Source organism: Salegentibacter sp. UBA1130, from assembly GCF_002311535.1.
GTDB lineage: Bacteria > Bacteroidota > Bacteroidia > Flavobacteriales > Flavobacteriaceae > Salegentibacter > Salegentibacter agarivorans.
The window spans coordinates 1-57,671 of the sequence record NZ_DCAP01000038.1 but is presented as its reverse complement, the minus strand read 5'-3'; the positions used below and the strand labels follow the sequence as shown (position 1 = coordinate 57,671).

Here is a 57,671-nt window from a genome sequence, read left to right as displayed (position 1 = left end):
GCCATTTATCTGAAGTTGAATCTTCTGCCCATACCCGGCCGTAATCAAAGCCGGCACTTACTCCAATTTGCAGGGGAATAAAATTAGTTTTGAATCGGCTTATTCCAACTCTAAGATCGGTAGAGTGGTAGAAAGATTGTTTCCCATTGAAACGTTCCCAACGATAGGCCCTCAGATTTTCATTTCCGCCAAGGATAGCACCATCATAATATTCATAATTATCACCAAAGATGGCTTTACCACCAACTTTGGTAGCTAAAACCGCAATTCCGCTTTCGTGTAACGGATAATCTATAGCCAGCCACGGACTTACATAAGCAAATTCGTTGTTGTGACCGTCAATATTGGTTTTATAACCTGTGGTGATATCAGCTTCAAATCCGCGGGATGGATATGCAGGGTTATCCCGATTTTCATAATGATAATTTAATTCCCCTCCGGCATAAAGTTGTTGGTCAAAAAGATCATTTTCTTCAGGAAAGGCATCTGCTATAAATCGTTCTTCATCATAAGATACTTCTCTAGATTGTAGCATTGGCTTTGCATAAAAGCTTCCACCTGAATTTCCACGCCAAATTAGGGAAGGGGCAATTTCCCATTGCTCAATACGAACCCGGTTGTAATCTCTTCCAAAGGTATCACGTTGATTTTCGGAATTTATACCTTCTCCAAAATAATTCACAGCAAAATTAGGACTGGTATAACTAGCTAATATTCCCAGGTTCCAGTTGTAGAAAATATGTGCAAATTCTCCCTGATATCCTACTTCAAAACCGTTAGTGGCAAAATAATAAGCAGCATCAAAAGTATGTTGTGTATTAAATGGATTATTGGTGAGCCCGTATGTGGTGTAAGTATCTTTAATGCCTAAAGAAAGCCCTTCGTCGCCATTATAATCTACTTGCGGCATAATTTTATTTTCACTTCTTTTTCGTTTATCGGGGTTAAAAGTGTTTATCTCGTAATCGTCTACCAACCATTTTCTGGAAGCAGAATTGATGATTGTGTTTTCTTTGCTTTTATGATCGAATAATTTGATTTTTCTTGTATTCTGAAAATCGTAGATATCGTTTTCTTCTCCACCAACTACTTTTATTTCTACAGGATTATTTCCTTTTCCTAAAGTTTTAAAGGTATCGTCACCATCAAATCCATAGATCCAAATTTCATCGGTAGTTTCTGAATTATAAGTGTTTCTAAAGACTTCTTTTCCGTCTTCATTAATCATTATAATCTCGGTAAGACCATGGTCTTTTCTTTCAATACTAAAAGTATCATCTTCTTCGGTTCCTGTGAGGATTTGAAACTCCTGCAAATAATTATAATAGCGTTTGGCGATATCTTCTAAATTATCTCTTCTCGCTTTTAGGCTACTTTTAATATTTTCAATAGTTTCATCCTGAGCTTCTTCTGGTAAAGCTTTAAAAGCAGTCTCAATTTCATTATCGCTAAGTCGGGATTGAATAAACTCTACCTGTTCTTCCCAGTCTTCCCAGGTTAAGGTTTTTAATAAACGCTGGTCTAAAGGGTAACCCGATAAATTAAACCATTTTACATTATCTACATTCGCATCGTAAGTTTCCATTTTTCTAACCAGTGGCAATCCTAATTTTACCAGATCTGGAATAAAACCATCATAATTTGGAAAGGCAAAATCACGGTCACGGGGTATGGGTTTGTAGAGTTTCGTGCTATCTTTCTGGGTGTGTAATGCCCATCGCCATTGATCGAAGTGTCTGTCCCAGTCGCCAATTAACATATCTACCAGCCTGTTTTTAATAAATTCTTTCTCATCTGTCCTGATGTTTTTAGATTTTCTCATTTCCTCAAGAAGATCGCGAGTACTTATAATATCTTCGGGCGAACCAAATCTTTCAAATTCTTTATTTTCATCTCCTACGTGGGCTTCAAACATATAAAGTTCATCGCCATATTCATCATTATTAAGTCCTAAGGCTTTTTGCTTTGGCACATAGTATATCTGAGGTTTACCCGCGTAAATATCGAGTAGATCATTAATGTGTTTTAAAGAGTAACGGGCATAGGGGTGTGCACTGGTAAAAAGATCCATCGCATAGCGTTGGGCCACGGTATTTTCAATATAATCTTTAATATAATGGTCTTTAATAGTGGTGGCCTGTAAAAACCGGGTAGCGCTTTTTCTTAATGCACGAATAGTAAATTCATTTTTATCATCGGCAATAAACCTAAGGGAGCGGGATTGCATACCACCGCCTTCTTTTAAAGGTTGCAGGTTCCCTTCCAGGGTGTCCAGGAACAGCACGGGCGCTTTTATTTCTTTACTATACACTTCTCTATAAAAATCACCAATTAGGCTTTTATAGAGGCCAGATTTATCGGTTTCTTCTTCGGTATATATAGAAGCATTTACGGAGTCACCAATTTGTTCTTTAGTTTTAAAATCAATCTCGCTCCAATTTGGTTCGTCGCTTTTAAGCGTTTTGCTAAAAATGGGCTGATCTGAATTTTCAATGCTGAAAAATTCAATAAGCGTTTCATTATTTTTATAAGCTTTTATTCTAGCATAACCGCTTTTGTTGCTTCCAAAATGCTCGTTTTCTTTTCTAATACTAAGTTTTTGGGATTTTCCCGTGCTTCCGCTTATTATTTGCGGAATGCCGTCATCTTCTAAATATTGAAGATTTCTGTCCAGGCCTGAAAGAAAAATTACATTATCAAACTGGCTGGCAAGGGTCTCCAGGCGGCCTCTTAAATAACTTTGTTCTTTGCTTTGATAATCCTGTACTGAAAAACCTCCAATTTTTTCAAAGAAGGATCTTTTTGAATTACTCATTACCGGATGCTGTAGAGACACCAAAATGGTCTTACCGTGGGCATCTTTTATATCATCTTTAAATTCAGCAAAAAAGCGTTCTCTTGTTTTTATATCGCATTTAGAATTCATATTGGGATGGTCGTCCCAATCTTCTAAATACCACTGGGTATCTACGGTAATAAGAATTAGATCATCGGTAATATCTTCCTGTTCAATTGGGCAACCATCATCTGGCCAAACTTCTATGTTAGATTGGTTATCCTGAAGAAAAGACTCCAGATCATCTATTCTATTTTGTCCACCTTTGGTCCATTCATTACGGCCTGGAGTAAATATCACTTTACCGTTAAATTCCTGAACCGCATCTAATAGATTCTTTTTTAAAAATTCCTGTTGGTTCTCTCGTTCCCCTTCTTTTTCATATCCTTTCTGTGGAAGAAAATTTCCAGGAATTAATAAGGAAGCATTATCATCATTTTTTGAAGCCTCTACAATAGTATTTAGAATTTTTAGACCATCACCTGTAAGATCATTTCCAATATTACCGGCAACATAAAAAGTATGTACCAGGGTTTTAGGCTCTTCGGCACCTGGAGAAACCTGTGCGGTAGTCGAGATAACTGAAGCTATAAATAAAAAGACGAATTTATAAATGGTATTAATATTCCCCATAGATGCGTTAACAATTTTAATTTGAACAAGCTTCAAATTTTTGGAAAAAAAGCCACTTAACAATAGCTTTTAACGCATTATAACACTTGTCTTTAGCAAGTCTTTAACTTTGGTTAAGCAGGGAATTAATTCAAATTTCGTTTCTCAATAAAAAAACGCTTTAATAATGCCGAAGCTTCATCTGCAAGAATACCAGATTTTACCTGGGTTTTAGGATGCAGCTTTACCCCGGTTTTTCGGTAGCCACGTTGTTCATCTTCCGCAGCGAAAATAAGTTTTGAAATTTGGCTCCAATATAGAGCACCAGCGCACATTTGGCAGGGTTCCAGGCTTACGTACATAGTGCAATCTTTTAAATATTTTCCGCCCAAAAAACTTGCAGCAGCGGTTATTGCCTGCATTTCGGCATGCGCGGTAACATCGTTGAGGGTTTCGGTTAAATTATGTCCGCGAGCTATAATCTGGTTATTTATTACAACTACAACCCCAACAGGAATTTCGCCCCTTTCAAAAGCTTTTTGGGCTTCTTCCAGGGCTTTTTTCATAAAATATTCATCGTTAAAAGGCTGCAACATTTAAATAATCTTTTCTGCGGAAAGATAAAAATTATAAAATTAGCTTCTGAAGAAATCCTTGTAAGAAATAACTTTTCATAGCTTAACTTTGCGTACTATGAATCTTAATATTTTAGAAGATATAAACTCACCTGAAGACCTGAGGAAGCTCCCGGCTGAAAAGTTACGGGAAGTTTCAGCAGCGCTCAGGAAATTTATAATAGATATAGTGGCAACTAAAGAAGGCCACCTTGGTGCCAGCCTTGGAGTGGTAGAATTAACGCTTGCCCTGCATTATGTGTTTAATACTCCTAAAGATTTATTGGTTTGGGATGTTGGTCACCAGGCTTACGGGCATAAAATTTTAACGGGTAGACGTGAGATTTTTCATACTAACAGACGATTAAACGGTATTAGCGGATTTCCAAAGCGGGAAGAAAGCGAATATGATACTTTTGGGGTTGGGCATTCTTCTACCGCGATCTCTGCTGCCCTGGGAATGGCTATAGCTTCAAACCTTAAAGGTGAATTTAAAAAACACCATATCGCTGTTGTGGGAGATGCTTCTATTGCTAGCGGGATGGCTTTTGAAGGTTTAAATCATGCGGGAGTAACAAAAGCAAATTTACTGGTGGTGCTCAACGATAACGCTATTGGAATAGACCCCAGCGTTGGAGCTTTAAAACAATACTTAACAAAAGCGCGGGTAGGTTACAAACCTAAACAAAGTAATATTATTGAAGCGCTTAATTTTAAATATTTTGGGCCGGTAGATGGCCACGATATTGCTGGATTGCTTGAAGTTTTTAAACAAATGAAACAAATTGAAGGTCCCAAATTCCTTCACGTAATTACTACTAAGGGTAAAGGTTTAAAAAAGGCTGAAGAAGACCAGGTAAAATATCACGCACCCGGGAAATTTAGACCAGATACCGGGGAGCTTTTGCCATACGATACGGCAGGGCTTCCTTTAAAATACCAGGATGTTTTTGGTCTCACCTTGGTAGAATTAGCAAAAAAGAACGATAAAATTATAGGAATTACTCCTGCCATGCCTACAGGAAGTTCTTTAAAATTCATGATGCAGGCTTTTCCAGAAAGGGCCTTTGATGTTGGCATAGCCGAACAACACGCAGTAACACTCTCTGCAGGGATGGCTACCCAGGGTTTTAAAGTTTTTTGCGCTATTTACTCTACTTTTTTACAGCGCGCCTACGACCAGGTTATTCACGATGTGGCCATTCAGAAACTGCCGGTAGTTTTTTGCCTGGATAGGGCAGGACTGGTTGGGGAGGATGGGGCAACACATCACGGCGTTTTTGATATCGCTTATCTAAGATGTATTCCAAATATTATAATTGCCGCGCCCAGCGATGAAACAGAGCTTAGAAACCTGCTTTACACCGCCCAGCTAGATTTAAAACTTCCAATGGCCATAAGATACCCAAGAGGTAGGGGCGTTAAAACAAACTGGGAAACTCCTTTTGAGGAAATAACAATTGGAAAAGCCAAGAGCCTGAAAGAAGGTGATAAAATTGCGGTTTTAAGTATTGGAAATATGGCACAGAATGCAGCCAAAGCCATAGAAAGTATTAAAACAGAAAAAATTGGGCATGTTGATATGCGCTTTGTAAAACCGCTAGATGAAGAATTATTGCACGTTCTTTTTAGGAAATACGAAGCCTTTATTACTATTGAAGATGGAACTGTGGTGGGCGGCTTTGGTAGTGCTATTTTAGAATTTGCAGCAAAACACGATTATAAAGCTAAAATTAGGAATTTAGGTTTGCCAGATAATTTTATTGAGCAAGGAAATATAAATGAATTACAAGAAATTGCGAAAATTAGCGTTGAATATATTAGGGAAGAAGTAGTGTCTCTTCTTCAAAATCTTTAATTTTGCCATTCCGAAAAATCTAAATTAACTAATGAAAACCAAAGTCTTATGTCTTGTAGCATGCTTCGTTTACTTAACCACCACCGCCAACAATTCAATTTCAGATTATTATTTTGACATTTATAACGATACTATAAAACCTTCAGATTCTATTAAAGTGGTACAGGATACTACGAAAGTAGATTCTGTTATAGTAACGTTTTGGACAGAAAAGAATGAAGTTGGGGTAAATTTAAACGAGGTTGCTTTTATTAACTGGAATGCCGGTGGAAATAATTCAATTTCGGCTCTGGTTCACGGTAATGTAGAGCGCAATTATAAAAAAGATGATCTTAATTGGCGAAACCGGGCTACAGTGCGCTATGGTATAAACTCCCAGGAGGGCCAGAAACTTCGAAAAACAGAAGATGAGTTACGTTTAAATTCATCTTTTGGTTATAGAAAAGATTCGGTTTCCAATTGGTTCTATTCGGCAAAATTCAACTTTAATACGCAGTTTACCAATGGATATAAATATCCTGATACCGATAGTCCTATTTCGAAATTTATGGCTCCGGGTTATTTATTTCTGGGTATTGGTACAGAGTATTCAGATCCGGTAGAAGATCTTAAAGTATATATTTCACCGGTAACGCAAAAATCTACTTTTGTTCTTGACCAAAGATTGGCTAACGAAGGGATGTTTGGTGTTACGGGGGCAGTGAGAGATACGTTGGGCAATATTGTTGAAAAAGGAGAAAATGTAAGAACTGAATTTGGTTTTTTGGTTACCAGTGATTTTTCTAAAGAAGTTTTTGAAAATGTTGAACTGGATAATCAATTAAGCCTGTATTCAGATTATCTCAATAAATTTGGGAATATTGATGTGGAGTGGCAGTTAAACGTGAATTTAAAAGTAAACGATTTTATAAAAGCCAATGTGGGTTCCCATTTACGCTACGATGACGATGTAAAATTTAAAGAAGATATTAATGGCGATGGAGAGCTTGAAACTACCGGGCCCAGGGTGCAGTTTAAGCAAATGCTGGGCGTAGGCCTCGTCTACGAATTTTAAAGATGCCGGCTGTCTAAGCCGGCATTTTCTTATAATTTAATTCCTTTATATTTTTCAAAAGAAGCTACGGTAAACCCATCAGTCAACGAAGCGGTATGCGAACAAATTTCTAATAAACGCCTATAAACCGAATTCTCCTCCTGGAGATAAGCTAAATTTGGAACCGATTTTAAAACCAGTTTATTAAAATTAGAATATTCTTCGGCTTTCAACGGAAGTAAGGCTTCGGTATAAGTATCTAAAAGGTGCGAAAGCATTTTATACCCTGCAATTTCTTTACTTATTACCTCTTCACTCTGGTAGATTTTTTCAATACTAATTTTAATAATATCGTCTATTTGCGCTTCGTATTTACTCTTATCTAACAATCCCTGATGAAAACTTCCTGAAAGAATTGCATCTTCATTTTTTAAGAAGGTTTCTACCGCTTCGGTAATTAAGGTATTTATAGCCAGGGCTCTTAGGTAACTTAACCTATCTGCAGTATTTGTAAGGCTATTGTATTTGCCGGTATTTATATTGTCTTTTACTAGTTTTATAAGATATTCCAACGCATAATCTTCATCAATTAGACCAAGGTTTATCCCGTCTTCAAAATCTATAATGGTATAGCAAATATCATCGGCTGCTTCCACCAGGAACGCGAGAGGATGGCGGTAGTAACTTATATCGCCGTCTTTTCCTGTTTTAATTAAGCCTAATTCGCTTGCAACCTCTTCAAAAATCTCTTTTTCTGTCTGGAAAAACCCAAACTTTTTGTCGGCTATATTTTGTGAGGGTTTATGAGGTAAAGATTCTTTAGGATATTTTATAAAAGCTCCCAAAGTAGCGTAAGAAAGTCGGAGACCACCAGAGATTCCCGGTTTATTTTGTGTAAGGATTTTAAAACCGTTGGCGTTCCCTTCAAATTTTATAAGATCTTGGTATTCTTTTGGAGAAAGTTCATCTTTAAAACGTTTTCCATGACCGTGGCTAAAATATTCCCCAATAGCTTTTTCTCCTGAATGCCCAAAAGGGGGATTCCCAATATCGTGAGCCAGGGCAGCAGCGGCCACAATGGCACCAAAATCGTTCATTTTGTAAGCATGGGTTTTTTCCAGTTGAGGATGTTTCTCCAGAATTTTTTGCCCTGCCAGTCTACCTAAAGATCGCCCAACTACCGAAACTTCTAAACTATGCGTAAGCCGGGTATGTACAAAATCGGTTTTGGAAAGCGGAATTACCTGGGTTTTATCCTGCAAACTTCTAAAAGCCGAAGAAAAAATAATTCGGTCGTAATCTACCTCAAAACCAAGACGGGTTTCGTTTTGCTCTTTTCTTAAGCGTTTATTGGTATCTCCAAAACGTTTTAAGGAAAGAAGTTGCTCCCAGTTCATCATAATTTAGTGCTGTTTAGAATTGAATTTATAATCCAGATTCAAAAATAGAAAAAGCTTATGAATATTGGCCGGTTGAGCGTGATTTGCTGAAAGGTATTAGCCTGAATCATTTAATTGAACTTGTGCATTTGAAATTTGGAAAGAAAAATAAACCGGGGGGCGGTAGTTTAAAAAAACTGAAACAGCGTCATATTGGGGAGCATGGCGCCAGTTCCAGTTTTTACAAATCAGTTTTTTTACTGATTTTATTAAACTCTTTATCTGTTTTGTTAATTTGAGAGTAATCTTGTGCTCTCTTATTTACTAAATTTTCTTTAGCAATGTTTTCCTCTTTTAAGTTTTTATTCAGTATTAAATCGGTAAACAATCTTTTGCTTTCGTACTCAAGATATTCGGTTAAAGATTTAATTTTGAGGTCAATTAAATCTAAAGGAAGAAAGTCAGCAATAAATTCTTTTTCTATAGCTACAGCTTCACCAATAATTTGCTGTATTTTTTTGTCTGAAATTTCTTCTAAAAGGTGATCTCTAAAAAGTTGAACTGCAAAATCCCTGTGTAAGGCTTTATCGCGGTAAATAAGCTCATAGGTAAAGCAAAGCCCAGGTATTAAACCGCAATTTTTTATCCAGAAAATAGTAGCAAAACTACTATAAGAAAAAATACTTTTTGCAGTAGCTAGAGCTACTAATTTTTCGGCAAAAGAGTTGCTATTAGTCCATTTTTTTATCCATTCTTCCCTGGCTGATGTAGCAGGTATTTTTTGAATGTCTTTAAAAACATTTTCTTGTTGAGTTGTATTAAAAAAGGAATTTAAACACATACTATAGGCTTCGGTATGTGTATTTTCCATAACCAGTTGTAAATCCAGAAAGGATCTAGCCTCAGGAAGATTAATCTTGTTGCTAATTTTTTTGGTTAAACTGCTCAGGTTTCTTTCTGCAGAAAGAATTAAACCAAGAACTTTAAGAAACAGGCGTTTCTCTCCATTTAATTCTTCCCAGGATAATAAATCTTTTTGAATATCTATTTGTCCCGCAGTCCAAAAATTAGCTTCAATAGCTTTATAGGCATCCCAAATATCGTTGTGTTTCACAGGAAATATTACAAATCTGTCTTTGTTATCCCGTAGCAAGGGCTCCTGTTTACTCATTTAAGTGGGGGTGTTACCGTTTATTTATTGGATTGGCAACAAATATTAAAAAAAATTCTTATTCTGCTAATATGCTTTGTTTAATATTTTTATAAAGTTTTCAACACAAAAAACTAATAATTAGTAGTTTGTATAGCCTGATATGGCTAATATCGTAAGAAATATGATTTATATATGTTGAAAAGTACGAAATAAAACAAACGTTAAAACCCCCTAATAGATTACTATTGGGGGCGTAAATTTACAATCTTACTTTTATGAAGAAAAATACCAGTTAATTTCTGAAGGGGTATTTTCAACTTGTTGTATCTCTGTAATTTTAGGATAAATTTTTCCTGAAGAATCTTCAAAAACTTCAGTAATATGGTATTCAATAAGATTCCATCCTTTTTTTAGCTCTAAAGAATAATTTTCTGAAGCTTTAAAACTTTCATTTTGAGCCTGGGTGAAAGTTGTATTAATGCAGGTGCCTTTTACAGTAGCCGGTTCGTCAAGATAAGTCCATTCTATGTACTTCCCGGTACCGCTATTTTCTTCACCGTAAGTAAAGAAATAATCGGCAATAGCTTTTTTGGAGGCGGGCATAAGTAAACCCAAAATTTCTTTCTCTCCTTTAAACACCACAAGCTGTTTTGGTAAACTGCTTAAGTTGGTTTCTCCATTATTATATGATAAACCTCCAGATAGGCAAGAGAAAGTTCCGGAAACGGTTTTTAAAGATGCCTGCCAACCTTCAGGAGATTTTTCCTGTTCTTTCTCCATTTGTGCTTTCATTTTCTGAAGAAAATTTGGTTGCAATTCAATAGTTAGATTTCCATTGTTGTCTATACCACCAAATTCCTGGACACTACCTGAAATAAAATCCAGCACTCCGATTTTGGCACTACCATATTCCCAGTTTTCTACTTTAGTTTCAATTAGATTTTGAGAAAGCGCATTAAAACTAAACAGAAAACAGACTATTAAGTTTATAATTAAAGTTTTCATTTTTTAAATATTAGCAAACCATTTCTCAAACTGATGCCCAAGCATAGGTACCGGTTTTGTTTTATGATTAATAGCATTTATAAGCCCCATTATCCATAAATACAACAGGAATATTGAACCGAGAAAACTTAGAATCCACCCCAATATTGGGATCATTCCAATAATAAAAAGCCCTAAACTAAGTATTACCAATCCCAGGGATTGTTTAATATGAAATGCTGCAAATTCGTCTTTTTTATCGTTATTTAAAACAAAGGCTACCACGAGCCCAATAATGGTTAAATAGGCAATAATAGCTATGGTTTTAGGGTCAAAAGTACTTTTCGCTTCGTTAGATTGGTGTGTGTTTGAATTCTCCATAATCTTATATATTATTTAGATGCGCCCAGGGCAGCATAATTTTCTTTATTTATTGAAAAAGACTTTTTCTCAAGGCTGGTGCAGCGCATAGTGGTGTTGTGATCTGGATTATTTTTATCCAGCATTTGCATTTCCATCATTAAGGCATCGCCGTCTTCCAGCCAGTCTGCATTCCATCCTTTTGGAATATTGCTTTTTTCGTCACTATACATGTTGGCAAAACTAATAGGAGCTTCCCGGGTGAGGTAGAAGGTAAACTTGTGTTCTTTTGTTTCGGTTTCATAGCCCTGGCATTCATAACCCAGAATATTTTTTGTGCCAATTTTCTTTAATTCTGAATTTTCGTAAGGATTAGTTTCTTCTTCAGTATTGTCAAGGTTTATTTTACTGGCGGTAATAAAGTTAGTGTCATCTGAAGAGAGGTACATAACGGTAAGTTTCCTATCCATATCCAGCACCATAAACATACCTTCGGCTTGCGGCACCCGCATTCCAAAATAGGGTGCATCTTCTTTAAGAAGATAGGTCATATCTACATTGCCATCTTTAGTTTCCATATTTAACTGGTACTCCCAGTTAAAATCGTAAGATTGCGGAACTTCACTAACATCTACCCGGTTAGCACCCATTGGGATAGGGCTATTTTTAAGATCGGTTTCCCACATTTTGTTGAGAGACTTGTTAGCTTCATTTGCAGCTTTATTAGAAATATTTTCAGTCACTGCATGTTCAACTTTTTTTTCTACTTTTTCTTTTAATTTCTTTAAAAATTGGGCCTCTGTAGTAGAAACACATAATAAAAGAGAGCACCCTAATAGAATAAGTTTTTTCATAATATAAATTTTAGGTTATCAATAAATTGTAACTAAACTACCTTGAACCATGCCCAAGGCATTCATTCAAACCATTGTTTAATTTTCGAGGCAGGCCTCGGAGCATTTAAATCCCGATTATCGAGTAAATGCTTAGGGTTAGGGGCGTAAATTTAAAAATGTAGGGGAATAACTAAATACCGGTTTAGAGGGTGAGCACCGGATAAATTAGGGGTGAAATTCAAAAAATGAATATACGAAATCTTTTAGAATATTTAAAATAATATTCTGCCAATCAAATGGATAAGAAATAATTCCAGTATTTAAAGGTCTTTAGCGGCTGCTTCGAGTTGATTGTACCAATCTTCGCCAAATTTTCTAATAAGTGCGTCTTTGGTGAATTTATAAACCGGTACCTGAAGTTCGGCACCCAAACTGCAGGCATCATCACAAATTTGCCATTTATGATAATTTACCGCAGAAAATTCTGAGTATTCCTGGATCCTAATTGGGTATAAGTGGCAGGAAATAGGTTTTTTAAAATCAATATCCCCCTGGTTGTAGGCTTCTTCAATTCCGCAGAGTGCAATACCGTTATCATCAAAAGTAACGTAGGCACAATCGGCGCCATCTATTAACGGAGTTTCAATTTCGTCAAGATCGGTAGTGATGTAGGTACCTTGTTTTTCTATGGCATCTATCCCTTTTTGTCTCAAATAAGGTTTTACTTTGGGATAAATTTCGTCTAGAATTTGACGTTCTTCTGGTGTTACCGGTGCCCCGGCATCGCCGTCTACACAGCAAGCACCTTTGCAAGCCGAAAGGTTACACACAAAATCTTTGGTTAAGATCTCTTCTGAAACTATGGTTTTTCCTATTTGAAACATAGCCGCAAATATAAATTTAACTTGTTTGATTTAGAAAGTTTTACCTAAAATTTCTATTATGATTTTTTCAACCTGAAATTTTCAGCGATAATTTCAAAAAATAGATAATCAAAATTAAAAAATTCGGTTTTATGAATGAAAAGTCAAAATTTTTAGAAGGCAAAACCTATCCCTATGTTGGCCATGAGCCCAGAAAATAGTAAGTTATAGGGTTTCACTTCAGAATCAAATTCAAAATTTATAGTTTCCCTGCTGCCATCGTTATACACCTTTATGGCTTCTACATGGTCTGGTAAAGAGGAGAAAGAGTAACCCACTTCAGGTCTAAAATAGAATAAACCACCTAGTTTTGCTCCCAACTTAATATTCAATGAACCGTGAGAAGCATCTAAAATATCCCTGGAATCTTCATAGTGAACAGTTCCTTTAATATTAGTATTGCCATAGCTTAAGCCTCCATATAAACCTCTCCCGGGTTTAAAAAAATAATAATTTAATCCGCCTTCTATATAGGTGTAATTAAGTTCGTCGTTATTAGATGCGTCCACTTGCTCTTCTCCAACGAGCCAATCAGACTTTATATTAGAATAATCTACACTAACCGCCAATTTTTGATTAAGAAGTGGCGATACATATTCAAGGTTTCCACCTATAATAACGGGAAAGCCAATTTTGGCGCCAATTCTTATTGGTCTAAGCTTTTTTTCTTTTGCTGAATTTTCATTTATAGAAATAGCTTCCTGTGCGTGGAGATTTGCAAAACCGAACAAAACTGCACATACAATTAGAATATTTAAACTTCTTTTCATCTTTAAAATTCGTGGATTTAAAAATTCACATAAAATATCTAGAAGAATATCTTCTTATTTCTTAAAAAAAGTACTTGAATTAAGAAAATGGGGTGTGGGGAAGGATAAAAATATTTTAATTTGAATATGCTTCAAATACCTGATTATGGGTATTTTTTGGCAAATGTTATCTAAAATATTTAGCGCTTTAAGTTGAAATTAATCTTCGTTGAAATCACTATAAAAGAACACCTCAATTTTAATAAAAATTTTACCTGTTAATTCCTTGATGCTGTGTTTTTAAAAATTAATTTTGCGCAAAATTTTTCAAAAAGTGAGTTATGTGGAAATTACTCGATGCAAAACAAATTTTTACCGCCGGAATGATTCTTTTTGCGGTAATTGATATTATTGGAAGTATCCCTATTATTATAGACCTGAGAAGAAAAGTAGGTCATATTCAAAGTGAAAAAGCTTCGGTGGTCGCAGGTATTATTATGATTGTTTTCCTGTTTGTGGGAAAGGAGATTTTGAATTTAATTGGGATAGATGTAAACTCATTTGCCGTGGCAGGGGCGTTTATCTTGTTCTTCCTGGCTCTGGAAATGATTTTAGGAATTACACTTTATAAGGACGATGAACCCGAAACCGCTTCTGTAGTTCCGCTTGCGTTTCCCTTAATTGCCGGTGCAGGTACACTTACTACCCTGGTTTCACTTCAGGCAGAATATGAAACGGTAAATATCATTGTAGCTATACTTATCAATATTATCTTTGTATACGTGGTACTAAAATCTTCTACCAAAATGGAGAAAGTTTTAGGTAGCCAGGGAATTAGTGTAATTAGAAAAGTATTCGGCGTAATTTTGCTGGCTATTGCCGTAAAATTATTCGCCACAAACATTCAGAGTTTATTTTCATGAAGTTATTTATTTATACCGTAATTTTTTTAGCTGTAGTCATAATTGGTTACAGCGCAACTGTTTTAAATTTTGATGATCTTTTAAAAGGCGATAGCGCAACCGCTGTACTGGTTATTGTTGGAAGCCTTTGCGTAATTATTCTTATGGGGATTTTATTAACCTCCAGAAGTATTGCGAAAAAGCATAATTCTTAATATGAAATTTGATGTTCTTATTATTGGCGGTGGCGCGGCAGGAATGTCTTGCGCACTTATCTTAGGATCTGCACTGCAGAATAATATTATTACCAATAAAAAGGTAGGCTTGCTTACTCACCAAAAAGCTTCGCATTTAAATTCGGCGCTCTTAAATAATATTTTGGGAGTTGTGCCGGGAACTTCAGGACAACAAATTCTAAAAGATGGAATTCTACATTTGGAAGAACAATATCCTGAAATTCAACAATTAGCGAAAGAAAAAGTAAAAGAGATTATTCCTATAGCTGAAGGTTTCAGTGTAATTACCAACAAAAATACATACGAAGCCGAAAATGTAGTGCTGGCAACAGGTTACACCAGTCCTTTTAGAATTAAAGGTTTGGAAGAGGAAGTTATTCCGCATAAAAAAGCTAAAGTTTCTAAAGACCGTATTCAGTTAAAAAATGAAGATCATTTAGTGAAACCGGGATTGTATGTAGCCGGTAGTCTCGCTGGTTGGCGCAGTCAATTTTCTATAGCCTGTGGTAGTGGTGCAAGTGTAGCTACAGATATTTTAAGTTTCTGGAAAGGAGAGCATACGAAAGTACACGATAAGCTTTTATAGCATAAAATAGCCGGTAACCATCAAAGGAATAGAAAGTAGCATTAGAATTAAACAGGTACGGTGCAATCTTCTATAAAGAAGGGCAAGCCTTAATTTCTCTTTGAATTCTTTATCCTGAGTTTTTTTAATCTGATTTTTAATAGAAGTAACCGAAACATTTGCAGAAGTAACCAAAATATCCTTTTGTAAAAAGAGTAGTGCGCTATTATCTAAAAGCCGGAAACTCACCGCAATTATGAAGAAAAATAGCGGGGAAACGGTTAAAAAAATTATAAAGTTTTCATGATTCGCACTCACGCATGCAAGCTATTAATTTTTTTGCGATAATTCAAGAATTTTCTCAATGGCAGGATCATTTTCATTAATTAGTTTTTCAAAAGCCGTGGTGCCGTAGAGCTGTTGGGCAATTACCGCTTTTAGATATTGCTTTAATAAAGTGGTATGGTTATTTACATTAAGCCTAATATTTCCATTTCCAACAAATCTTACAAAATCCTGCACCATTTCGTTAGAGATTGTAACTTTTTCATCAAACTCTTCCCGCTTTACATTATTGTAAAAAGTACGGTTTTCTTCGAGGACATTAAATATAAACCGACTTATATACCCGCCGTGTAAAAGAAGCTTTATATTGTTTCTTTCATTATCACTGTCTTGCGGAATAAACACATCGGGAATTATCCCTCCGCCGCCATAAACCACTTTTCCTTTAGGTGTTTCGTACCTAAGTGAATCATCTACATTTATGCTGTCGGCGCTATTGAGCTCCCCATTTTTATAGCGTCGCATATAATCTTTAAAATAGCTCTCATTACCGTTATCATATGGCTTTTGTATAGAACGGCCCGTTGGGGTGTAATATCGTGCAATGGTTAATCTTACCGCGCTACCATCGCCCAAATCCATTTCACGTTGCACAAGGCCTTTACCGTAAGACCTACGACCTACAATGGTACCGCGGTCGTTATCCTGTAGTGCGCCGGCCACGACTTCACTTGCCGAAGCTGAATTTTCATTAATAAGAACAAAAAGATCTCCATTCTCTAAAAGACCTTTTCTTCGGGAAAAAGTTTCTTCAACCGAGCCGCTTTTATTTTTGGTGTAAAGAATTAATTTATCGTCTTCCAGGAATTCGTCTACAATCTTAATCGCTTCTGAAAGATAACCGCCAGGATTGTCTCTAAGGTCCAAGGCTATTTGATTAGCGCCTTCTTTCTTGAGCTTTTTCAAGGCGTTTTGAAATTCTTTATAGGTAGTTTCAGAAAACCTGTTCACTTTAATATAACCTAAATCTGGCGATAACATATAAGCGGCATCTACACTTTTTAGCGGTACACGGCCCCGCTTCACTTTAAAGGTGAGTAAATCCTTGATTCCTTTTCTTTTAACTTTAAGTGTTACGCGAGAATCTTCTTCTCCTTTTAGGTGTTTTGTAAGCGAATCGTTAGTAATATCTTTATTAAAAAGGGGAGTGCCATCGGCATATAAAATACGGTCGCCACCGCGAATTCCTATTTTTTCACTGGGGCCGCCTTCCAAAGCCTGTATTACCACTACGGTATCGTTAACGTTATAAAAACTAACCCCAATGCCTACAAAATCGCCCTGCATATTTTCTACTACGCCGGCATATTCTTCTTTTGGAATATATACCGAATGCGGATCAAGATTTTCAAGAATTCTATTAACCGTAATATCTACAATACTATCGGTATTTACATCGTCTACATACTCATAGTCAATGTAGTCTATAAGTCGGTTGAGTTTTTGTTTTTTGGGATTTGAAGAAAAAAGGGCATCAGAAGAAGAAAAATCCAGTTTTCCGCCCAGCAAAACGCCGGCGGCGCAAGCTGTAGCAAGAAGAATAGGAATTAATATTTTTTGCCTGGTATTCAATCTTCTAAATCGTTAATTTGTTCAAGGGTGACCCCTGCTTTTTCAAGAAAATCCAGTCCGGAATTATCTTTATAATCTATATGATAAACCAACCTGGTAATTCCTGCCTGGTGAATTAATTTACTGCATTCTTTACAGGGAGACATTGTGATATAAAGTGTTGCGCCATTACAGGATTGCGTAGATCCTGCAACTTTTAAAATAGCATTGGCTTCAGCGTGCAGCACGTACCATTTTGTGTAACCTTCGTCATCTTCACAATAATTTTCAAATCCTGTTGGAGTGCCGTTGTAACCATCAGAAATTATCATTCTATCTTTTACAATAACTGCGCCAACCTGCTTTCTTTTACAATGCGATAATTTACTCCATTCGCGGGCAATTCTCAAATATGCCTTATCGTACTTTAATTGTTTTTTCTTATCCATATTAGCACTATAATGCGGCTTTTTTAGACGAAATTTTTCGTCTTATTTTTAATTCACTAATTTATTAAATAGCCTGAAAATTTTCCTGGAGAATTGGTAAAATAATACCAATTACTATGGCTGAAGTTACTAAGATCCAGTCCCTTTTGGAAACCGAGAAGATATTTTGGGCAATAAAACCAAGAATTATTACAGCAATAACTACAATAACCTGCGCAGCTTCTATACCAAGTGCGAATTCTAAAAGTGGTAGAAATTTGCTTTCTGTATTTGAAGCCACCATTTTAAAATATGAAGAAAATCCAAGTCCATGAATTAAGCCGAAGAAAACCGTTGTAAAATATAACGGATTATGATTTTTATTACGTTCTTTTTTACTTGCTGTGATAATATTGTAAAGAGCTGTGAGAATAATTGTAATAGGAATTAACAATTCTACCCAGGCTGAATCTACTTTTACAATTTCATAAACCGAAAGAAATAAAGCTAAGGTGTGGCCAATTGTAAATAGGGTTACCAGCCATAGAATTCGTTTCCAGCTGCTAAAGGTGTAAGCGGCAACAAGTACAATAAGAAATAAAATATGGTCGTAAGCCTGCCAGTCAAGAACGTGTTCCAGACCTAATCTAAAGTACAGCCAGAATTGGGACATATCAAAAATATTAGAAAAACCCGAAAGTACAACTTATTCAGAATATTGCAAAAGCTTTTGCGGCTCTTAGTTTTAAGCCCAAATGCGTTATAAAATGACATTTTATGAGCCGTTTTTTGAGAAGATTTTTTTAGAAAATTAACACTTCTTGTGGTTTCACATGAAATAATGATAATAGACGTTTGTTAATTGTTGAGGTATTTCTTCTAAAAACTCAACATTAACGTTGATTTAAAGAGTGTTGAATAAGATTTTAGGTAGTTTTGTTTGTTAAATAGATTGCGAAATAAAACCTGAATTTGTTCACCGCTAAAAAAAGACTATGAAGAAGAATCTAATGAATATGCAGTGTCTTGATATTTATCTTTCCTCTTTAAGCCAGGAAGAATATGAAGAAATTGAAGACGAAATTACTGTTTCTGATATTAAGGTGATGCCTCTTCGCAGCTGGGATATTTATAACGAGCATTTTGCAGCGCAATTATTAAATTTAAAACAGGAAAAAGCAATTAAGTCGTTTAAAAAATTAGCCAAAAAATTCGATTGGAAAAACAACTGGAAAGAAGTGTTTCAAAACAAATCTTTTGATGCTTTGGTTTTAACAAATCAGGAAGCTAAAATCCAGTGGGTGAGTGAAGGTTTTACTGATATGACTGGTTATAGCAGCAAATTTGCGATAAATAAAACACCTCATTTTTTACAAGGAAAAGAAACCGATAGGGCTGTTTTAAACCGAATTAAACACAAATTGTCACGTGACGAACCTTTTACTGAAGTTTTGGTAAACTATAAAAAAGATAAAACTCCTTATAAGTGCGAGATTAGCGTTATTCCCTTGATAAATGACAGAACCACTCATTATTTAGCCCTGGAGCGGCAGGCCTAAACCTTTCGTCTTTTATTAAATTTTTGTAATTTCTGAATAAGAAATCAGAGTTATGAAAAAAACCATCCAGAATATTGAAATTGAAGTTTTTCAAGGAGATATAGCTAATCTACCCAATGTGGAAGCTGTGGTAAATGCTGCCAATGCACAACTCACCACTGGAGGTGGCGTTGCAGGGGCAATTCATCGTGCTGCCGGCCCAAAACTTTATGAAGAATGCAAACCTCTTGCACCTATCGCTCCCGGCGAAGCAGTAATTACCGGCGCTTATAATTTACCCAATAAGTATGTAATTCATAGTTTAGGGCCGGTTTACGGTAAAGATAAGCCTGAAAATAAGCTGCTGGAAAACTGCTATAAAAATGTTTTAAAACGAGCAGAAGAGAAGAAAGTAAAGTCTGTTGCCTTTCCTGCAATTTCTACCGGCGCTTTTGGTTACCCTATAAAAGAAGCGACAAAGATCAGTTTTAATACAATTTTAGCCGAAATCCCTAAACTTAAACACTTGCAAAAGCTTAAATTTGTGCTATTCAGTGAAGCAGATCTCGAGATTTACGAAACTATGCTTGCTGAAATGTAAACCAACCAAGCTATGCTAGATTTCTCCGCTACTTATACCGATCAGTATCAACTGGCGATGTCGCAGGTGTATTTTAAAAAGGGCCAAAAAGACCATACCGCAATTTTTGATTATTATTTCAGAAAACTTCCTTATAACGGTGGGTACGCGATTTTTGCCGGACTTCAGGATTTACTGAAGATCATTGAAAATTTAAAATTCAACGATAAAGACCTGGAGTACCTTAAAAAACAGGATTTTGATGATGATTTCCTGCAGTATCTCAAAGATTTTAAATTCCACGGAAATATTTATTCGGTTCAGGAAGGGGACGTGGTGTTTCCCACACGGCCTATTTTGCAGGTAGAAGCCAATATTATTGAAGCGCAAATTATTGAAACCATACTACTTAATTTACTCAATTTTCAAACTTTAATAGCTACTAAAGCCAGCCGAATTAAACTGGTTTCTGGAGAAAGAACTTTACTGGATTTCGGTTTAAGAAGAGCGCAGGGACCCGGAGGGTATTACGCCACCCGTGCCGCAATTATTGGGGGTTTTAACGGGACCAGTAATGTAATTGCCGGTAGAGATTTTAATATTCCGGTTTCGGGAACCATGGCCCATTCTTTTATTCAGAGTTATGATGATGAAATCACCGCATTTAGGGATTTTGCTGAGGGTAGGCCAAAAGATTGTGTTCTGCTGGTAGATACTTACGATACGCTTAAAAGCGGTGTACCCAACGCGATTACAGTTGCAAAGGAAATGGAAGATCGCGGCGAAAAATTGATGGCTATTAGGCTAGATAGTGGAGATTTAGCTTATCTCTCTAAGCAAAGCAGAAAAATGCTGGACGAAGCCGGACTCGATTACGTGAAAATTGCAGCTTCCAATCAATTAGAAGAAAATGTAATTAAAAGTTTGCTGGAACAAGGCGCCAGGATAGATGTTTTTGGTGTGGGAACCAATCTTGTTATTGGAAGTCCTGATGCTGCTTTAGACGGAGTTTACAAACTGGCTTATTCCAACGGAAAACCAAGAATCAAAATTTCAGAAAGTATTGTAAAGGTTACGCTTCCGCATAAAAAACAGGTATATCGTTTAAGAGATACTGAAGGCAACTGCGTGGGCGGAGATTTGGTGGCTCTTTTTGAAGAAGATAATATTAAAAATATGATTCATCCTTTTGAGCCTTATAAACAAATGAAAGTTGATGGTTTAGAAAAAGAAGCATTGTTGAAACCGGTTATGGAAAACGGGAAGAATAAACTGGAAAAGAAATCGCTTCAGGAAATCGCGGAATATAGTAAAAACCGTCTGGCTGAACTTTCTATAGAATATAAGCGTTTTAACAATCCGCATATATATAAAGTGGGAATTAGTGAAGCATTAAAAGCCGAACGTGATAAATTAATAGCATCTTTTAAAAATTAGTTATGAAAACTTTGATTATTATAGATCCTCAAAACGATTTTATGCCAGGTGGCTCGCTTGCTGTACCTAATGGAGATGAAATTATCCCGGTGATCAATAAAATTCAGGAAAGCTTTGATTTAATAATTGCTTCCCAGGATTGGCATCCAAACGGCCACGCCAGTTTTGCCAGTAGCCACAAAGGAAAAAAGGAGTTTGAAACTATTGATCTTAAAAGAATAGAGCAGGTAATGTGGCCAGAGCATTGTGTGCAAAATACCGATGGCGCCGAGTTTCATAAGGATTTAAAAACTTCAAAAATTGAAGCCATTTTTAGAAAAGGCACCAATCCAGAAATAGACAGCTACAGTGCTTTTTACGATAATCAGCATTTAAAATCCACCGGGCTTTCTGGGTATTTAAAAGAAAAAAATGCAAAAGACCTTTATTTTTGCGGACTTGCTGCTGAAATTTGTGTGCATTTTACCGCTAAAGATGCAATTAAAGAAGGTTTTAAAGCGACCATAATAGAGGATGCTACACGCGCGCTAAACGCGGGAGATTTTAAAAAAGCTAAAGTAGAATTAAAAGAATTGGGTGGTAGAATTATTTCTTCAAATGCTATTGAAAGTTGATATAATAAACATAGCCAACATTCACCCAAAATATATAATCGTTGAATTTATTTTGAGGCGCGTCAATATTTAATCCGTCAAGCCAGTCGCTACCGTAATATTGTCCCCGGGCTTCAATTAAAAGATCGTGTCTAAATCCCAGGCGGTAGCGTAAACCAAGTCCGCCAATTATAGAATAAGTGCTGCCACGGTCAAAATCCATTCCGCCAATAAAAGTTGGGAAAACATTTTTAGGATTTTGCAAAGAACCTAAATCAGAATAGGCATCAGCTTTATAAGAAACAAAATGCCCGCCCAGGCTTATATAAGGAGAAAACATATAACCCGAATGCGTAAAATCCCGAATGCGAAAAGGGTGATATTCCAAATGAATTCCCCCTTCAATAATTTCACTTTCCCCGTGCATAGCGCGTAATAATTGTCCGCCCAGGGTTGGTTTGCTGGCTACAGGACCATAATGTTCTAATTTAGAGTAAAAATAATCCAGTTCATTTCTTATTCTAAAATGATTGGTAAAAAAAGAAGCCGCCTGTGAGTAGTGACAGTCGGTTTTATAGGCAAAGTTCATATAATGGGAAATCCCAATGCCATAGCCCGCGTTATTAAGGTTATTTCTAACATTCCAGCGTTCCCCATAATCGGTAAAAAATGAAGCTGGACCGGCCTTAACGCCAATTTCGTGTGCAATACCAAACTGGGCATAACTCTTTCCCTGAAAGAATAATGTAAAAACTAAAAGAGCTATAAATATCTTGCAATTATGCATAGTACCAGCTTGGGAGGATGCAACAAATATATAAAAACTACTTTAACAAAAAATTAGATAAAATATTCGCTCTATAAAACGCTGAAAGTAAGACGTTAATTTTATATGAAAAGATAAAAATTTGAGGTCGTTTTTTATAGAACTCATATATTTGCAGTACAAAACACAGCTTTTTTTATAAACTATTTGAAGTATCACATAATATGGAACAAAATATTCAGGATTTCCTCGATAAAGTATCAAAACGGAATCAAAATGAACCCGAATTCATGCAGGCCGTGCACGAAGTTGCTGAGACTATTATTCCCTTTATAGAAGAGAATAAAAAGTACCAGAATATGCAACTTTTAGAGCGTATGGTAGAGCCGGAACGTGTTATTATGTTCAGGGTTTCCTGGTTAGATGATGAAGGTAATATTCAGGTGAATCGCGGGTTTAGAATTCAAATGAATTCAGCCATTGGACCTTACAAAGGTGGTTTGCGTTTTCACCCTTCCGTAAACCTTAGTATCCTTAAATTTCTTGCTTTTGAGCAGGTATTTAAAAACAGCCTTACCACTTTACCAATGGGTGGTGGAAAAGGAGGATCTGATTTTGATCCAAAAGGAAAATCAGATAATGAAGTAATGAGTTTTTGCCAGAGTTTTATGACAGAACTTTATCGCCATATAGGTGCAAATACCGATGTTCCTGCGGGAGATATAGGCGTTGGCGCTCGTGAAGTTGGTTATATGTTTGGCCAGTATAAAAGATTACAAAACGAATTTACCGGCATTTTAACCGGGAAAGGACTCTCTTACGGTGGGTCTCTTATTCGTCCTGAAGCTACCGGTTACGGGAATGTATATTTTGCACAAAATATGCTTAAAACACGCAATGAATCTCTTGAAGGTAAAACGGTAGTGGTTTCAGGATCTGGAAATGTGGCGCAATATGCTGCAGAAAAAGCCCTGGAATTTAAAGCGAAGATTTTAACAATGAGTGATTCTGGAGGTTATATTTATGATGAAGCCGGAATTGATTCAGAAAAGCTTCAGTTTATCATGGATCTTAAAAATGTTAGACGTGGTAGAATAAGTGAATATGTAGATCAATATCCTTCAGCTAAATATTATGAAGGAGAAACACCATGGAGTGTGAAATGTGATGTAGCGCTTCCTTGTGCTACGCAAAACGAACTTCAAAAAGCTGATGCTGAGAAGTTAATTGAAAATGGTTGTATGTGCGTGGGCGAAGGTGCGAATATGCCGTGTACCCCAGATGCTGTAGAGGTGTTTAAGGAAGCAAGAATTTTATTCTCGCCTGGTAAAGCTTCTAATGCTGGTGGTGTTGCCACTTCTGGTTTAGAAATGAGCCAAAATTCTATGCGATATAACTGGACTTCACAAGAAGTAGACCAAAAATTACACGCGATTATGAACGATATTCACGATCGTTGTGTTGAGTTTGGAAAGGAAGAAGATGGTTATATAGATTACGTGAAAGGAGCAAATATTGCCGGTTTCGTGAAAGTTGCCGATGCTATGCTTGCACAGGGAGTAGTTTAATTACTTTCTAAATAGAATTAAATTAAGGTCGCTTTTTGGGCGGCCTTTTTTAATTATCTTCGGGAAGAAATAATTGTTAAGGAATGCTTGTTACCACTCCGGCCATTGTAATTAGTGCTTTAAAATACGGCGAGGCCGATTTGATTGTGAAAGCCTATACTTATAGTGATGGCTTAAAAACCTATATGCTTAAGGGAGTGCTTAAATCTAAAAAAGGAAAGTTCAAAGCTTCCCAGTTTCAGCTGCTTACCCAGTTAGAAATTGTTGCAAACCACCGCAACCAGGGAAAAATGGAATACCTTAAAGATGCAAAGGTATTACACACTTATACCAGCCTTCATACCAACATGGTAAAAGGCGCGATGCTTATGTTTTTGGCTGAAGTTTTAAAAAACGCTATTAGGGAAGAAGAAACCAATCCACAGTTATTTAATTATCTTGAAAATTCACTAATGTGGTTAGATTTGCACGATAAAATCGCCAATTTTCATCTTTTATTTTTACTAAACTTAACGCGCTATTTGGGATTTTATCCTGATTCGGCATCTAAAGAGCTTCCTTACTTTAATCTTTTAGATGGCGTTTTTGAAATGAACAGTATCAATAATTATTGTATAGAAGGCCAAAATATCACTATTCTACGCCAGTTATTAGGCATAAATTTTGATGCTCTCAACGAAGTAAAGTTGAATCAGCAAAGTCGGTCTAATTTTTTAAATATGTTGCTTTTGTATTACGAGTTGCATATTGAAGGTTTTAAAAAACCAAAATCACTCGCCGTACTTAACGAAATTTTTAGCTAAATGCGAAGTCTCACAGGAGTAATACTCCTTTTTTTTATGGTTAATAGTATCTACGCCCAGCAGATACAGGTTTTAGATGAAGAAAGCCATGAGCCACTTGCCAGCGTGGCTATTTACAATGCGAATAAATCTAAAAGTGAGCTTACCAATTTTGATGGGGAAGCCGATATTTCAGCATTCGAAATGGAGGAAATTATACATTTTTCTCACGTAAACTATTCCAATAAAAGTTTAAAGAAATCCCAGATTATCCAAAACCAGAATACAGTTTATCTAAATGGGAATGATAACGAGTTGGAGCAGGTGGTGCTTTCAGTGGCAAAATTTGAAATGAATAAAGATGAAATTCCGCAGAAAATAGTCAGTTTTTCAGCTAAAGATATTATTATGGCGAGCCCGCAAACTTCAGCCGATCTTTTAGAAAGCAGCGGGCAGGTTTTTGTTCAAAAAAGCCAGTTAGGTGGCGGAAGCCCTATGATTCGTGGTTTTTCAACAAACAGATTGTTAATTACGGTAGATGGCGTGAGAATGAATACTGCGATTTTTAGAAGCGGAAATCTTCAAAATATCATCTCAATAGATCCCTTGGCGGTAGAAAATACCGAGGTAATTCTTGGTCCGGGATCGGTGGTTTATGGAAGTGATGCCGTTGGCGGGGTGATGAATTTCTATACTTTGAAACCAAAATTTTCATTTACTAATGAAACTTCGGTTTCCGGGAGCGCTTATTCCCGTTACGCTTCTGCCAATAATGAAAAAACCGTACACGCCGATGTTAATATAGGCCTGGAGAACTGGGCTTTTTTAAGCAGTATTAGCTTTTCAGATTTCGATGATTTAAGAATGGGATCTCATGGACCTGATGAATATTTGCGAAATGAATATGCCGTGCGAAGAAATGGGGAAGATCTAATTGTTTCTAATGATAACCCACAGGTGCAAAAACCAACCGGCTATAATCAAATAAATTTACTGCAGAAGGTTAAATTTATGCCGCATAAAGACTGGGATCTTAACCTCGGACTTATCTATTCTACCACATCAGATTTTCCAAGATTTGACAGGCTTTATAGAAAGCGCGATGCTGAATTGCGATCAGCAGAATGGTATTATGGTCCTCAGGAGTGGTTTATGGGTAATTTTAAGATCAATAAAAAAGGCCACGGATCTTTGTATGATAAGGCCCAGATGACCACCGCTTACCAATTTTTTGAAGAAAGCAGGCATAACCGTGATTTTGGGGAGGATTGGTTATACAACACCAAAGAAAATGTAGATGCATATTCGGTGAATTTTGATTTTGAAAAGACTTTTGAAGAAAGCCGGTTATTTTATGGCGCCGAGTATGTTTTTAATAAAGTAAATTCTACAGGATTTACAGAAAATATTTTAACTGAAGAAGAAAATATCACTGCGTCACGATATCCAGATGCTTCCACTTGGCAGTCAATCGCCGCTTATACCACTTATCAATGGAAAATCCAGAAAGATCTTTCTTTTCAATCTGGACTTCGGTATAATCATATTCTGGTGAATGCTGATTTTGATGAGAATTTATATGATTTTCCATTTCAGAAAGCCAATATTAATACCGGTGCCTTAACCGGGAGCGCGGGAATTAACTGGCAGCAAAACAGGTTTATTGGGTGGCGATTAAATCTTTCAACTGCATTTAGAGCTCCTAATATAGATGATATGGGTAAAATTTTCGATTCTGAACCGGGCGCTGTTGTAGTGCCAAATCCAGATTTAAAACCGGAATATGCCTACAGCAGTGAACTTGGTTTTGACTGGAAACCTGCCGAAAATATCAGTTTTATCGCGACCGCATTTTATACGTATTTGAATGACGCTATGGTACGCAGGGATTTCAACTTAAATGGAGAAACCGAAATAGATTACCAGGGAGAGCCAAGCCGTGTGCAGGCGATTCAGAACACAGCGAAAGCGCATGTTTATGGTTTTGAGAGTGGGATAGAAATTGATTTATCTGTCGCGCTAAGATTCAGTTCCCAAATAAGTATTACTGAAGGAAAAGAAGAGCAGGAAGATGGTTCTACCGCGGCATTACGCCACGCAGCTCCTGTATTTGGAAATACACATTTAATATGGCACAAAAAAAGACTGAAATTCGATCTTTTTGCTGAATATAATGGGCAATTCGATTATGAAGATCTTGCGCCTTCAGAACAGGGCAAAGCCTATTTATACGCCATAGACGATAATGGAAATCCATATTCACCTTCCTGGTATAGCCTAAATTTAACAGGACAATACGAGTTTAGCAAAAACTTGCTGGCAACCGCTTCCTTAGAAAATATTACCGACCAGCGTTACCGAACTTATTCCTCGGGAATCGCCGCTGCAGGTAGGAATTTAATTTTAGCGCTGAGGTATAGTTTTTAATCCTTTTTCGTAATTCTCAAGGCTTTTAAAAATCTTTCTGGGTTTATTTCATTTCAATTTCTTTTGGGTTAGCTTTTTCCGTTTTTCTATCGCACTCTTTTCTTAAATTTGATTATTTTCGCGACTCATTGGAAATTTTGAAAAAATGAGCAATAAGTTCCCTGAATATAAAGGACTTGACTTACCAAAAGTAGCTGAGGAAATCTTAAGTTACTGGAAGGAGAACGATATTTTTGAAAAAAGCGTTTCTACACGGGAAGGCAAAGAACCGTTTGTGTTTTTTGAAGGGCCACCTTCTGCGAACGGGCTTCCGGGAATTCACCACGTAATGGCGCGAGCTATTAAGGATATTTTTTGTCGTTATAAAACCCAAAAAGGATATCAGGTAAAACGTAAAGCAGGTTGGGATACGCACGGTCTCCCGGTAGAACTTGGTGTAGAAAAAGAACTTGGGATTACCAAAGAAGATATTGGGACCAAAATTTCCGTAGAAAAATATAACGAAGCCTGTAAAAATGCGGTAATGCGTTACACCGATGTGTGGAACGACCTTACCGAAAAAATAGGTTATTGGGTAGATATGGAAGATCCATACGTTACCTATAAATCAAAATATATGGAAACAGTTTGGTGGCTGCTTTCTGAAATTTATAAAAAAGACCTTATTTACAAAGGTTACACCATTCAGCCATATTCTCCAAAAGCAGGAACGGGACTAAGTTCTCACGAACTCAACCAACCTGGGACTTACCAGGATGTGACCGATACCACTGTTACGGCAATGTTTAAAATTACTGATGCTTCAGCAGCTTCGGTTGAAAAGGATTTGGAAGGCGCATTTTTAATCGCCTGGACCACTACCCCGTGGACTTTGCCTTCTAATACTGCATTAACCGTAGGGCCAAAAATTGAATATGTTTCAGTAAAAACTTATAATCAGTATACTTTTGAGCCAATCACTATTTTGGTTGCGAAGGCGCTGGTTAAGGCTCAGTTTGATAAAAAGTTTACAGAAGTTGAAACCGAAGAGGAACTTAAAGCTTATAACGAAGGTGATAAAAAGATCCCATTTTTAATCGGGGAAACTTTCACAGGAAAGGATCTGGTTGGGATAAAATTCGAGCAGTTGTTGCCGTATGCATTACCTGCAGAAAATCCTGAAAATGCTTTCCGTGTAATTGCTGGAGATTTTGTGACTACAGAAGACGGTACCGGAATTGTGCATACTTCGCCAACTTTTGGTGCAGACGATGCGTTGGTAGCGAAACAGGCTACACCTCAAGTTCCGCCATTATTGGTGAAAGATGAAAATGGGAACCTTGTTCCGCTGGTAGATCTACAGGGTAAATTTAGACCGGAGATGGGTGAATTTGCCGGGAAGTATGTGAAGAACGAATATTATGACGAAGGGCAGGCGCCAGAGAAATCTGTAGATGTTGAACTTGCTATAAAACTAAAAGAAGAAAATCGTGCTTTTAAAGTAGAAAAATATGTTCACAGCTATCCAAATTGCTGGAGAACCGATAAACCTATTTTATACTATCCGTTGGATTCCTGGTTCATAAAAGTAACCGAATTCAAGGAGCGCATGCACGAATTGAATAAAGGCATTAACTGGAAACCAAAATCTACTGGCGAAGGCCGTTTTGGAAATTGGCTGGCCAATGCGAATGACTGGAATTTATCCAGAAGTCGTTATTGGGGAATTCCCTTGCCAATTTGGAGAACCGAAGAAGGGAAAGAGGAAAAGCTTATTGGTTCTATTGCAGAATTGAAAGAAGAAATGGCGAAGTCGGTTAAAGCCGGCTTGATGGATAAAGATATTTTTGAAGGTTTTGAACCCGGAAATATGAGTGAAGAAAACTACGATCTGGTAGATCTTCATAAAAATGTGGTAGATGAAATCACGTTAGTTTCAGATTCCGGCAAGCCAATGAAACGTGAAGCCGATCTTATAGATGTATGGTTCGATTCTGGTTCTATGCCTTATGCGCAGTGGCATTATCCCTTTGAAAATAAGGAAAAAGTAGAAGAAGGAGAACGTCAGGCCGATTTCATAGCCGAAGGTGTTGACCAAACCAGAGGCTGGTTTTATACCCTGCACGCTATCGCTACAATGATTTTTGATGATGTAGCTTATAAAAACGTAGTTTCTAACGGACTTGTTTTAGATAAAAACGGACAAAAAATGTCTAAACGTCTTGGAAACGCGGTAGATCCTTTTGAAACATTGGCGGCTTTCGGCCCAGATGCTACGCGTTGGTATATGATCTCTAACGCCAATCCATGGGATAACTTAAAATTTGATATTGAAGGAATTGCTGAGGTGCGTCGTAAATTTTTCGGTACGCTTTATAACACTTATTCTTTCTTCACTTTATATGCGAATATTGATAATTTCACCTATAAAGAGGATGATATTCCTTTGGAAGAAAGACCCGAGATAGATCGTTGGATCCTTTCAGAATTACATACTTTAATTGAGAAAGTAGATAAATTTTATGCCGATTATGAACCCACCAGGGCAACCCGGGCAATTTCAGAATTTGTTCAGGAAAACCTTAGTAACTGGTTTGTGCGTTTAAGTAGAAGAAGATTCTGGAAAGGCGATTACCAGCAAGATAAAATTTCAGCATATCAAACGCTTTATACCTGTTTAGTTGAAGTGGCCAAACTGGGTGCACCGGTGGCGCCGTTCTTTATGGATAGGCTTTACAAAGACTTAAACAAGAGTACACAAAAAGAAAACTTTGAATCGGTACATTTGGCTGAATTTTCAAAGTATGATGATAAGTTTGTTGATAAATCTTTAGAGCGAAAAATGGAGAAGGCTCAAACTATTTCTTCATTGGTATTATCGCTTAGAAAAAAGGAGATGATAAAAGTAAGACAACCGTTGCAGAGAGTAATGATTCCGGTGCTTGACGAGCAGCAACGTGAAGAAATTCAGGCGGTTGAGGACTTGATAAAATCTGAAGTAAACGTAAAAGAACTTCAGCTTATAGATGATGCTTCAGGCTTACTTGTAAAGCAAATAAAACCAAACTTTAAGGTTCTTGGCCCAAGATTTGGAAAGGATATGAAGCTGGTAGTCAACGAGATAAATAAATTAACTCCTGAAGATATTTCAAAGATAGAGCGAGAAGGCAATATTGCGATAAATCTTAACGGAGAAATGGTTAAATTAGCTTCTGAAGAAGTAGAAATTATTTCCCAGGATATTGAAGGCTGGCTAGTGGCAAGTAGTGGTAATATTACCGTAGCTTTAGACGTTAGTATCTCTGAAGAATTAAAAAAGGAAGGAATTGCCAGGGAATTGGTAAACAGGATACAGAATATGAGAAAAGATTCTGGCTTTGAAGTTACCGATACTATTGATGTGACCCTACAAAAGGACGGTATTGTCGAGGATGCCGTTAACCAAAATATAACCTATATTAAAAATGAAACATTAACTGCAAGTCTCGAATTTGCAGAGGTGGTAACTGAAGGAGCCGAGGTTGCTTTTGACGATATTACTACCAAAATGTTTATTAAAAAACATTAGAAATTATGGCAACTGAAGTAAAAGAACGGTATAGCGATGCCGAATTAGCTGAGTTTAAGGCCCTGATTAAAGGCAAAATCGCGAAGGCACAGGAGCAATTGGAAATTTACGAAAATGCTTATAAAAATGATGGAAACAACGGTACAGATGATACTGCTCCTACATTTAAAGCTTTTGAAGAAGGAAGCGAAACTATGAGTAAGGAAGCCAATTCTCAATTAGCTATTAGGCAGGAAAAATTTATCCGCGACCTAAAAAATGCTTTAACAAGGATTGAAAACAAAACATACGGAATATGCCGTGTAACCGGAAAATTAATCGCTAAAGAGCGTTTAAAATTGGTGCCACACGCTACTTTAAGTATTGAGGCTAAAAACATGCAGAAATAAATATTTTCTGTTACTCAAAATTTATAGCGCCCCTTTGCTTGTGCCTGGGGGCGCTTTTATTTTAAGATTATAAAATTTAAAAAATGCTTCCCAGAAGCTGATTTTTAGCCGGGTAAAAACTAAATAATATTAGTATTTTAGCGGCGTTTTAAATTCCACAGAGTTCATGTCCTTAAAAAAAGCGGGTATTATTATCGTTTTGGTTCTTTTAATAGACCAAATTTCAAAATTTTATATCAAAACAAATTTTTCGCTTGGCGAAGAAGTACCGGTTTTTGATTGGTTCAGAATTTTATTTGTAGAAAATGAAGGAATGGCCTGGGGAACCAAGATCCCGGGAGAATACGGAAAACTTTTCCTTACGCTTTTTAGATTGGTGGCCATTGTTGGTATTGGTTACTGGTTGTGGGATTCGGTTAGAAAAAATGGTTCAAGAATCTTAATCACCGCAATAGCTTTAATTTTCGCAGGAGCTTTTGGGAATATTATAGACTCTGTTTTCTACGGAATTGTTTTTAATGGCAGCTATGGGCAGGTAGCCGAATTTATGCCGGCAGAAGGTGGCTATGGTACCTTATTTCACGGTAAGGTGGTAGATATGCTTTACTTCCCATTATGGCAGGGCAATTTGCCCGAATGGATTCCTTTCTGGGGCGGAAATTACTTCACATTCTTTGAACCGGTATTCAATATAGCCGATACCGCAATTAGTGCGGGCGTAATTTTACTGCTGCTTTTTAATAAACGAGCTTTTCCAAAAGAAGAGGAAGAGGCTAAAGCAAGTAACTAACTAAGCGGCTGCGTTTCCGTTTCTATCAAAAATCTTTTCGAATTTCTTTAATTCTATTGGCTTAATTAGATAATCGGTCACCAAATTAATAGATTTTGCGCGTTCCAAATCTCGCGGATCTATTGAAGAACTTACCACATAAAGTGTGATCTTCTTCTCAAAGTTATTCTTAATTTTAATAAATTCATTTAGAAACTCCCAGCCATCCATAACAGGCATATTGATATCCAGGAAAATAATATCGGGAAGTCTATCTTCGGTAGCGTTTTCAAGAATCAACTTAAAATGATCTAAAGCTTCCATACCGTTTTTAAAAATGAGAAGATTGTTAGAAAGTTTTTTAATTTCAATAATCTTCTTAACCAGGTTAACGTATATCTTATCATCGTCAATAATACACGCCAATTCTACTTTTTGCCCCATGAGAATTAGTTTAATTTTTTAAAATTTAATTTTAAATGTAGTGCCTACATCTACAGTGCTGGTTACCGAGATTGTACCCCCAAGTGTTTCCACTTGATTTTTTGTAATAAAAAGGCCAATACCACGGGAATCCAGGTTCTCATGAAAGGTTTTATACATCCCAAACATCTTGTCACCATATTGATCCAGGTCAATGCCCAAACCATTATCACTAACCTCCAAAAAAGGAGTTTCATTCTTCAAATAGGTTTGAATATAAATTACCGGTTTTCTACCCGGATGTTTATATTTAATGGCATTTGTAATTAAATTTAGTAAAATACTTTCAAGATATTCAGGTATATAGCTAATTTCTTTTAGGGCGTGAAATTCAGCTACGATTTTTGCATTTTCCCGATTAATTAATGAAGAAGTTGAAGCCATTACCCCACTTAGGGCTTTTTCGAAAGAAACAATTCGGCGTTCTTTTCCTAAAACCGTTTGTTTATTTACAATTTCATTAAGCTCATTTATAGCTAAATCCAGATTTTCAGAAATATCGGCTACATTAGGAATTAATTCAATTTTATCTTTATCGGTTTTGGCGTCTTTTAGTAATTCAACAATTAGACACAGGTTACTGCTATGGGAGCGTAGGTGGTGGGAGACAATATGTGCAAAATTGAATAAACGGGAATTTTGGGTAGCAACAAGGTCTAGAGAATTCTGTAAATTCAATTCGTTTATTTTCTGATCGTTTATATCCTGAAAAACACCCCGAATTCCAATAATATCCTGGTCTTCGTTATAAACGGGTTTTCCGGTGGCGCGAACCCAGAAATCTTTGTTATAGAGATTCCGCATTTTTAGTTCAACCTTAAACGGAATTCCATATTTCTCACATTTATCAAATGCTGAAGTTACTTCCTGATGTTCCTCGGGCGCATAAAATCTTAAATGTTCATTGTAGGGTGGTTGATAATCCAGGGGGCATCCAATTATCTTTTTTGTCACATTATCCCAATAAATATTCTTGTTCTGGGTGTCTATATACCAACCCCCGGTATTGGTCATTTGTGCGGTTTCGTGATAATAAAAGAAGTTTTCTTCAATAGTATATTGGTCGCGTTTATTTTGATGAATGTTTACAAAAAGAAGTACTGCGGTTTCCTTATTATTTTCTTTATTCTTTAAGTTTCGGCATTCGAACCAGCGATATTTACCATTATTAAGTTTCAGTTTAAGCTCTATGCTAAAAGCTTCATTTTCTTCGGTAAGTTTATCAAAATAAAGTCTGAAATCGTAGCGATAATCCTGGTGCAGAATTTCCTTTAAAAAATATTCAAAATGAGATTCAGAAAAAATGGGATTCCCCACAAGTGTATCAAAATGTTCGGACCAGCTCACCTCTTTGTTGAGAAGATTGATCTTCCAGTAGGCGATATCAAAATCTTCAAGAATGCTGTTTAATTGAAGGTCGTTTAGCATTAAAGGGGCGAAAGTTTTGTTAAAAATAACAGAATACTTCCTAATTCCCTAATTTTTAAAGCTATATATTTTACCCGGTGTAACACAATAATCCAATGGAATATCGCTGCTAAAAACTTCTTTAAATGCCGGCTCTGCTTCGAAGAATGAAAGTCCTACCTTAATTACATCAGGCTTACATTCACTTAAAAAGTTATCGTAAAAACCTTTGCCGTAGCCTATACGGTGGCCGTTTTCGTCAAATGCGAGAAGCGGTACAAAAACCACATCTATTTGGGCTGGAGCGATTGGAATACCACCCTCGGGCTCTGGAATATTCCAGCGGTTCTTTTTTATAACGCTGCTATCGGTAAGTAAAAAATGTTCCAGTTTATGTTTTTTCACATCGGTTTTAGACAGCACTACGTTCTTGTCTTTTCCCTGGAGAATATGTAAGATATTTTCGGTATCGATTTCTTTTTGTTCCGCAATACTTAGAAAAAGATGGTAAAATTCTTTTTCCCAAACGGGTAGTTGAAGTAATTGATTGGCAATTTCAAGGCTAAGCGCTTCTATTTTTTCTTCGGAAAGCTCTAAACGTAATGCTTTGTATTTTTTTCGTAATTCGGCTTTATTCATCTTTTGGTGGTGCTGAAATATGAAAAATAGCATCTCCCTGGTAAACAATGGGAGATTCGTTAATATTAATTACATAGCCGGTATTTACCGCCTTAATTTTATGCCTGAATTTCCCATAAGGATCGGTAATAGTACCAATGTATTCCCCTTTTTCTACGTGTTTACCACAAGGAATTTTTATGTGAAGCAAACCGCTGTATTTAGCGCGCATCCAGTTGGTATTTTCAATCACTACGGTTTCGGTAATCGCATCTGGATATTCAAAATTTGGATTTAGCATTTCTAAAAAGCTCAAAATTCGCATGGCGCCTTCTACCCCGTGTTTGGCGATATCTTTATTGCTGTCCTGAGATTTTCCGCCTTCAAAAAGTAACACCGGAATTCCTTTCTTAGCACAGGTTTCACGATAAGATTTTGTAATGGTTTTTGAATGTATAGTAAAAGGAGCGCTAAAAATACGTGCGTATTTAAGACTTTGTTCATCGCCTCGTTTCACCCTTATTTGTGGGGCATTAAACCTGCTGGCGCCACCAGTGTGAAAGTCTAAACAGAAATTTGCAAGTGGTAATATTTTCTTTACAAACTGAAATGCAAACCTGCTGGCCAATGAACCGTGTTTGGTTCCCGGAAACATTCGGTTGAGGTCACGACCATCGGGAAATTCCCGGCGTAAGTTCAGAAATCCAAAAATATTCACCACGGGAATACAAATAACGGTTCCTTTTTGAGGCCTATTGATTCCTTTGGAGATAATTTGCCGAACAATTTCTACCCCGTTAATTTCATCGCCGTGAATTCCTGCAGTTATTAAAACAACGGGACCAGGCTTTTTAGAACGTTCAATAATTACCGGTACCTCCACCGAGGTAGTGGTGTAAAGTTTGGCCATATTAAAATTAATAGTGGCGCTTTTTCCCGGCTTTACCTTTTCTCCCAGGATTTCCAGAACATTGTCACTGGTTATTTTTGCCATAGGCTAAACGTTCCTTTCAATATATCTTATTATGGATTTGGCAATATCTTTACCGGTAGCTTTCTCAATACCTTCTAAGCCCGGAGAAGAATTTACCTCAAGAATTAGTGGCCCGCGGGCACTTTGTAGCATATCTACCCCGGCAACCCCAAGCCCCATTGCTTTGGTGGCTTTAACGGCTGCAATTTCTTCTTCGTCGGTAAGTTCAACAACTTCTGCGCTGCCGCCGCGGTGAAGATTAGATCTAAATTCTCCTTCTTTACCCTGTCTTTTCATGGCGCCAACTACGTGACCGTCTACCACAAAAGCCCTAATGTCTCCACCTTTAGCTTCTTCAATAAATTCCTGAACAATTACCCTGGCTTGTAAACCGTTAAAAGCTTCAATTACCGATTCTGCGGCGTTATTAGTTTCAGCTAAAACAACACCAACGCCCTGGGTTCCTTCTAATAGTTTTATAACTAAAGGTGTGCCGCCAACTTGTTTTATAACACCAGATACATCCCTGGAATAGTTAGTGAAAACTGTTTTTGGCAGTCCAATTTTTGCACGGGAAAGTACTTGTAAACTTCTCAGTTTATCACGGCTTCTTACCAAAGATTCAGATTCTGTAGTGGTGAACGCGCCCATCATCTCAAACTGTCTTACCACCGCGGTACCATAAAATGTTACCGAAGCTCCAATTCTTGGAATTACTGCATCTACACCTTCTATATAGCCACCTTTGTAGTAAATATTAGGTTTACGCTTCTCAATAACAATGTCACACTTTAGAGGATCTATAACTTCTACTTCGTGCTTGCGTTTTGTAGCAGCTTCTACAAGACGTTTTGTAGAATATAAATGGCTATTACGCGAAAGAATTTTTATTTTCATTTTTGTTTAAAATTGTAAGAAACGTCAGTTAATTCGGTGTCCACGATAAATTTTTTGGTAAGGAATTTTCGGCCAATTAGCACCGGAAACCTCATTTCCTGTCGGGAGGACAAAGAAAGGGAAATTTTATAGACCTTATTAAAAATTTTAATAGTGGATATTACCTGATATCTTTTTTGAATAATTCCGTTACTGCTACGCACAAAAACGATATCATAATCTGTAAAAGTAAATTTTTTTCCGTTGTACAAAGGATGTTCTTCATCCAGAAAAGTGCATTCTAAAACCCCATCTTTTTCAACAATATTTTCACAGTGTATAGATGAAGTATAAGCACCGGTATCAATTTTAATAGCTATATCATTTAAATGCAGTGCCGGGAAATCTGCTTTATCAAAACGCCCAATTACTGTTTTCTCCATACCGCAAGGTAGTAAAATACACATCTAATTTTTTTATAGAAATTATAAAATTTAATGAACGTCAAGCCCATAGCTAAGCTGAGGAACGGAATTTTGACCTTCAAATTAATATAAATTTAACATTTACTGGCGCTATCAATTTTTACTGCTACGCATAATAAATTCTACCTTTGGGGAAATGGAAACGCCAGCTTTAGAAGTACAATTAAAAACTCTTCCCAATAGTCCCGGGGTGTACCAGTATTACGATAAAAACGGGAAAATTTTATATGTAGGGAAAGCCAAAAACCTTAAAAAAAGGGTGACTTCCTATTTTACCAAACGCCACGACAGTCATAGAATTGGCGTGATGGTAAAAAAGATAAAGGAGATAAAGCACATTGTTGTAGAATCTGAAACCGATGCTTTACTTTTAGAAAATAATCTTATAAAAAAGCATCAGCCGCGGTTTAACGTGATGCTTAAAGATGATAAAACCTATCCGTGGATTTGCATCAAAAATGAACGTTTTCCAAGAGTTTTTCCTACCCGGAAATTAATAAAAGACGGTAGCGAATATTATGGGCCTTTTACAAGTTTTAAAACGGTAAATACGCTGCTTGATCTAATAAAAGGGCTTTACAAGCTTAGAACCTGTAATTATGATCTTTCAGAAGAAAAAATAAGGAACGGGAAATACAAGGTTTGCCTGGAATATCATTTAGGAAACTGTAAAGGCCCTTGTGAAGCAAAACAGCCTGAGGCAGAATACAACAGTAATATTGAAGCGATTCGGCAAATTGTAAAAGGAAATTTTAAAGATTCTTTACAGCAATTTAGAGAGCAAATGAAGTTGCACGCTGAGAAAATGGAGTTTGAAGATGCACAGCGTATAAAAAATAAGATTGATGTACTGGAAAATTACCAGTCTAAATCTACAGTGGTTAATCCAAAAATTACCAATGTTGATGTGTTTTCTATAGTTTCAGATGAAGGCTATGGATATGTAAATTTTCTCCAGCTTTCCCACGGTGCGATTATTAGGTCGCATACCATAGAAATGAAGAAAAAGCTGGATGAAACCGATGAAGAATTACTGGAACTGGCAATTACCGAAATTCGGCAGCGCTTTAGTTCAAATTCTAAAGAAATATATGTGCCCTTTAAGGTTGATGCCGGCGAAGAAGTGAAAGTAACTATTCCAAAACTAGGCGATAAAAAGAAGATTGTAGATTTATCGCTTAGAAATGCCAAATATTACCGCCAGGAACGTTTTAAGCAAATGAAAATTGTAGATCCAGACCGCCACGTAAAACGAATTATGGCACAAATGAAAGAAGACCTTCGGTTAAATGTAGAACCAAGACATATAGAGTGTTTTGATAATTCTAATATCCAGGGAACAAATCCCGTGGCGGCTTGTGTGGTTTTTAAAAACGGCAAACCCAGCAAAAAAGATTATCGTAAATTTAATATCAAAACCGTGGAAGGCCCAGATGATTTCGCTTCTATGGAAGAAGTGGTTTTTAGGCGCTACAAACGTTTGCTTAATGAGGGTGAAGATTTGCCGCAACTCATCATTGTAGATGGGGGAAAAGGCCAGCTTTCTTCAGGTGTAAAAGCATTGGAAGCTTTGGATTTACGAGGAAAAATAGCCATTATAGGAATTGCAAAACGCCTGGAAGAGATTTTTTATCCGGGAGATACCATTCCGCTTTATTTAGATAAAAAGTCTGAAACTTTAAAAATTATTCAGCAGCTTAGGAATGAGGCGCATAGGTTTGGAATTACTTTTCATCGTAACAAAAGGAGTAAAACTGCGTTAAATACAGAGTTGGAAGAGATTACCGGCATTGGAGAAAAAACCGTGGTAGAATTATTTAAACAATTTAGATCGGTAAAACGAATAAAAGAAGCTTCAGAAAAAGAACTCGCCGAGGTTATTGGAGTTTCTAAAGCGGGAATAATTTTCAATCATTATCAAGAGAAAAATTAAAACAGCATTTTGCGCAATATAAATTACAAATGAAAAAACTACTGCTTTTACTTTTTCTGTTTGTAATGCTTCCGGGAATTTCCCAGGAGCAGGAAGATTTAAAAGTTGGGCTGGTTTTAAGTGGTGGTGGTGCAAAAGGCCTGGCTCACATTGGTGCGTTAAAAGTGATTGAAGAAGCCGGGATTAGAATAGATTATATTGGGGGCAGCAGTATGGGCGCAATTATTGGCGGTTTGTATGCTTCAGGTTATACGGCACACGAGTTAGATTCAATTTTTCACGAGACTAATTTTAATATTTTAATTCAGGATAATATTCCGCGTAGCGCAAAATCTTTTTACGAAAAGGAAGATGCCGAAAAATATGCCATTAGCCTGCCTTTTGATGATTTTAAAATAGGTTTTCCCGCAGGACTTTCCAGGGGGCAAAATATCTATAATTTAATGTCCCAGCTTACCATGCATTTGGGAAATGTAGATGATTTTGAAGAATTACCTATTCCGTTTTTTTGTGTTGCTGCCGATGTGGAAACCGGGGAAGAAGTGATATTAGACGAAGGCTCTTTTGCGCAGGCGGTTTCTGCCAGTGGCGCAATCCCTTCTATTTTTAGTCCTGTAAGTTTAAATGGACGGTTGCTAACCGATGGTGGGGTTGCCAATAATTATCCCGTAGAAGAACTTAGAAAAAGGGGTGCTGAAGTGATTATTGGCGTAGATGTGCAGGATAGCCTGGTAAATAAAGACGATTTGCGCAATGTTTTTGATATTCTTGCTCAAATAAGCAATTTCCGGACAATTAGTGATATGAAGGAAAAAATTCCTAAAACCGATATTTATATCAAACCAGATATTAGTCCATTTTCAGTATTGTCTTTTGAGAAAGGAGAGGCAATTATAGATTCGGGAAGGGTGGCTTCGCTAAAAAGAAAAGATGATCTGGAAAAGCTGGCTGCACGCCAAAGCACGGGTCCGCGCAATATTGTAATTCCAGAGATGGATACTTTGCAAATAAGTACGCTTACTTTAGAGGGTAATAATAATTATCCGCGGTCTTATATTCTGGGAAAATTAAGATTGAATTACTTTACAGATTTCACCTTTAAAGAGCTCAACGAAGGGATAAATAACCTATCTGCTACCGGGAATTTTAACCGAATTAATTATAGGTTAATTCCTAATAACGACGACCAACTTTACACTTTAAGTCTGCAAATAGAGGAAAGTAAAAATAAGAGCCTGCTAAGATTGGGAGTGCATTATGATGAACTTTACCAAATTGGTGCCCTTATTAATTTTACTCATAAAAGTTTGTTATTTACTAACGATGTAACTTCTTTAGATGTGGTGGTGGGAGATCAATTTAGGTATAATTTTGACTATTATATAGATAAAGGTTTTTACTGGAGTATTGGTGTTAAATCACGATATAATAATTTTGATTATCCGGTTTCTTTTGATTTTGCCAGTGAAAATGCCGAATTGCAGGATATTGGGGTAAACAGGATAGATATAGATTACCGCGATTTTACCAACCAATTTTATGCGGAAACTTTATTTAAGCAGGTTTTTTCATTCGGACTGGGAGCCGAACATAAATTTTTAAAAATTGCTTCTGAAACTTTAAATAATCCCAATCCTGAAATAAGCGATACCCGCCTTTTTGAAAACAGCCATTATTACAGTGCTTTTGGTTATTTAAAATACGATTCTTACGATAACAAATACTTCCCTTCGCGCGGTGTTTATTTTGATGGGAATTTTCATCTTTACTTGTTTTCTTCAGATTTTAATAATGATTTTTCTGAATTTTCTATCGCAAAAGGAACTTTAGGTTATGCTTTTTCTCCCATCAATAGATTTTCTACCCGAATTGTAACTGAAGCTGGATTTAAAATAGGAAACGACGGTGTAAACACGCTGGATTTCTTTTTGGGAGGATATGGAAATAACCTAATCAATAATTTTGTTCCATTTTACGGCTACGATTTTATTAGTCTTTCGGGAGATAGTTACATAAAAGGACTCGTGGAATTTGATTATGAAATTTTCAGAAAAAATCATGTGATTGCAAGTGCGAATATTGCCAATGTGGGCAATAAATTATATTCTTCTGGAGATTGGTTTACCATGCCAGATTTTACCGGCTATGCCCTTGGTTACGGCATAGATACTTTTATAGGTCCGTTAGAGGTAAAATATACCTATTCTCCCGAAATTAAATCCAGCCAATGGTTTTTTAGCCTTGGTTTCTGGTTTTAGGATATTCAAAAAAAAATTCTATTTTTTAAATAATCACCTACATTTTCTGATGCTAATTTCCTCCAGAAGTTTGCTTTTTTGCTACAGGTTTTTAGAGATGTTTTAAGAATGTTTCCTTAAAAATTCCCGATATTTGTTTTAAAGTAAAATAACACTGAAAAAAATAACAAATTCTCAATATTCTTTTGGAAATTGGGGGTTGAATTAAAAATATCAGATTATGCCTTTTTATCATAAACTCGGTAAAATTCCTCATAAACGCCATACGGTTTTTAAAAAGCCAGATGGCAGCCTTTATTACGAACAGCTTTTTGGAACTATTGGTTTTGACGGGATGTCTTCTAATCTCTATCACGAACACCGGCCAACCCAGGTTAAAGAGGTTAAAGGAAGTTATAGTGTAAAACCAAAAATAGCTTCAGAAAACAATATAAAATCTTATCGTTTTAAAGGTTTTCAGGTAAAACCGAATCCCGATTATCTTGAAAGCCGAAAAGTGGTTTTAACCAATAGTGATGTAGATATCACCCTGGCTTCTCCACAAGGTTCTACAGATGATTATTTCTATAAGAATTCAGATTCAGATGAATTGCTTTTTATCCATAAAGGAAGCGGAAAATTAAGAACACATCTTGGAAATCTTGATTTTAAATACGGCGATTATTTATTAATTCCGCGAGGAACTATTTATAAAATTGATTTTGACGATGAAGACAATCGCTTATTTATTGTAGAATCAAGAAGGCCAATTTATACGCCTAAACGCTACAGAAACTGGTTTGGGCAATTGCTAGAGCATTCTCCATTTTGCGAGCGGGATCTAAGACAACCGCACGAATTAGAAACCAATGACGAAAAAGGAGATTTTTTAATTAAAATTAAAAAGCAGGGCGAAATATTCGATATGGTTTACGCTACGCATCCATTTGATGTAGTAGGTTATGATGGCTATAACTATCCGTATGCTTTTTCAATTCACGATTTTGAGCCTATAACGGGAAGAATTCACCAACCACCACCGGTGCATCAAACTTTTGAGACCGATGCTTTTGTGGTGTGCAGTTTCTGTCCGCGTAAATACGATTATCATCCAGAAAGTATTCCGGCGCCATATAGTCACAGTAATATAGATAGTGATGAGGTATTGTATTACGTAGATGGTGATTTTATGAGTAGAAACGATATTGAAGCCGGACATATTTCGTTGCACCCGGCGGGAATTCCGCACGGGCCGCACCCGGGAGCCGTAGAACGAAGCATTGGCCAGGTAGAAACCGAGGAATTAGCGGTTATGGTAGATACTTTCAAGCCATTAATGCTTACCGAAGATGCAATGGAAATTGCCGATGAAACCTACCATAAATCCTGGTTGGATGAAAATCATTAAGATTTATAATTAAAAATATTAGCAATAAAAAATATAAAAATGAGTACTGATAATACATCACTTAAATTAGAAAAGGTAATGCAGGATGCTGAAGATTTTCTTCCTATCCTGGGAACCGATTTTGTTGAACTTTACGTAGGTAACGCCAAGCAGGCAGCTTATTACTACCAACATGCCTGGGGTTTCCAGCCTGTGGCTTATTCTGGTTTGGAAACAGGTAGAAAAGACAGTGTTTCTTATGTGCTTCAACAGGGAAAAATTAGAATTGTACTTACTTCCCCGCTTCAGCCGGAAGGTGATATTAATGCCCACATTAATAAGCACGGAGATGGTGTGAAAATGGTGGCACTTTGGGTAGACGATGCCAGGAAAAGTTATGAAGAAACCACGAAAAGAGGTGCTAAATCTTATGTGGCACCTTATGAAATGGAAGACGAACACGGGAAAGCTGTGATTTCAGGAATTCATACTTACGGGGAAACCATTCACTTGTTCGTAGAACGAAAAGATTACGAAGGTCCATTTCTTCCCGGTTATAAAACCTATGCTACTAAAGTGCAGGCAGAAGATACAGGCCTAAAATACATAGACCATATGGTGGGAAATGTAGGCTGGAACGAGATGAACAAATGGGTAGATTTCTATGCTAAAGTAATGGGCTTCGCACAAATGGTGTCTTTTGATGATAAAGATATTTCTACAGATTATACGGCTTTAATGAGTAAGGTAATGAGTAATGGGAATGGTAGGATTAAATTCCCAATTAACGAACCTGCAGAAGGAAAGAAAAAATCGCAGATAGAAGAATATATAGATTTTTATAATGGTGCAGGAGTGCAGCATATTGCGCTGGCTACAGATAATATTATTGAAACCGTAACTCAACTTAGGGATCGCGGGGTAGAATTCCTGTATGTTCCCGAAACTTATTATGACACTTTATTAGATAGAGTAGGGAAAATAGATGAAGATCTAGAACCATTAAAAGAACTTGGGGTATTGGTAGATCGTGACGATGAAGGTTACCTTTTGCAGATATTTACCAAACCGGTTTTAGACCGTCCAACAATGTTTTTCGAGATAATTCAGCGAAAAGGAGCCCAATCTTTTGGAAAAGGGAACTTTAAAGCACTTTTTGAAGCTATTGAGAGAGAACAGGATTTGCGAGGAACCTTGCAATAAATTTTAAAATAACTTAATTAACTAAAGTTTATAGTTAAAAAATTAAATTACTGAAAAATTTTGTGTTAAACTCAATTTTATGGTTGCTATAACTCTATTAAATACTGACTTTTGCGCTCGCATTTTTGGAGTGGTTACCAATAATGTATTTAATTTTTCATAATTTAAGTTTTAGTTGGTTAATAAGACAAAAACCCCGTCATTAATTTGATGGGGTTTTTTGTTTTAATACATTTGGAATAGAAATTGTAAATATCCATAGCCCAAGCACTCTGTAAATCAGTATTTAAAAATTTGGTATGAAAAAAAGTATATTTACAATATTCCTTCTACTTTTAACCGGCTTCGCACTTCAGGCTCAATCTCAAAAGGCATTTGGCGCGGGCGAATGGTTTAAATTCCGTATACATTATGGCCCTTTTAATGCAAGTTTCGCCACTTTAGAGGTAGATGAAACCAATATAAAAGGCAAACCGGTTTATCATATTGAAGGGAAAGGGAAATCTACCGGATTACTGCACTGGTTTTTTAAGGTAGATGATAATTATCAAACTTATATAGATAAACAAGACGGGAAACCTTATAAATTTATTAGAAAAATAGATGAAGGGGGTTATACCAAAGACCTGGAAATAGACTTTGATCATAGCGATAATAAGGCATTCGTTTTTGATAAAAAACGCAACGAAAATCATACCTATACGACCAAGCCGAATGTTCACGATATGTTATCGGCATTTTATTATATTCGCAACAATATTAAAAACGACGAACTTCGCCCTGGAGATGAAATGCGCCTCAATCTATTTATAGATGATGAGAACATGGATTTTAAACTAAAATTTTTAGGCCGGGAGGTTATAAAAACCAAGTTTGGTAAGGTGGCTACTTTAAAATTCAGGCCGTATGTTATGGCCGGCAGGGTTTTTAAAGAAAAAGAAAGTCTTACTTTTTGGGTTAGTGACGATGCTAATAAACTGCCTATTAAAATTGAAGCAAATCTCGCAGTTGGATCTTTAGATGCCGATTTAGATGAATATAAAGGCCTAAAGCATCCGTTTAAAATAATTATGGAATAATACATGGAAATTAAGCCGGAAATTGCAGAACGTATTTTTGCATTAGAGGAAAAGTTTAAAAATTCAGGTCAGGATTTGGCTTCCTATTTAGATGGACTTTTATATGATAGGTACCTTACGTATTGGGATTATTTAAGTATAGACACTTTGTTAAGTCTGCAAAAAACCTTAACCCATTTTCCAGACGAAAAAATCTTTATTTCTTACCATCAAATTACCGAACTTTATTTTAAGCTCATTATCCATGAGCAGAAGCAAATAATTGAGGCTGAAGCTCCAGATGCCGGTTTTTTAATTGAAAAATACAATCGTTTAAATCGTTATTTCAGGATTCTAACCGATTCTTTTGATGTAATGATTAAAGGAATGGAAAGAGAGCAGTTTCTTAAATTTAGAATGTCTTTGTTGCCTGCCAGCGGATTTCAATCTGCACAGTTTAGAATGATAGAGCTCTATTCTACTCCTTTAGAGAATTTGGTTTCATTTAAAATTAGAGAACAATTTTCTAAAGAAAGTAGTTTAGAAGATTTGTACGAAAATATTTACTGGAAAAAAGGTGGTATCGATTTAAAAACGGGGGAGAAAACCTTAACCTTAAAACAGTTTGAGAAACGCTATACTGCGCGTTTTCTTAGAATAGCTTCAGAATATAAGGGGAGAACCCTTTACCATAAATATCAACAACTTCCAGATTCGGTTAAAAATAATAAGGGATTAAAAGAAGCATTACGTAATTTTGACGCCAATGTAAATATAAATTGGCCCCTTATGCATATGGGTGCTGCTTACAGATATTTAAATAAGGATAAAGAAACTATTGCTGCTACCGGAGGCACAAATTGGAAAGAATTTTTGCCGTCGGGATTTCAGAGAGTTAGTTTTTTTCCTTATTTATGGAGTGAAGAAGAATTAGAAGATTGGGGCAAAGAATGGGTGAACCATATGTTTAACACACAGAAAGAAAATTGCTAAAAAATTGAAGAAAATAAGTTTCCTACTGGTATTGATGTTGGCTTTCACAGCCTGTGAAGATGACGCAAAAGAAACCGCCCTTAATGAAGAAAAGGTAGAAAAGAAAGTGCCTAAACCTGTTGAGAAAGAATTCGGGTTTATCCTGGATAATTTCGAAGTTGTAAATGGCACTGTGGAATCTGGAGATAGTTTTGGCTATATTCTAGATCAACACGGGGTAGATCGCGGCAGGATTTACCAGATTTCAGAAAAAGTAAAGGACACCTTTAATTCCGCTAGAATTACTGCCGGGAAAAAATATAAAATTCTTAAAGCCAAAGATTCTGCTAATACCCCACAATTTTTCATTTATCAACATGACAGGGTTAATTATACAGTGCTGGGAATTGGTGATAGCATTAGTGTAGAGCGAAAAAAGAAGCCGGTAAGTGTAAAGAGAAGAGAAGTGTCTGGAGTAATTACATCTTCCCTTTCAGAAGCCGTTCAGGCGCAGGGTTTAAGTAATCTATTGGTTTATGAACTTTCAGATATTTACCAGTGGAGTATAGACTTTTTTAAACTTCAGAAAGGCGATCAGTTTAAAATGATTTATTCTGAAAAATATATTGATGATACCATTTTTGTGGGGATTGAAAATGTTGAAGCCGCAGTTTTTAAACACGGTGATAAACCTTTTTATGCATTTGAATACGAAACCGATTCACTAACCGGGCAACCCAGTTTTTATGATGAAGAAGCAAAGGCACTACAAAGCTTCTTTTTAAAAGCACCATTAAATTATAGCCGAATTTCTTCCAGATATACTAAAAGAAGATTTCACCCGGTTCAAAAACGATGGAAAGCGCACCTGGGAACAGATTATGCTGCGGCCCATGGAACGCCAATTGTAAGCACTGCCGATGGAACGGTAATCGCTTCCAGTTATACTTCCGGAAACGGGAATTATGTAAAAGTGAGGCATAACGGTAAGTATACCACGCAGTATTTGCATATGAGTAAACGAAATGTGCGTAGTGGCCAAAGAGTAAAACAAGGCGATGTTATTGGTTATGTGGGGAGTACCGGTCTTGCTACAGGTCCGCATGTGTGCTATCGCTTCTGGGTTCACGGGAAACAGGTAGATCCTTATCGCCAAAATTTACCCACTGCAAAACATATAGAGCCCGAGCATAAGGAACAGTATTTTGCCGCCATAGAAGATTTAAAAACTTCGCTGGATAAAATTCCTTATAAAGAATATAAAAAATAGGTTCCAATAGGAACATCCTTAATATTAGAGTGAAAAGATTGGTTCAATCTTAAATCACTCATTTTAAATAAAAATTAAAAGTTTTAGGCCAAGGCCAGGAAAAGAAAAATTTAAATGAAAAATATAAATCCAACCCAAACAACAGCCTGGAAAAAATTAGAAAAGCATTTTAACGAAGTGCAGCAACTGCAGTTAAAAGAGCTATTTGAAAAGGATACTGAAAGGGCTTCTGCATTTACCATTGCCTGGGAGGATTTTTACCTGGATTACAGCAAAAACCGAATAACTAACGAAACTCGCGATTTACTTCTTGAGCTGGCTAAAGAATGTGAGCTGCAATCGGCAATAGACTCATATTTTAATGGAGATGCGATTAACAAAACCGAAAATCGCGCAGTCTTACACACGGCATTAAGAGCTCCTGCTGGGTCTGAAATTACCCTGGATGGTGAAAACGTAGTGCCTGAAGTGCAGGAAGTAAAAGAAAAGATCAGGAAATTTTCTGAAAAAATTATTAGCGGCGAGAAAAAAGGTTTTACCGGGAAAGCATTTACCGATGTTGTAAATATTGGGATTGGAGGTTCAGACCTTGGTCCGGTGATGATCACAGAATCGCTTCAGTTTTATCAAAACCATCTTAAAGTTCATTATGTTTCTAATGTAGATGGGGATCACGTAAACGAAATCTTAAAAAATTTAAATCCTGAAACTACTTTATTTCTTGTAGTTTCAAAAACCTTTACTACCCAGGAAACTCTTTCTAATGCTACCACAATTAGAAATTGGTTTAGAAAAACTGCTCCGCAGGAAGCAGTTGCTGAACATTTTGCGGCAGTTTCCAGCAATTTAAAAAATGTTGAAGAATTTGGGATCGCTATAGAAAATGTATTTCCTATGTGGGATTGGGTTGGCGGTCGTTTTTCTTTATGGAGTGCGGTTGGACTTTCTATAAGCCTGGCAGTAGGTTATAATAACTTTGAAGCTTTATTGAATGGTGCCCATATGATGGACCAACATTTTAAAACTTCAGATTTTAAAGAAAATATTCCTGTACAATTAGCTATGCTAAGCATTTGGTACAACAATTTTTATAAAGCAGAAAGTGAAGCGGTAATTCCTTATACACAATATTTACACAGGCTTCCCGCATATTTGCAGCAGGCAATTATGGAGAGTAATGGTAAAAGTGTAGACAGAAACGGTAAAAAAGTTGATTACCAAACTGGAACTCTAATTTGGGGTGAGCCAGGAACCAACTCCCAGCATGCTTTCTTTCAATTAATTCACCAGGGCACTAAACTGATTCCTGCAGATTTTATAGGATTTAAAAAATCCCTGCACCAAAATGAAGATCACCACAATAAATTAATGGCTAATTTCTTTGCACAAACCGAGGCCTTACTTCAGGGGAAATCTAAAGTCGAAGTAAAACAGGAACTCGAAGCCCAGGGATTATCCAAAGATGCGGTAGAAAAGTTATTACCATTTAAAGAATTTGATGGGAATAAACCAACCAACACATTGCTTATAGATAAACTTACTCCTGAAAGTTTAGGAAAACTTATCGCGATGTACGAGCATAAGATCTTTGTGCAGGGTGTAATTTGGAATATTTTTAGCTATGACCAGTGGGGTGTGGAATTAGGAAAGCAACTTGCAAGTAAAATTCTTGCGGAAATCGAAAGCAAATCTCCAGATTCTCATGATTCTTCTACTAAAAATCTATTAACCTTCTTTTTAAAGTAATAATTCTAATTTTGTTAACAAAATGTTGAGATCAATAGGCCTCAACAAATCAATTAGTTAAAATTTTGTTTTAGTTTTGCGGCGGAACAGATGTTAAAGTTAATTTCTTAACATTCCAGTGATACTGGCCTGTGAGTATTTAGCTTTTTTTGCATCGAAATTTAAACTCAAAACAAACAAATTTTAAGCATGAGGAAATTATTACTCCTGGCCTTGGTTTTAACTTCGGCCACAATTTTTGCTCAAGGAACTCTTACCGGAACGGTAATCGATTCTGAAATGGATGGTCCCCTGCCCGGTGCAACCGTAATGGTAGAGGGAACAAACAATGGAACTACCACCGACTTTGATGGAAATTTTTCTTTGAATGTAGATTCAAATTCAGGAAAAGTAAAAGTTAGCTTCGTTGGGTACACTACAAAAACTTTAGATTTTAACCTTACCAATGGTACGCAGAATTTAGGTGAAATAATCCTTAATGCTGATGCAGGTGCTTTGGAAGAAATTGTAATAACAAGTTTTTCTCTGGCGATAGATAGAAAAACACCGGTTGCGGTTTCTACTATTAAAGCAGAGGAAATTGAATTAAAATTAAGTAACAAAGAATTCCCTGAGATCTTACAATCTACACCCGGTATTTTTGTTCACAAACAAGGTGGTGGATTTGGAGATGCAGAACTTAGATTAAGAGGTTTTGATTCTGAAAACGTTGCGGTAATGATTAACGGTGTTCCGGTAAACGACATGGAAAACGGGAATGTTTACTGGAGTAACTGGGCCGGACTTTCAGATGTTACTCAAACTATGCAGGTGCAAAGAGGTCTTGGAGCTTCTAAAGTAGCTGTACCTTCTATTGGTGGAACTATAAACATTGTTACAAAATCTACTGATGCCGAAGAGGGAGGAAGTATTTTTGCAACAACCGGTAATGACGGTTATCAAAAATATGGCGGAACAGTTTCTACAGGGTTGTTAGATAATGGTTTTGCCGCTACAGTTTCTTTATCTAAAACTACTGGTAACGGGTACGTAGATGGAACTGAGTTTGAAGGTTACTCTTATTTTGTAAACCTTGCAAAGAAATTTAATGAAGATCATGAATTATCTTTTACAGCTTTTGGAGCACCCCAAGAACATGGGCAAAGAGAAACTTCTCATTTAATTGAAACTTTTCGCCAAAGTGAAAGAGGAAGAAAATTTAACGGAGATTGGGGTTATTTAAACGGTGAGGTTACTCACGTACAAGATAACTTTTACCACAAGCCTCAAATGTCTTTAAACCACTACTGGGATATTTCAGATAAAACTGAATTATCTACAGCTTTGTACGCATCTTTCGGTACAGGTGGTGGCGGTGGCTACGATGGGGCTGCTAACCTAAGAAGTATCGATTCTCCATATAGAAATGGATATCTACAGCCTTTTAATTTAGATTTAGTAGTAGATGAAAACGTGGCAAACGGCGCGCTTGGTTCTGAAACTATTCTGTATAACTCAAGAAACGACCATAACTGGTATGGTGCACTTTCTACCTTAACTACAGAAATTACTGAAGATATAGATTTATTAGCCGGTATAGATCTTAGGTATTACAAAGGAGAACATTTCCAGGAAGTAAAGAATCTTCTGGGTGGTACTTACTGGTTAGACGATAGTAATGCTAACAACCCGGTAAATGTTGCGCAGGTAGGAGATAAAATTAACTATCATAATGATGGCTTGGTACATTGGGAAGGTGGATTCCTTCAGGCAGAGTACTCTAAAGACGATCTTTCTGCATTTATCTCGGGAGCTGCTTCAAATACTTCATATAAAAGAATTGATTATTTCAATTACCTGGATTCTGATAACCTTCAGGAAACAGATTGGGTAAGCTTTTTTGCACCAAGTATAAAAGGTGGAGCAAACTATAACATTAACGACACACACAATGTTTTTGCAAATATTGGTTATTTTGAAAGAGCACCTTTCTTTGACCAGGTTTTTCTAAACTTTGTTAATGATGTGAATGATGAAGCTGAAAATCAAAAGATATTCAGTACCGAAATTGGGTATGGGATTAGAAGCTCAAAATTTAGAGCTAACTTAAATATTTATAGAACGAGTTGGCAGGATAAACCTTTCACACAAACTATTTTCGATACTGAATCGGGTGAGAATTATACGGCTAATATCCTTGGGGTAAATGCTTTGCACCAGGGTATTGAATTCGACTTTAGTTTTAAACCTATAGATAATCTTACTATTAACGGTATGGCTTCTATTGGAGACTGGAAATGGGATAGTAACGTGCAGGATGTAATGATCTTTGATGAAGAACAAAACCCAATTCTTGAAGAAGGAATAGATCTTTATCTTAAAGATATTCCTGTAGGAGGTAGTGCGCAAAATACCTTTGCACTTGGTGGAGACTACGAAGTACTTCCTGGAACGATTATTCGTGCTAATTGGAATTATGTAGATAAGCTTTATACTCAATTCGATATACTTGGCGTGAGCTCGGGAGATGATTATGAGCCCTGGGAAATTCCATCCTACGGACTGTTAGATGCTGGCCTTACTCATAAATTTGAGTTTGGAGGTTTTGAAGCTACTTTAAATGGTAACGTAAATAACATACTGGATACCGAGTATGTAAGTTTTGGTTTTGATGGCTCTAACTCTAATGCAGAAACTGCATCGGTATGGTACGGGTTTGGTCGTACATATACCGTAGGAATGAAAATAAATTTTTAAAAACATAGAGATGAAAAATACTTTTTACCTTTTAATGCTTTTCATAGGGGTCGCCATCACGGGTTGCGAGCCTATGGAAGACATCCATAATGACATTGATGAGAAAATCAGCAATGTTGAGGGGTCTATGGACTATACCCTGCAAGAAGAAGACTATACCGATAATCTTGGTTTAAGTTTTACTAGCTTTGACTCTGAAGACGATGCACGCGAATTAATTCCTGCACTATTATCAGATCTTTATCCTGCTTTGGGAAAAAATTCTTCAGTAAATGTAACTTTTAACGTTTATGACCCAATTAGGGTAGAAGAATATGTGGTTACAGCAACAGATTATGAAGCTGTTGGATTAACTGAAAATTATTTTTCAGGAATGGTAGATATTGTAGATTTTCTTGAATTTCAATTTCCTCAGGCAGAAGAGGGAGATTATGTAGAATTAACTTATAACACTCTTGCCGATGAGGAAGTTTATATGCTTACTGATGCAGATTTCAGTTTAATTGGAGATGAGTTTGAAGATGATTATCCTAATCCGGCATCAAGTGTTAAGGAGCATGGAAACTTTGAAAGAAGAGAAACCAATGATGCGTACTGGAGTAGCGAGATGATTCTTGAAGCGATTAATGAGGTGCTTTTAGAAAATATAGACGGCGTAGAGGGTCAAAAATATAACGTATCCTACGATATATATAATGGAAGTGCAGGGACCGAAAGTATGACGGTTCAGTTCAATGGAAATGCCTATGTAGCTGTAGGAGGAACTCCTTATGAACTAACAACCGATGATTATGACCTGGCTGGTGCAGAATTAGCTGAAGCATATCCCGATCCTGCAGGAAATGCAGCGCAATATCACAGTTTTGCTATAGATGAGGATAGTGATGACTACTGGAGTATGGATATGATTTTAGAAGCTTTTAATATTGTTTTAAAAGAAAATTTTCCTGATGCAGTAGATGGAGATAAATTTGAAGTAAGTTATGATGTATATAGCGGCGGTGTTTCTACCAAATTACAGGCTGTTATTTTACAAGATGGCACTTATGTAATAGATGAAAGTGCTGCAGTATCTACTATTGAAGAAACAAAGGTATTTGCTTTTACTAACAATAGTTGGAATACTCCGCTTATACTGGAAGAGGAAGATTATACCGAAATGGGGCAGAGTTATCCAAACTTTGACGATGAGGATGAAGCTATTTATAAACTGGCTATTTTCTTAGAAAACCGATTTCCTTATGCTCAGGATGGTGATTTTGTAGCCCTTGGTTACGATTTCTACTCTGGCGAAACTACTAGAGAATATGCTAATTTCGTTTTTGAAGATGGTGAGTTTAATTATATTCCAAGTGTAGTAGAAAGTAGCCTTCAGTTTGGAAATGATGGTACACAATGGGTTCCAGACAATACAATTAGATATTCTCTTAGCGGGGCAGACTATGGAATTATAGCTTCTGCTTTAGAAGACGATTACGGAAATCCGGTAGAAAGTATGGAGAATTACTCTAACTTTGATAGAAGAGAAGGTAATTCGGCTTACTGGAGTGATGAAATGTTATTGGAAGCTATGCAGGCACTGCTTAACGAAATTGCACCAAATGCAGAAGTAGGTCAGCAGTATGTGTTAACTTTCGATATTTATAACGGTACAAATACTACCGAGTCTTTAAGCCTAATTAAAGATGAATCTGGAACCTGGGTTCTTAATAATGAAGAGTAAATTTCAGATTTCATAAAAGTATAAACCTCTTATCGGTCAATGCCGGTAAGAGGTTTTTGTTTATAGAATAATTATCAAATTTCAATTTTTTAAAATTTTTAAATGAAAAAGTTTCTTTTTTTAGCTTCAACGATCCTCTTTTTTGCAGGATGTAGTAGTGACGACGATGTTAGCCCGGTAGTAAATCCGGAAACTAAAAATCCTGTTGCGACAGCCGATGCGGTGTCAACTTCAGAAAATGAAGAATTAAAAATAGCAAAAGATTTTTTGCTTGAAAATGATGAAATTGTAGATCTATCCCGAATCAGTGATTTTGATTCTGAAACTACCGAAGGTGGTGAGGTTGTAGATAATCGTGACGGAACCTTTTCATATTTCCCACCAGAAGATTTTCAGGGAGAAGACAGTTTTTCCTATGATTTGTGTGTGCCTGGAAGCCAGGATCGTTGTGCTTCGGCAGTAGTTACTATTGCTGTTGGAGATGCCGGTTCTCCTGTTGCCGAAGATGATTCCTATGAGACCAATGAAGGAAGTGAACTTCGCATTAACAATCATTTATCTAACGATAATTTGATAGATAATGCCGAATTAAGTTCTGTTAACAGCGACGATACCGCTGGTACGGTAGTATTAGAAGATGATGGCAGTATAACTTATACTCCTGCTGAAGGTTTCTCAGGAGAGGATACTTTTACTTATACTATTTGCGATAATGATGAGGAAGCCGAGTGTTCTACAGCTACGGTTACTATTAATGTGATAGATGAAGGTTCACCTGTTGCTGCAGATGATACTGTAGTAATTGATATGAATACATCAGAATTTACTATTAATAGTTTACTAAATAATGATGAGGTTGTAGATGACGCCGAAATCACTTCTATAGACGATACAGACACTCGCGGAGCGTTAACTTTAAATGATGACGGAAGTATATCTTATATTCCTGAAGTTGGATACCTTGGTGAAGATACTTTTACCTATACACTTTGCGATGACGACGAAGAGGCAACCTGTTCTACCGCTACAGTAACCCTAACCCTTGTAGACCCTGTTAGTTTCAATATACCTTCAGAACTGGAAGATTATTATGATGGTCTTGCGATTTCTCAAAACGAAGATCTTAATTATAAGGTAATTTCAGAACTTACCAATGAGATGCATACTACCATTCTTTCTTATGGTCAGCGCCACGATTATCTCTATAATGCCGATGAAGATTTGGAAAATGAAGATAATGTAATTCTAATTTATTCTGGTGAAAGTAGGTATTGGGAAGAATATTCTTCAGGAAATAACTCATACTCTCCCCAAACTTTTAATACAGAACACGTTTTTCCACAATCACTTTTGGTTAGTGAGATAGCTCGTACAGATCTACATCATTTAAGAGCTGCAGATGCAGATGTTAACGAATTACGTTCAAATAATCCATATACAGAGGGTGGTGGAGATTACGATTCTGTAGATGATACTGCTTTCTTTCCAGGTGATGAATGGAAAGGAGATGTAGCACGTATGATTCTTTATTTAAATGTGCGTTATAATGAAGATATTAGTAAGGTTGGAAACCTGGAACTTTTCCTTAAATGGAACAGGGAAGACCCGGTTTCGGCTTTTGAAATACAAAGAAATAATGTTATAGAAGGAGCCCAGGGTAACCGTAATCCATTTATAGACAATCCATACCTGGTGACCCTTATTTGGGGTGGCGATGCAGCTGAAAATACCTGGGAATAATTTAATTTATTTCTTATTCTTAAAAACCAGCCTATAGAGGCTGGTTTTTTGTTTTAACTAAACTTAACTTTTTTAACAGAAAATGGTTTATTCTCTATCATTTCTAATTTTTTTATCTCACTAAAATTTAAGTTGTTAAGAGATAAATTGTTTCTATTGTATAAAAGTTAAAGTTAAAAACCTTAACAATCAGATAAACTTAGCAGACGATAATTTGAGTTCTTTTGCAGTGATTTTAAACTCAAAAAACAAACAACTTAAAACTCAAAAATGAGGAAATTACTCGCATTAGCGTTGTTTCTAACATCAGCTACAATTTTTGCTCAGGGAACTCTTACCGGAACGGTGATTGATTCTGAAATGGACGGTCCCCTTCCGGGTGCAACCGTTATGGTAGTTGGTACTAACAATGGTACTACTACAGACTTTGATGGAAATTTTTCTTTAGATGTAAAAGCTGCTTCGGGGAGAATAAGCGTAACCTTTATTGGTTATGAAAGACAAACCATTAACTTTAATATAACTGGTGGTGCTACACAAAATTTAGGGACAATTACTTTAGGTCCAGATGCCGATGCATTGGCCGAGGTGGTAATTACCGGTATTGCCGATTTAGCTAAAGATCGTGAAACTCCTGTGGCTGTTTCTACCATTAGAGCTGCCGAAATTCAGGAGAAATTAGGTTCGCAGGAATTTCCTGAAATTTTGAACAACACGCCTTCTATCTACGCCACCAAACAAGGAGGTGGATTTGGAGATGCCCGTATTAATATTAGAGGGTTTGACACTAATAACTCTGCGGTAATGATAAACGGTGTGCCAATTAACGATATGGAAAATGGTTCGGTTTATTGGAGTAACTGGGCTGGTTTAAGCGATGTAGCTTCGGCTATTCAGGTTCAAAGAGGATTAGGTTCTTCTAAATTAGCGGTATCTTCTGTAGGTGGAACCATCAACGTGGTAACAAGAGCCGCAGATAGATCTGAAGGTGGATTTGTAACAGTTATGACGGGTAATGATTCTTACTTAAAGACTGTTGCTTCTTATAACACGGGTCTAATGGAAAGTGGTTTTTCTACAACTGTATTATTAAGTCAAACTCAAGGAGACGGCTATGTTGACGGAACCGAATTTCAGGGGTACAACTATTATTTAGGTTTTGGATACAGACCTAATGATACTCACGATTTTCAGTTTACAGTAACTGGTGCACCACAATGGCACAACCAACGTAGCAGAAGTAGCTCGATTGATGTTTATCAACAATATAGTGATAATGAAGATCCAAATATAAAATATAATGAAAACTGGGGTTATAGAAATGGAGAAGAGTTTTCTTTTACCAGAAACTTCTACCACAAGCCAATTATGTCTTTAAACTGGGATTTCGATATTAATTCTGTCACTAAACTTTCTACTTCAGCTTACGCTTCTTTTGGACGTGGAGGTGGAACCGGAGAAATTGGTACTATAAATGGAAGAAGACAATTTGCGCTTCCAAGAACCGATAATGGCTTAATAAGAGTAGACGATATTTTTGCTTACAATAGTGGGCAGGCCGTTCCAGACTTTGGAAATGACGCTAACCCAGAAGGACAGAGAACACTTACCGATGGTATTTACCTTAACCAGGGTAATGGAGATAGGTCTTCTGCTAACGGAATTACAAGAAGAGCTTCTATAAACTCTCACAACTGGTTTGGTGTGTTATCTAACCTAAGTAACCAGTTAACAGATGAGCTTACTTTAGATGTAGGTGTTGATTTAAGAACTTACAAAGGTATTCACTATAGAAGAGTTAATAATTTAATGGGAGGTGACGCTTATTTACAAACCGATAACGTTAATAATGATCCCAATCCTGTACAACGTCAAACGTACGATGCAGATCCTAACTTCTGGGTATTCTCTGATATTGATTCAGAAGAAAAAATAGATTATTATAACGATGGTTTAGTAAGATGGGCCGGTACTTTTGGACAGTTGGAATATACAAATGATATAATTTCAGCATTCGTTCAGGGATCTATCTCTAACCAGGGCTTTAAAAGAGTTGAGTATTTTGGAGAACTTGAAGGTAGTCAGGAAACCGATTGGGAAAATATAATTGGTGGAAATATTAAAGGTGGTTTAAACTGGAATATTGACGAAAGACATAACATTTATGCAAATGCAGGTTACTATTCTAAACAACCTCTTTTTGATGCAGTGTTCATTAACTTCGGAAATAATTTAAACCCAGATCTTCAAAACGAACAGGTAATTGGTACCGAGATTGGGTACGGTTTTAGATCCAGTTTCTTTAGTGCGAACGTGAACCTTTACAGAACTTCGTGGGCAGATAGATTTGAAAGTACAGGAGCTGTATTTAATGCAGAAACGCCGCAGGAAGTTAGAGGTACTGCAAATCTTTATGGAATTACCCAGGTGCATACTGGTTTTGAATTAGACTTCACCGGTAGAATTTCAGATAAATTAAGATACAATGGGATGATGTCTATTGGTAACTGGGAATATCAGGATGATGTTGAAACAGCATATTTTGATAATGATCAAAGCCCTATCTTAGATGAAAACGGAAATCCACAAACTGCAACTTTAGCTTTAGATGGTGTAAAAGTTGGAGATGCTGCACAATTTACTGCCAGTCTTGGAGCAGATTATACCATTATAGAAGGTTTAAGAGTAGATGCGAATTACAGGTATGTAGATAATCTTTATGCTGACTTTGATGCTACTGATGCTTTAGGTGAGGAGAATTTTGAAGCTTTAAAATTACCTTCGTTTGGATTGGTTGATGCAGGTGCTTCGTTTAGATTGCCAATTGGGCAAAATAACAATAACCTGAACTTTAGAGTTAATGTAAATAACGTATTTGATACAATGTACATTTCTGAAGCTGATACCAATCTTTTAGCGGGTGCTGGTGATGAAACGTACCAGGGAATTAATGTTAATAACAGGGTGTATTTCGGATTCGGAAGAACCTGGAATGCGGGAGTTACTTTTAACTTCTAAATAAAAGAGATTAATTTTCGATAAAAAGAGGCCGTCTAAAAAGTAT

At 36.6% G+C, this 57,671-nt stretch carries 47 protein-coding genes (1 of these 47 running past the window's edge); 27 read left to right on the top strand and 20 right to left on the bottom strand.

Features of this window, described 5'->3' with window-relative positions; all coding sequences use genetic code 11:
• Positions 1-3,505: the 5' portion of a metallophosphatase gene (locus B4F31_RS15185; protein ID WP_286761689.1), read on the bottom strand. Its footprint begins 119 nt before the window's first position; the window shows 3,505 of its 3,624 coding nt (coding positions 1-3,505); its start codon is at positions 3,503-3,505; its stop codon lies off the left edge, out of view.
• An 89-nt stretch (positions 3,506-3,594) separates the two neighbouring features.
• Positions 3,595-4,044 (bottom strand): nucleoside deaminase, encoded by a 450-nt coding sequence (locus B4F31_RS15180; RefSeq protein ID WP_093304617.1) that lies wholly within the window; start codon positions 4,042-4,044, stop codon positions 3,595-3,597.
• Positions 4,045-4,141: 97 nt separating this feature from the next.
• On the opposite strand from B4F31_RS15180, the gene dxs reads away from it, so the two are divergent.
• Both dxs and B4F31_RS15170 read left to right on the top strand, forming a co-directional pair.
• Positions 4,142-5,920 carry a 1-deoxy-D-xylulose-5-phosphate synthase gene (dxs, locus tag B4F31_RS15175; protein WP_075325242.1) on the top strand — a complete coding sequence of 593 codons (1,779 nt, stop codon included), beginning with the start codon at positions 4,142-4,144 and terminating at the stop codon, positions 5,918-5,920.
• A gap of 31 nt (positions 5,921-5,951) precedes the next feature.
• Complete coding sequence (locus B4F31_RS15170; protein WP_075325241.1) at positions 5,952-6,974, top strand: DUF3078 domain-containing protein; 1,023 nt, start codon at positions 5,952-5,954, stop codon at positions 6,972-6,974.
• Positions 6,975-7,003: 29 nt separating this feature from the next.
• On the opposite strand, the gene B4F31_RS15165 is transcribed toward B4F31_RS15170, so the two are convergent.
• From B4F31_RS15165 to B4F31_RS15135, 7 genes are all read right to left on the bottom strand, one after another.
• Positions 7,004-8,350, bottom strand: a complete 1,347-nt coding sequence (locus B4F31_RS15165; protein WP_075325240.1) for a deoxyguanosinetriphosphate triphosphohydrolase — start codon at positions 8,348-8,350, stop codon at positions 7,004-7,006.
• A 223-nt stretch (positions 8,351-8,573) separates the two neighbouring features.
• On the bottom strand, positions 8,574-9,503 hold the full coding sequence (locus tag B4F31_RS15160; protein WP_286761688.1) for a ribonucleotide-diphosphate reductase subunit beta: 930 nt from the start codon (positions 9,501-9,503) through the stop codon (positions 8,574-8,576).
• Positions 9,504-9,758: 255 nt separating this feature from the next.
• A complete protein-coding gene (locus B4F31_RS15155; protein WP_286761687.1) occupies positions 9,759-10,490 on the bottom strand; it encodes a hypothetical protein in 732 nt (243 codons plus the stop codon).
• A 3-nt stretch (positions 10,491-10,493) separates the two neighbouring features.
• On the bottom strand, positions 10,494-10,850 hold the full coding sequence (locus tag B4F31_RS15150; protein ID WP_286761686.1) for a DUF4870 domain-containing protein: 357 nt from the start codon (positions 10,848-10,850) through the stop codon (positions 10,494-10,496).
• An 11-nt stretch (positions 10,851-10,861) separates the two neighbouring features.
• Positions 10,862-11,683, bottom strand: a complete 822-nt coding sequence (locus B4F31_RS15145; protein ID WP_093304613.1) for a DUF4412 domain-containing protein — start codon at positions 11,681-11,683, stop codon at positions 10,862-10,864.
• 302 nt (positions 11,684-11,985) lie between these two features.
• Positions 11,986-12,549, bottom strand: coding sequence for a DUF3109 family protein (locus B4F31_RS15140; protein WP_075325235.1), 564 nt, complete (start codon positions 12,547-12,549; stop codon positions 11,986-11,988).
• 152 nt (positions 12,550-12,701) lie between these two features.
• Positions 12,702-13,358: a hypothetical protein gene (locus tag B4F31_RS15135; protein ID WP_286761685.1), complete on the bottom strand. Its 657-nt coding sequence runs from the start codon at positions 13,356-13,358 to the stop codon at positions 12,702-12,704.
• A 320-nt stretch (positions 13,359-13,678) separates the two neighbouring features.
• Here B4F31_RS15135 and B4F31_RS15130 point away from each other — a divergent pair, with 320 nt between their 5' ends.
• The 3 genes from B4F31_RS15130 to B4F31_RS15120 are packed head-to-tail and all read left to right on the top strand — an operon-like array spanning position 13,679 to position 15,061.
• Positions 13,679-14,260: a MarC family protein gene (locus B4F31_RS15130; RefSeq protein ID WP_075325233.1), complete on the top strand. Its 582-nt coding sequence runs from the start codon at positions 13,679-13,681 to the stop codon at positions 14,258-14,260.
• Complete coding sequence (locus tag B4F31_RS15125) at positions 14,257-14,454, top strand: hypothetical protein (RefSeq protein WP_075325232.1); 198 nt, start codon at positions 14,257-14,259, stop codon at positions 14,452-14,454. The genes B4F31_RS15130 and B4F31_RS15125 overlap by 4 nt, the downstream gene beginning before the upstream one ends.
• A gap of 1 nt (position 14,455) precedes the next feature.
• Positions 14,456-15,061 carry an FAD-dependent oxidoreductase gene (locus tag B4F31_RS15120; RefSeq protein WP_286761684.1) on the top strand — a complete coding sequence of 202 codons (606 nt, stop codon included), beginning with the start codon at positions 14,456-14,458 and terminating at the stop codon, positions 15,059-15,061.
• Here B4F31_RS15120 and B4F31_RS15115 read toward each other — a convergent pair.
• From B4F31_RS15115 to B4F31_RS15100, 4 genes are all read right to left on the bottom strand, one after another.
• Positions 15,056-15,358: a hypothetical protein gene (locus B4F31_RS15115; protein WP_075325230.1), complete on the bottom strand. Its 303-nt coding sequence runs from the start codon at positions 15,356-15,358 to the stop codon at positions 15,056-15,058. The genes B4F31_RS15120 and B4F31_RS15115 overlap by 6 nt on opposite strands.
• A 12-nt stretch (positions 15,359-15,370) precedes the next feature.
• A complete protein-coding gene (locus tag B4F31_RS15110; protein WP_286761683.1) occupies positions 15,371-16,957 on the bottom strand; it encodes a S41 family peptidase in 1,587 nt (528 codons plus the stop codon).
• Positions 16,954-17,385, bottom strand: a complete 432-nt coding sequence (locus B4F31_RS15105; RefSeq protein ID WP_075325228.1) for a deoxycytidylate deaminase — start codon at positions 17,383-17,385, stop codon at positions 16,954-16,956. Before B4F31_RS15105 ends, B4F31_RS15110 begins: the two co-directional genes overlap by 4 nt.
• Before the next feature lie 64 nt (positions 17,386-17,449).
• Positions 17,450-18,037: a HupE/UreJ family protein gene (locus B4F31_RS15100; RefSeq protein WP_075325227.1), complete on the bottom strand. Its 588-nt coding sequence runs from the start codon at positions 18,035-18,037 to the stop codon at positions 17,450-17,452.
• 322 nt (positions 18,038-18,359) lie between these two features.
• Here B4F31_RS15100 and B4F31_RS15095 point away from each other — a divergent pair, with 322 nt between their 5' ends.
• The 4 genes from B4F31_RS15095 to pncA are packed head-to-tail and all read left to right on the top strand — an operon-like array spanning position 18,360 to position 21,533.
• The gene (locus B4F31_RS15095) at positions 18,360-18,923 is read left to right on the top strand and encodes a PAS domain-containing protein (RefSeq protein ID WP_286761682.1); all 564 of its coding nucleotides are present in this window, start codon (positions 18,360-18,362) and stop codon (positions 18,921-18,923) included.
• 52 nt (positions 18,924-18,975) lie between these two features.
• Positions 18,976-19,503 carry a macro domain-containing protein gene (locus B4F31_RS15090; protein WP_286761681.1) on the top strand — a complete coding sequence of 176 codons (528 nt, stop codon included), beginning with the start codon at positions 18,976-18,978 and terminating at the stop codon, positions 19,501-19,503.
• Between the two features lie 12 nt (positions 19,504-19,515).
• Positions 19,516-20,919, top strand: coding sequence for a nicotinate phosphoribosyltransferase (locus B4F31_RS15085; protein WP_075325225.1), 1,404 nt, complete (start codon positions 19,516-19,518; stop codon positions 20,917-20,919).
• Between the two features lie 2 nt (positions 20,920-20,921).
• A complete protein-coding gene (pncA, locus tag B4F31_RS15080) occupies positions 20,922-21,533 on the top strand; it encodes a bifunctional nicotinamidase/pyrazinamidase (RefSeq protein WP_286761680.1) in 612 nt (203 codons plus the stop codon).
• On the opposite strand, the gene B4F31_RS15075 is transcribed toward pncA, so the two are convergent.
• Positions 21,520-22,299, bottom strand: coding sequence for a THC0290_0291 family protein (locus B4F31_RS15075; RefSeq protein WP_075325223.1), 780 nt, complete (start codon positions 22,297-22,299; stop codon positions 21,520-21,522). The two genes, pncA and B4F31_RS15075, sit on opposite strands and share 14 nt — an antisense overlap.
• A gap of 203 nt (positions 22,300-22,502) precedes the next feature.
• Between B4F31_RS15075 and gdhA the strand changes: the two genes are divergently transcribed.
• The 6 genes from gdhA to B4F31_RS15045 all read left to right on the top strand — a co-directional run bounded on the left by gdhA (position 22,503) and on the right by B4F31_RS15045 (position 31,781).
• A complete protein-coding gene (gene gdhA / locus B4F31_RS15070; RefSeq protein WP_075325222.1) occupies positions 22,503-23,846 on the top strand; it encodes an NADP-specific glutamate dehydrogenase in 1,344 nt (447 codons plus the stop codon).
• A gap of 83 nt (positions 23,847-23,929) precedes the next feature.
• Positions 23,930-24,649: a DNA repair protein RecO gene (recO, locus tag B4F31_RS15065; protein WP_093304607.1), complete on the top strand. Its 720-nt coding sequence runs from the start codon at positions 23,930-23,932 to the stop codon at positions 24,647-24,649.
• Positions 24,650-27,055 (top strand): TonB-dependent receptor, encoded by a 2,406-nt coding sequence (locus B4F31_RS15060; protein ID WP_075325220.1) that lies wholly within the window; start codon positions 24,650-24,652, stop codon positions 27,053-27,055.
• Positions 27,056-27,200: 145 nt separating this feature from the next.
• Positions 27,201-30,602: an isoleucine--tRNA ligase gene (gene ileS, locus B4F31_RS15055; protein WP_286761679.1), complete on the top strand. Its 3,402-nt coding sequence runs from the start codon at positions 27,201-27,203 to the stop codon at positions 30,600-30,602.
• 5 nt (positions 30,603-30,607) lie between these two features.
• The gene (locus B4F31_RS15050; RefSeq protein WP_075325218.1) at positions 30,608-30,991 is read left to right on the top strand and encodes a TraR/DksA family transcriptional regulator; all 384 of its coding nucleotides are present in this window, start codon (positions 30,608-30,610) and stop codon (positions 30,989-30,991) included.
• 166 nt (positions 30,992-31,157) lie between these two features.
• Positions 31,158-31,781, top strand: coding sequence for a lipoprotein signal peptidase (locus B4F31_RS15045; protein WP_075325217.1), 624 nt, complete (start codon positions 31,158-31,160; stop codon positions 31,779-31,781).
• Here the strand turns inward: B4F31_RS15045 and B4F31_RS15040 are convergent, their stop codons facing one another.
• The 6 genes from B4F31_RS15040 to B4F31_RS15015 are packed head-to-tail and all read right to left on the bottom strand — an operon-like array spanning position 31,782 to position 36,560.
• Positions 31,782-32,204: a response regulator gene (locus tag B4F31_RS15040; protein WP_075325216.1), complete on the bottom strand. Its 423-nt coding sequence runs from the start codon at positions 32,202-32,204 to the stop codon at positions 31,782-31,784. It abuts the gene before it with no gap.
• Between the two features lie 18 nt (positions 32,205-32,222).
• Positions 32,223-33,671 (bottom strand): PAS domain-containing sensor histidine kinase, encoded by a 1,449-nt coding sequence (locus B4F31_RS15035; protein WP_093304601.1) that lies wholly within the window; start codon positions 33,669-33,671, stop codon positions 32,223-32,225.
• Between the two features lie 48 nt (positions 33,672-33,719).
• On the bottom strand, positions 33,720-34,289 hold the full coding sequence (locus tag B4F31_RS15030) for a 5-formyltetrahydrofolate cyclo-ligase (RefSeq protein ID WP_075325214.1): 570 nt from the start codon (positions 34,287-34,289) through the stop codon (positions 33,720-33,722).
• On the bottom strand, positions 34,282-35,262 hold the full coding sequence (locus B4F31_RS15025; RefSeq protein ID WP_075325213.1) for a succinylglutamate desuccinylase/aspartoacylase family protein: 981 nt from the start codon (positions 35,260-35,262) through the stop codon (positions 34,282-34,284). The genes B4F31_RS15030 and B4F31_RS15025 overlap by 8 nt, the downstream gene beginning before the upstream one ends.
• Before the next feature lie 3 nt (positions 35,263-35,265).
• Positions 35,266-36,138, bottom strand: coding sequence for a 30S ribosomal protein S6--L-glutamate ligase (gene rimK / locus B4F31_RS15020; RefSeq protein ID WP_075325212.1), 873 nt, complete (start codon positions 36,136-36,138; stop codon positions 35,266-35,268).
• The gene (locus B4F31_RS15015) at positions 36,135-36,560 is read right to left on the bottom strand and encodes an ATP-dependent zinc protease (RefSeq protein WP_075325211.1); all 426 of its coding nucleotides are present in this window, start codon (positions 36,558-36,560) and stop codon (positions 36,135-36,137) included. The genes rimK and B4F31_RS15015 overlap by 4 nt, the downstream gene beginning before the upstream one ends.
• A 178-nt stretch (positions 36,561-36,738) precedes the next feature.
• Here B4F31_RS15015 and uvrC point away from each other — a divergent pair, with 178 nt between their 5' ends.
• From uvrC to B4F31_RS14955, 12 genes are all read left to right on the top strand, one after another.
• A complete protein-coding gene (gene uvrC, locus B4F31_RS15010) occupies positions 36,739-38,535 on the top strand; it encodes an excinuclease ABC subunit UvrC (protein WP_286761678.1) in 1,797 nt (598 codons plus the stop codon).
• A 29-nt stretch (positions 38,536-38,564) separates the two neighbouring features.
• A complete protein-coding gene (locus B4F31_RS15005) occupies positions 38,565-40,793 on the top strand; it encodes a patatin-like phospholipase family protein (RefSeq protein WP_075325209.1) in 2,229 nt (742 codons plus the stop codon).
• Positions 40,794-41,013: 220 nt separating this feature from the next.
• Positions 41,014-42,180: a homogentisate 1,2-dioxygenase gene (locus B4F31_RS15000; protein WP_075325208.1), complete on the top strand. Its 1,167-nt coding sequence runs from the start codon at positions 41,014-41,016 to the stop codon at positions 42,178-42,180.
• Positions 42,181-42,219: 39 nt separating this feature from the next.
• On the top strand, positions 42,220-43,362 hold the full coding sequence (gene hppD, locus B4F31_RS14995) for a 4-hydroxyphenylpyruvate dioxygenase (protein WP_093304593.1): 1,143 nt from the start codon (positions 42,220-42,222) through the stop codon (positions 43,360-43,362).
• A 299-nt stretch (positions 43,363-43,661) separates the two neighbouring features.
• Entirely contained in the window at positions 43,662-44,441 is a 780-nt protein-coding gene (locus B4F31_RS14990) for a DUF3108 domain-containing protein (RefSeq protein ID WP_286761677.1), read from the top strand.
• A gap of 3 nt (positions 44,442-44,444) precedes the next feature.
• The gene (locus B4F31_RS14985; protein ID WP_075325205.1) at positions 44,445-45,413 is read left to right on the top strand and encodes a tryptophan 2,3-dioxygenase family protein; all 969 of its coding nucleotides are present in this window, start codon (positions 44,445-44,447) and stop codon (positions 45,411-45,413) included.
• 4 nt (positions 45,414-45,417) lie between these two features.
• Positions 45,418-46,662, top strand: a complete 1,245-nt coding sequence (locus tag B4F31_RS14980) for a M23 family metallopeptidase (RefSeq protein ID WP_198036134.1) — start codon at positions 45,418-45,420, stop codon at positions 46,660-46,662.
• A gap of 114 nt (positions 46,663-46,776) precedes the next feature.
• The gene (gene pgi, locus B4F31_RS14975) at positions 46,777-48,408 is read left to right on the top strand and encodes a glucose-6-phosphate isomerase (RefSeq protein ID WP_075325203.1); all 1,632 of its coding nucleotides are present in this window, start codon (positions 46,777-46,779) and stop codon (positions 48,406-48,408) included.
• 189 nt (positions 48,409-48,597) lie between these two features.
• Complete coding sequence (locus B4F31_RS14970; protein ID WP_075325202.1) at positions 48,598-51,144, top strand: TonB-dependent receptor; 2,547 nt, start codon at positions 48,598-48,600, stop codon at positions 51,142-51,144.
• A gap of 10 nt (positions 51,145-51,154) precedes the next feature.
• Positions 51,155-52,867 carry a hypothetical protein gene (locus B4F31_RS14965; RefSeq protein ID WP_075325201.1) on the top strand — a complete coding sequence of 571 codons (1,713 nt, stop codon included), beginning with the start codon at positions 51,155-51,157 and terminating at the stop codon, positions 52,865-52,867.
• 102 nt (positions 52,868-52,969) lie between these two features.
• Positions 52,970-54,607, top strand: coding sequence for an Ig-like domain-containing protein (locus tag B4F31_RS14960; protein ID WP_075325200.1), 1,638 nt, complete (start codon positions 52,970-52,972; stop codon positions 54,605-54,607).
• A 270-nt stretch (positions 54,608-54,877) separates the two neighbouring features.
• Positions 54,878-57,625, top strand: coding sequence for a TonB-dependent receptor (locus tag B4F31_RS14955; protein ID WP_286761676.1), 2,748 nt, complete (start codon positions 54,878-54,880; stop codon positions 57,623-57,625).
• Positions 57,626-57,671 lie beyond the last annotated feature (46 nt).

What these genes read in the sequence shown, in the direction of transcription:
- B4F31_RS15180 (WP_093304617.1), bottom strand. Translation starts at nt 4,044, where the DNA reads ATGTTGCAGCCTTTTAACGATGAATATTTTATGAAAAAAGCCCTGGAA.
- dxs (WP_075325242.1), top strand. Translation starts at nt 4,142, where the DNA reads ATGAATCTTAATATTTTAGAAGATATAAACTCACCTGAAGACCTGAGG.
- B4F31_RS15170 (WP_075325241.1), top strand. Translation starts at nt 5,952, where the DNA reads ATGAAAACCAAAGTCTTATGTCTTGTAGCATGCTTCGTTTACTTAACC.
- B4F31_RS15165 (WP_075325240.1), bottom strand. Translation starts at nt 8,350, where the DNA reads ATGAACTGGGAGCAACTTCTTTCCTTAAAACGTTTTGGAGATACCAAT.
- B4F31_RS15160 (WP_286761688.1), bottom strand. Translation starts at nt 9,503, where the DNA reads ATGAGTAAACAGGAGCCCTTGCTACGGGATAACAAAGACAGATTTGTA.
- B4F31_RS15155 (WP_286761687.1), bottom strand. Translation starts at nt 10,490, where the DNA reads ATGAAAACTTTAATTATAAACTTAATAGTCTGTTTTCTGTTTAGTTTT.
- B4F31_RS15150 (WP_286761686.1), bottom strand. Translation starts at nt 10,850, where the DNA reads ATGGAGAATTCAAACACACACCAATCTAACGAAGCGAAAAGTACTTTT.
- B4F31_RS15145 (WP_093304613.1), bottom strand. Translation starts at nt 11,683, where the DNA reads ATGAAAAAACTTATTCTATTAGGGTGCTCTCTTTTATTATGTGTTTCT.
- B4F31_RS15140 (WP_075325235.1), bottom strand. Translation starts at nt 12,549, where the DNA reads ATGTTTCAAATAGGAAAAACCATAGTTTCAGAAGAGATCTTAACCAAA.
- B4F31_RS15135 (WP_286761685.1), bottom strand. Translation starts at nt 13,358, where the DNA reads ATGAAAAGAAGTTTAAATATTCTAATTGTATGTGCAGTTTTGTTCGGT.
- B4F31_RS15130 (WP_075325233.1), top strand. Translation starts at nt 13,679, where the DNA reads ATGTGGAAATTACTCGATGCAAAACAAATTTTTACCGCCGGAATGATT.
- B4F31_RS15125 (WP_075325232.1), top strand. Translation starts at nt 14,257, where the DNA reads ATGAAGTTATTTATTTATACCGTAATTTTTTTAGCTGTAGTCATAATT.
- B4F31_RS15120 (WP_286761684.1), top strand. Translation starts at nt 14,456, where the DNA reads ATGAAATTTGATGTTCTTATTATTGGCGGTGGCGCGGCAGGAATGTCT.
- B4F31_RS15105 (WP_075325228.1), bottom strand. Translation starts at nt 17,385, where the DNA reads ATGGATAAGAAAAAACAATTAAAGTACGATAAGGCATATTTGAGAATT.
- B4F31_RS15100 (WP_075325227.1), bottom strand. Translation starts at nt 18,037, where the DNA reads ATGTCCCAATTCTGGCTGTACTTTAGATTAGGTCTGGAACACGTTCTT.
- B4F31_RS15095 (WP_286761682.1), top strand. Translation starts at nt 18,360, where the DNA reads ATGAAGAAGAATCTAATGAATATGCAGTGTCTTGATATTTATCTTTCC.
- B4F31_RS15090 (WP_286761681.1), top strand. Translation starts at nt 18,976, where the DNA reads ATGAAAAAAACCATCCAGAATATTGAAATTGAAGTTTTTCAAGGAGAT.
- B4F31_RS15085 (WP_075325225.1), top strand. Translation starts at nt 19,516, where the DNA reads ATGCTAGATTTCTCCGCTACTTATACCGATCAGTATCAACTGGCGATG.
- pncA (WP_286761680.1), top strand. Translation starts at nt 20,922, where the DNA reads ATGAAAACTTTGATTATTATAGATCCTCAAAACGATTTTATGCCAGGT.
- B4F31_RS15075 (WP_075325223.1), bottom strand. Translation starts at nt 22,299, where the DNA reads ATGCATAATTGCAAGATATTTATAGCTCTTTTAGTTTTTACATTATTC.
- gdhA (WP_075325222.1), top strand. Translation starts at nt 22,503, where the DNA reads ATGGAACAAAATATTCAGGATTTCCTCGATAAAGTATCAAAACGGAAT.
- recO (WP_093304607.1), top strand. Translation starts at nt 23,930, where the DNA reads ATGCTTGTTACCACTCCGGCCATTGTAATTAGTGCTTTAAAATACGGC.
- B4F31_RS15060 (WP_075325220.1), top strand. Translation starts at nt 24,650, where the DNA reads ATGCGAAGTCTCACAGGAGTAATACTCCTTTTTTTTATGGTTAATAGT.
- ileS (WP_286761679.1), top strand. Translation starts at nt 27,201, where the DNA reads ATGAGCAATAAGTTCCCTGAATATAAAGGACTTGACTTACCAAAAGTA.
- B4F31_RS15050 (WP_075325218.1), top strand. Translation starts at nt 30,608, where the DNA reads ATGGCAACTGAAGTAAAAGAACGGTATAGCGATGCCGAATTAGCTGAG.
- B4F31_RS15045 (WP_075325217.1), top strand. Translation starts at nt 31,158, where the DNA reads ATGTCCTTAAAAAAAGCGGGTATTATTATCGTTTTGGTTCTTTTAATA.
- B4F31_RS15040 (WP_075325216.1), bottom strand. Translation starts at nt 32,204, where the DNA reads ATGGGGCAAAAAGTAGAATTGGCGTGTATTATTGACGATGATAAGATA.
- B4F31_RS15035 (WP_093304601.1), bottom strand. Translation starts at nt 33,671, where the DNA reads ATGCTAAACGACCTTCAATTAAACAGCATTCTTGAAGATTTTGATATC.
- B4F31_RS15030 (WP_075325214.1), bottom strand. Translation starts at nt 34,289, where the DNA reads ATGAATAAAGCCGAATTACGAAAAAAATACAAAGCATTACGTTTAGAG.
- B4F31_RS15025 (WP_075325213.1), bottom strand. Translation starts at nt 35,262, where the DNA reads ATGGCAAAAATAACCAGTGACAATGTTCTGGAAATCCTGGGAGAAAAG.
- rimK (WP_075325212.1), bottom strand. Translation starts at nt 36,138, where the DNA reads ATGAAAATAAAAATTCTTTCGCGTAATAGCCATTTATATTCTACAAAA.
- B4F31_RS15015 (WP_075325211.1), bottom strand. Translation starts at nt 36,560, where the DNA reads ATGGAGAAAACAGTAATTGGGCGTTTTGATAAAGCAGATTTCCCGGCA.
- uvrC (WP_286761678.1), top strand. Translation starts at nt 36,739, where the DNA reads ATGGAAACGCCAGCTTTAGAAGTACAATTAAAAACTCTTCCCAATAGT.
- B4F31_RS15005 (WP_075325209.1), top strand. Translation starts at nt 38,565, where the DNA reads ATGAAAAAACTACTGCTTTTACTTTTTCTGTTTGTAATGCTTCCGGGA.
- B4F31_RS15000 (WP_075325208.1), top strand. Translation starts at nt 41,014, where the DNA reads ATGCCTTTTTATCATAAACTCGGTAAAATTCCTCATAAACGCCATACG.
- hppD (WP_093304593.1), top strand. Translation starts at nt 42,220, where the DNA reads ATGAGTACTGATAATACATCACTTAAATTAGAAAAGGTAATGCAGGAT.
- B4F31_RS14990 (WP_286761677.1), top strand. Translation starts at nt 43,662, where the DNA reads ATGAAAAAAAGTATATTTACAATATTCCTTCTACTTTTAACCGGCTTC.
- B4F31_RS14985 (WP_075325205.1), top strand. Translation starts at nt 44,445, where the DNA reads ATGGAAATTAAGCCGGAAATTGCAGAACGTATTTTTGCATTAGAGGAA.
- pgi (WP_075325203.1), top strand. Translation starts at nt 46,777, where the DNA reads ATGAAAAATATAAATCCAACCCAAACAACAGCCTGGAAAAAATTAGAA.
- B4F31_RS14970 (WP_075325202.1), top strand. Translation starts at nt 48,598, where the DNA reads ATGAGGAAATTATTACTCCTGGCCTTGGTTTTAACTTCGGCCACAATT.
- B4F31_RS14965 (WP_075325201.1), top strand. Translation starts at nt 51,155, where the DNA reads ATGAAAAATACTTTTTACCTTTTAATGCTTTTCATAGGGGTCGCCATC.
- B4F31_RS14960 (WP_075325200.1), top strand. Translation starts at nt 52,970, where the DNA reads ATGAAAAAGTTTCTTTTTTTAGCTTCAACGATCCTCTTTTTTGCAGGA.
- B4F31_RS14955 (WP_286761676.1), top strand. Translation starts at nt 54,878, where the DNA reads ATGAGGAAATTACTCGCATTAGCGTTGTTTCTAACATCAGCTACAATT.